The organism is Streptomyces sp. NRRL WC-3626 (assembly GCF_000718785.1).
GTDB lineage: Bacteria > Actinomycetota > Actinomycetes > Streptomycetales > Streptomycetaceae > Streptomyces > Streptomyces edwardsiae.
Genome location: NZ_JOCA01000003.1, coordinates 224,502 through 282,172 on the forward strand (window position 1 = coordinate 224,502; position 57,671 = coordinate 282,172).

Below are 57,671 nucleotides of genomic sequence, written 5' to 3' on the forward strand. Positions count from 1 at the left end.
ACTCCCGCCCGAGGATCGAACAGGCGGTGGCCGCCGCCGGTCCCGCGACGGAGGAGGCCACGGCCCGTGGCGCGGCCGCGCTGGCAGCGCTCCGTGGCCAGGTTTCCGCGCAGCAGATCCAGAAGCTGGTCCGCAAGCAGCGGCGGCGGGCGAGGGCCGGCCGTGCCGCGAAGGTGGTCCTGATCGTGAGCGCCGTGGCAGGCGGCGCCTTCGCCGCCTGGAAGTGGTGGGACAAGCAGGCCAACCCGGACTGGCTGGTGGAGCCGCCGGCCGCGACGGACGTGCCCGGGGCGACGAAGCTGACGTCGGTGGACGGCATCGACGGAACGCCTCTCGACCCGGAGGTCGAGGCCAAGGAGGCCGAGGAGGAAGCCCGGCGCGACGACCAGCCCTGACGCACGGCGCGGTAAGGCAACGGCGCGGTGGGGCAGAAGACTTGAGGGTCTTCTGCCCCACCGCGCCGTTTCACGTGAAACACGGGCACAAAAGGACCCCTCCCACCGCGTTTCCGCAGGTGGGAGGGGTCTGAATGTGGAGCCTAGGGGAGTCGAACCCCTGACATCTGCCATGCAAAGACAGCGCTCTACCAACTGAGCTAAGGCCCCGGAGGAAGACGTCCACCCGCAGAACCGGATCACGGTGGGCGCCCGGGACCAGAGTACCGGGTCCCCCCGGGGGTTCCGCAAAAAGATTGGGGGTCCCCGTGACCAACCACTCTCCGTAAGATGCTCGGACGTGGTTCGCTACAGCGAACCGCGGTTCTTGGGGAAGCGATGGGGAGACGCAATGGACGCCGCACAGCAGGAAGCCACCGCGAGAGCGCGGGAACTGCAGCGGAACTGGTACGGGGAGCCGCTGGGGGCGCTCTTCCGTAAGCTCATAGACGACCTGGGCCTCAACCAGGCTCGTCTCGCGGGGGTTCTGGGACTGTCCGCACCGATGCTGTCGCAGCTGATGAGCGGCCAGCGGGCGAAGATCGGCAATCCCGCCGTGGTGCAGCGGGTACAGCTGCTGCAGGACCTGGCGGGGCAGGTGGCGGACGGCAGTGTCAGCGCGGCCGAGGCGACCGAGCGCATGGACGAGATCAAGAAGTCACAGGGGGGCTCGGTGCTCAGCAACACCACGCAGACCACGAGCAGTTCGGGGGCGCCCACGGTCAAGCGGGTGGTCCGTGAGATCCAGTCCCTGCTGCGCTCGGTGGCCGCCGCCGGCGACATCATCGACGCCGCCGACACCCTCGCCCCCACCCACCCCGAACTGGCAGAGTTCCTCCGGGTCTACGGCGCCGGCCGTACCTCGGACGCGGTCACGCACTACCAGTCCCACCAGAACTGATCCCCCGCCCGGCGGCCGACGGGGGCCCGCTGCCGGGCGTGTGCGCGACGGACGGGGGACATCACAGGGGGAGGGCGACGCACAGCCATGGGTGAGGTCTTCGCCGGCCGGTACGAACTGGCCGATCCGATCGGGCGCGGGGGCGTCGGCGCCGTCTGGCGGGCCTGGGACCATCGCCGCCGCCGGTATGTGGCCGCCAAGGTGCTGCTGCAGAGCGACGCCCACTCCCTGCTCCGTTTCGTGCGGGAACAGGCGCTGCGGATCGACCATCCCCATGTCCTGGCGCCCACCAGCTGGGCCGCCGACGACGACAAGGTCCTGTTCACCATGGATCTGGTCGCCGGCGGTTCGCTGGTCCACCTGGTCGGCGACTACGGCCCGCTGCCGCCTTTCTTCGTCTGCACCCTGCTCGACCAGTTACTGGCGGGACTCGCCGCGGTACACGCGGAGGACGTCGTACACCGTGACATCAAGCCCGCCAACGTCCTCCTGGAGGCCACCGGCACCGGCAGGCCGCGGCTGCGGCTGTCGGACTTCGGCATCGCGATGCGGCTGGGCGAGCCCCGGCTGACCGAGACGAACCTGGTGGTGGGCACGCCGGGTTATCTCGCGCCGGAGCAGCTGATGGGCTCCGAACCCGACTTCCCCGCCGACCTGTTCGCCGTGGGCCTGGTCGCGCTGTATCTGCTGGAGGGCGCCAAACCGGACGCCAAGGCCCTCATCCAGTACTTCGCCGACCACGGGACCCCGGGCGCCCCTCAGGGCATCCCCGAGCCGCTGTGGCAGGTGGTGGCCTCCCTCCTCCAGCCGGACCCCGAAGCGCGGTTCCGTACGGCCACGGGGGCGCGGAAGGCGCTCGCGGCGGCCGCGGAGCTGCTGCCGGAGCCCGGACCGGACGACGAACTCATCGAGATCTTCGACCAACTGGGGCCGCTGCCACCGGGTTTCGCACCGGACGGTCCGCTGAAGCGGGCGTCGGGCGTGGGCCCGGCCGGGGGGCGTCCCACCTCGGAGGTCCCGCGCGCCCCGGAGTCTCCGGAAGGGCGGTACGGACCGGACGAGGAACCGGGCCTCCCGCTGCCCGGCGCCGAACCCGGCGAGGGTGTCGGGTCCGGGGCCGGGGCTGGGGAAGTCCGGGACCCGGGCGACGCGGACGTCCCCAGCGGCACGGCCACCCCCGGATCTGCCCGCCCGGGCTCTCCCACGGGCGCCGGGACGGGCGCGGGGACCGGCTATGACGCGTTCGGAGCGCACCACAGCCGGGGCACCGGCGGCGCCGTACCCTCCGATCCGCGTCTGGGCGCCGCCTCCGGTTCCTCCCCGCAACAGCCCGCCCCCTCGGACACCGGAAGCTTCCCGCTGCCGCCGCCTCGGGCCACGCCCGCCTCCTCTCCCGTCCCGGCCGCCCCCGCCGCGCCCCCGGTGCCCGAGCACACCCCACAGGCGCCGGCACAGGCCCAGTACGACGCTCAGCACCAGCCGGCCGGCGCCGCGCCGCACGTCTCCCCCCACGACCCCACTCATGCTCTGCGCTCCCCCCTCCCACGGCCCGCCGTACATTCCGACACCTCTCCTGCTGACGCCTCTACTGCTGAATACACCGCCCAAGGCTCGCGGGTTCCGCTTCCGGGCGGGGCAATGTCGCGGCACGGATCCACCACCCGCCGGACCCATCGCCGACGCGGCCGCCGACCCGGCCCTCCGGCGAAGGTGGCCGTCCCCGTCCTGCTCCTGGCGCTGGCCTGCTACGCCGTGGGGTTCTGGGCCCTCACCCGGATCTGACCCCGCTTCCCTCACCGCCCACGGCCCTACGGCACGGCCCGTCGCCGAGCCGCCAGCGTCCAGACACCGAGCCCCGCCAGCAGCGCGGTGCCGGTGCCGATGCCGCCCACCGCGAGCGCCCGGAACACGGTGCCGTCGCCGTCGGTGCCGCCCTCGGCCGCCGCCTCCCGGTCCTGCCCGGTGACCGTGAAGACGTCCGCCGGCACGGGTTCCCCGGAGTATGCGGGCCCGTCCTGGACCGTGCCGTCCACCCGTACCCGCAGCGTCAGCGGAACGGGCCCGTCGCCGAAGGTGTCCGCCACGCCCGCCGAGAGGTGCGCCACGAGGTAGTAGGAGCCGGCGAACCGCATCGCCCCGGCCTGACGGTCTGCGGCGTGCCGGTTGGCGTACTCGACCGGCCGGAGCGGCGCGGGGCTGCCCGCCTTCGCGCCGCCGTCGTAGTCGACGCCGACGTCCACGACGTGCCCGCGCACGGGGTTGTAGAGGTCGAGGTCCAGCGCGGCGGCGACATAGCCGCTTGCGGCCGTGCCGGAGGCACCGAGTTCGGCGGTGACGTGGAGCTGCTGCCCCCAGTCGACGGGCACCTTGTAGAAGAGGGTCCGGCCGGGGCGGATGTCGTCCCGCCAGACTCCCTGGCCGACGGGCGTGGCCCGGGTGAAGCCCGCGCCGCCGGGGCGGCGTTCGGGGCTCCCGGCGAGGGGCTGGGGCGGGGCGGAGTTCCACTGTGTCGGCGCGCTCGTCGCACCGGCCTTCTCCGGAGCCGGTTCCGACACGGCGGTGAGTTCCATGTCCCAGGGGTCGCGGGAGGAGCCCTCTCCGTCCGGGTCGACGCGTTCGACGCTCAGGTAGTACGTACCGGCCTCCTGACAGAGGGATCTCCTGGGGGAGATCTCCCGCATGGCCCACGCGGCGACGGGGTGCCGGCTGCCCGCGGTGCCGAAGCTCGCCGTGTCCACGTCGCAGGCGCGGCCCTCGCCGTCCCGTACGGACACCTTGACGCCGTCGACGACGGATGCGGTGCGGCCGGCCGGGGGGACGGCGGTGGCGGAGGCGTAGAGGTTCGTGGTGCCGTCGAGCTTCAGGCGGTAGTGGACCGGGCCGCGCGCCGGAAGGGTGCTCCGGTAGGTCCGGCCGGGCTCCAGCGGCACGGAGTCCGCGATGTCTCCGGCCCCGTCGATGCTCCGCGCGTCCTCGGCGAAGGCGTAGGCCGCGGCGTCGTCCGCGACGGCCTCCTGCCCCGGCAGCACACCGCCCAGCCCCAGCAACGTCGCGAGTGTCACCACGCCCGCTCGTGCGCCGTACCCCGCTCGTGCCGTACCCCGCCGTCCCCTCACGCGCCACCCCTCGTCGTCGCCCGGACGTCGCACCGCGGCCCATCCTGCCCCGCGGACCAGGGCCTGTCCGACGATTCGCGTCGTCGCCCGAAAGGGCCGCCGGGAAGTCTCCGGACACACAAAACCCCGACCGCTCGGGCGGCCGGGGTCTGTTCAGCGTCGGATATCGGTACTCACGAACCCGTGGGCACGGAGTCAGTCGCCTCCGTCCACAGATCCTGCTCGGCGCGATCCGCCTGGATCTGGCGGTACACGAGGAGCCCGCCGATGGCGGCCAGTGCGACCAGGAGAAGCTTCTTCACCGCGCGACCTCGTCTTTCTTTGACGTAGGGGACCTCTGCCGCCCGACTATACACACCGGTCGATACCGATCGGTGACCTGCATCGGCCCTTCCAACTGCCCTTCGGCACCCCGCAGTAGACGCGGAGTACGACCATCCGACCGGAGGGTGATCACATCCGCACGGACGGTCACTTTGACGGCTTCTCCGCCGTATCTGCATCTTTTCGCCGCCTATGCGTCCATCCGTGTGGTGTTCATCTGAACATCGACGCGCCACGGGCGTCGGTCCACCACTTCGCGAGCCGCATACACATCATGAGGAAAGTACGCAAATCGCCCAACCCGAAAGTGAGGGGCCATGGCCCGGAACAAGGTCATGAAGCTGTGGAACGCGGTCGTCACCGCCTTCCTCGCACTGTGCACGGCGCTCGGACTCATCACCACGACCGCCTCCGCGGCCGTACCGCAGACGGACGGGACGCGCAACAGCGACAGCACCCCGAACGTGTCGGCGCCGACGACGCCCCTCTGGTCCTGGTCACTGATCAGGGCCCTGCCCCCCACGATGAAACAGCGCATCCACGCCGAGGCCCACGGCAAGTCCCCCAGCTGCCGGCACCGCCCCCTCTCGGACACGGAACCGGACTCCGACGACTGCTCCGACGGCACGGAATCCACCCGCGCGGAGCCGGCCACCGGCCGCATCCCGCTCCAGCGCTGACTTCCCGGCGCCCCCGACCCTCTCGTGCCGTCCCTGCTCCCCGAAGTCCTGGCGAACTTGCGTACAGCACCACGGCACGAGCCGACACCAGAGGACCCCGGTCGACATCCGACCGGGGTCTTCCGCACTGCCCGCACCGGAAACCGAACACCACCCGGCACCGCACGGCCGGCACCACACCACCCGGCACCGCACGGCCGGCACCACACCACCCGGCACCGCACGGCCGGCACCACACCGCCCGGCACAGCCCCGTCACCGGGACCACGCATACGAAAGACCCCCAGTCTCTGCTGACTGGGGGTCTTCTCGCTGGTGGGGCTAACAGGATTTGAACCTGTGGCCTCATCCTTATCAGGGATGCGCTCTAACCAACTGAGCTATAGCCCCGCCGCGCTCTGCGGTGTATGTCCCGCGCGCTGACTCCTGAAGATTAGCGCACGACGGGGGCAGTCCCAAAATCGGTTGTCCCAGGGCCGTCACCGCGGGCCGGGCAAGCGGACTGAGCAGGTCACTCGTCCTCGGCGAGCGTCAGCTCGACACCGCCCACGAAACCCGCGGAGAGGTTGTAGATGAACGCGCCGAGCGTCGCGAGAGCCGTCGCCAGGACGACGTCGATGACCGCGATGACCGTGGTGAACATCAGGACGTTGGGCAGCGACAGGAACGACTGCAGATCGAAGCCGTTCGAATCGGTGGAGCCGGTCGCCTCGGAGATCGTGCCGCCGACGGAGGAGAAGACGCCCATGGCGTCCATGACCATCCACAGCACCGCCGACGCGACGATCGTGCAGATGCCCAGCGCGATGGAGAGCAGGAAGCTGACCTTCATCACCGACCACGGGTCGGCCTTCGCCACGCGCAGGCGCGCCTTGCGCACGCGCGGGGTGGTGCGTGCCCCGGTGCGGGGACGTCGTACCGCGCCGGTCTGGCCGGCCGCCGTACCGGACTGTGCCGGGTAGGCCTGCGGCGGGTGGTACGGACCCGCCTGCTGCTGCGACTGCCGTTCCCCCGGCAGCGGTGAGGCCGTCTGAGCGGCAGCGCCCTGCGCGGGCGCGGCCTGCTGCGGGCCTCGGGTGTCCGTCACGGTTCCCCCTTGGGATCCCTGTCTGTCGGACGAGGACGCGTCCGTGGCGGGCGGCTTGATCGCCTTGAGATTGGTCGTGTGCGGATCCGCCGCCCGCGTGGCGGAGCCACGGCTGCCGCCGTCCGTCCCCCTACTGGTACCGGCCGGTCCGGCGCCCGTGGCTCCGCTCACGCTGACTCACTCCTCGTGCTACTCGGACGAGGGCGCCTCACCCTCGTCCGTGCCGGCGGTCGCGGCCCCGTCGGCGGTCTCGTCCACGGCCACGTCGCCGTCGACTTCCTCCGCCTCGCGTCCAGCCTCGGCGTTACGGGCGATGCCGACCACGGCATCGCGCTTGCCCAGATTGATCAGTTGGACGCCCATGGTGTCACGGCCGGTCTCCCTGATCTCGTTGACTCGCGTACGAATCACACCGCCCGACAGCGTGATGGCGAGGATCTCGTCCGTCTCCTCGACCACCAGCGCGCCGACCAGCGAACCGCGGTCCTCCACAATCTTGGCAGCCTTGATGCCGAGGCCGCCGCGACCCTGGACGCGGTACTCGTCGACAGCGGTCCGCTTCGCGTACCCGCCGTCTGTGGCAGTGAACACGAACGTACCGGGTCGAACAACATTCATCGAGAGCAGCTCGTCCCCCTCGCGGAAACTCATGCCCTTGACGCCCGAGGTCGCGCGGCCCATGGGACGGAGTGTGTCGTCCGTCGCCGTGAACCTGATCGACTGCGCCTTCCTGCTGATCAGCAGGAGATCGTCGTCGGCCGAGACGAGTTCGGCTCCGATCAGTTCGTCGTCGGCACCGTCCCCCTGCTCACGCAGGTTGATGGCGATCACACCACCGGAGCGCGGCGAGTCGTAGTCCTTCAGCGAGGTCTTCTTCACCAGGCCCGCCTTGGTGGCCAGGACCAGGTAGGGCATCGCCTCGTAGTCGCGGATCGCGCGGATCTGGGCGATCGTCTCGTCCGGCTGGAAGGCCAGCAGGTTCGCCACGTGCTGCCCGCGCGCGTCACGGCCGGCGTCGGGAAGCTCGTACGCCTTCACCCGGTACACGCGGCCCTTGTTGGTGAAGAACAGCAGCCAGTGGTGGGTGGTGGACACGAAGAAGTGGTTGACGATGTCGTCTTCCTTGAGCTTCGTGCCGCGTACGCCCTTGCCGCCGCGCTTCTGGGCCCGGTAGTCGTCGGTCTTGGTGCGCTTGATGTAGCCGCCGCGCGTGACCGTGACGACGATGTCCTCTTCGGCGATCAGGTCCTCGATGGACATGTCGCCCTCGTAGGGGATCAGCTTCGTCTTGCGGTCGTCGCCGTACTTCTCGACGATCGCGGCCAGTTCCTCGCTGACGATGCCGCGCTGACGGACCGGGGAGGACAGGATCGCGTTGTACTCGCGGATCTTCGCCTGGAGTTCGTCGTGCTCCTGGACGATCTTCTGGCGCTCCAGAGCGGCCAGCCGGCGCAGCTGCATCTCCAGGATGGCGTTGGCCTGGATCTCGTCGATCTCCAGGAGGCCCATCAGGCCCCCGCGCGCGATCTCGACGGTGTCACTGCGCCGGATGAGCGCGATGACCTCGTCGATGGCGTCCAGGGCCTTCAGCAGGCCGCGCAGGATGTGCGCCCGCTCCTCGGCCTTGCGCAGCCGGAAGCGCGTACGGCGAACGATGACCTCGATCTGGTGCGTCACCCAGTGGCGGATGAACGCGTCCAGGGAGAGCGTGCGCGGCACGCCGTCGACCAGGGCCAGCATGTTGGCGCCGAAGTTGGACTGCAGGTCGGTGTGCTTGTACAGGTTGTTCAGGACGACCTTGGCGACCGCGTCCCGCTTCAGCACGATGACCAGGCGCTGGCCCGTGCGGGACGAGGTCTCGTCGCGCACGTCGGCGATACCGCCGATCTTGCCGTCCTTCACCAGGTCGGCGATCTTCTGCGCGAGGTTGTCGGGGTTGGTCTGGTACGGCAGCTCCGTGACCACCAGGCACTGGCGGTTCTGGATCTCCTCGACCTCGACGACCGCGCGCATGGTGATGGAGCCGCGGCCCGTGCGGTACGCCTCCTCGATGCCCTTGCGGCCGACCACGAGGGCGCCGGTCGGGAAGTCGGGGCCCTTGATGCGCTCGATCAGCGCGTCCAGGAGCTCCTCGTGGGACGCCTCGGGGTTCTCCAGGTACCACTGGGCGCCGGCCGCGACCTCGCGCAGGTTGTGCGGCGGGATGTTGGTCGCCATGCCGACCGCGATACCGGCCGAGCCGTTGATCAGCAGGTTCGGGAAGCGGGCCGGAAGGACGGTCGGCTCCTGGGAGCGGCCGTCGTAGTTGTCCGTGAAGTCGACGGTCTCCTCGTCGATGTCACGGACCATCTCCATCGACAGCGGCGCCATCTTGCACTCGGTGTAGCGCATGGCCGCCGCCGGGTCGTTGCCCGGGGAGCCGAAGTTGCCGTTGGAGTCGACGAGCGGCATCCGCATCGACCAGGGCTGGGCGAGGCGGACCAAGGCGTCGTAGATGGAGCTGTCGCCGTGCGGGTGGTAGTTGCCCATGACGTCGCCGACCACGCGCGCGCACTTGTAGAAGCCGCGCTCCGGGCGGTAGCCGCCGTCGTACATGGCGTAGAGCACGCGCCGGTGGACGGGCTTGAGGCCGTCACGGACGTCGGGCAGCGCACGCGAGACGATGACGGACATCGCGTAGTCGAGGTACGAACGCTGCATCTCCGTCTCGAGCCCGACGGGCTCGACACGCATCGTCAGGGCGTCGCCCTCGGGCGTCACAGGAGTGTTCTCGTCGGTCATTGCTGGTGAAGGTCCTTCCTGGTGCGGTCAGCTGAGACCGACTCAGATGTCGAGGAAGCGGACGTCCTTGGCGTTGCGCTGGATGAACGCGCGGCGGGCCTCGACGTCCTCGCCCATCAGCACCGAGAACAGGTCGTCGGCCTGCGCGGCGTCGTCGAGCGTGACCTGGCCGAGCACACGGTGCTCCTGGTCCATGGTCGTGATGCGCAGCTCCTCGGCGTTCATCTCGCCGAGGCCCTTGAAGCGCTGTACGGAGTCCTCACGGATGCGCTTGCCCGCGTTGCGGCCCATCTCGATCAGCGCGTCGCGCTCGCGGTCGGAGTACGCGTACTCGAAGTCGTCCCGGCCCCACTTGATCTTGTACAGCGGCGGGCGGGACAGGTACACGTGCCCGGACTCCACCAGCGGCCGCATGAAGCGGAACAGGAAGGTCAGCAGCAGGGTGTTGATGTGCTGGCCGTCGACGTCGGCGTCCGCCATCAGAATGATCTTGTGATAGCGGAGCCTCTCGATGTCGAAGTCCTCGTGCACGCCCGTGCCGAACGCGGAGATCATCGCCTGGATCTCCTGGTTCTGCAGGATCCGGTCGATGCGCGCCTTCTCGACGTTGAGGATCTTGCCGCGGATCGGGAGGATCGCCTGGTACTGCGGGTTGCGGCCGGACTTGGCCGAACCGCCGGCGGAGTCGCCCTCGACGATGAAGATCTCGCACTTGGTCGGATCGTTCGACTGGCAGTCGGACAGCTTGCCCGGCAGCGACGCCGACTCCAGCAGCCCCTTGCGGCGGGTGAGGTCACGGGCCTTGCGGGCCGCCACTCGCGCGGTGGCCGCCTGGATGCCCTTGCGGATGATGTCCGCGGCCTCGTTCGGGTTGCGGTCGAGCCAGTCGGTGAGGTGCTCGTAGACGACCTTCTGGACGAAGGTCTTCACCTCGGTGTTGCCCAGCTTCGTCTTCGTCTGGCCCTCGAACTGGGGCTCGCCCAGCTTCACGGAGATGATCGCGGTCAGACCCTCGCGGATGTCGTCACCCGTGAGGTTGTCGTCCTTCTCCCGCAGCAGCTTCTTGTCCCGCGCGTACTTGTTGATCAGCGAGGTGAGCGCCGCGCGGAAGCCCTCCTCGTGCGTACCGCCCTCGTGCGTGTGGATGATGTTGGCGAACGAGTACACACCCTCGGTGTAGCCGCCGTTCCACTGCATCGCGACCTCGAGGGACAGGCTCTTGTCCTTGTCCTCGGCCTCGAGGTCGATCACGGTGGGGTGCACCAGCTCTCCCTTGCGGGAGTTGAGGTACTTCACGAAGTCGACGATGCCGCCCTCGTAGTGGTACGAGACGGTCTTGACCTCGTTCTTCTCGTCCTCGCCCGCCTCGTCCGCGCCGGCGGTGGCCTTCGCCGACTCGCGCTCGTCGGTGAGGTTGATCTTCAGGCCCTTGTTGAGGAAGGCCATCTCCTGGAAGCGCCGGGACAGCGTCTCGAAGGAGTAGTCCGTGGTCTCGAAGATGTCGCCGTCGGCCCAGAAGGTGACCGCCGTGCCGGTCTCCTCGGTGGCCTCGTGCCGCGCGAGCGGCGCCGTGGGGACGCCCAGCTTGTACTCCTGCGTCCAGCGGTGGCCGTCGGTCCTGACCTCCACCGCGACCCTGGTGGACAGGGCGTTGACGACGGAGACGCCCACGCCGTGCAGACCACCGGAGACCGCGTAGCCGCCGCCGCCGAACTTGCCGCCCGCGTGCAGCACGGTCAGCACGACCTCGAGGGCCGGCTTCCCCTCGGAGGGGACGATGCCCACCGGGATGCCTCGGCCGTTGTCCACGACCCGGACGCCGCCGTCGGCGAGGATCGTGACGTCGATGGTGTCCGCGTGTCCGGCCAGCGCCTCGTCGACGGAGTTGTCCACGACCTCCTGCACCAGGTGGTGCAGACCGCGTTCACCGGTCGAGCCGATGTACATACCGGGTCGCTTGCGGACCGCGTCCAGACCCTCGAGGACGGTGATGGCACTGGCGTCGTACGAGGCGGAACCCTCGCCGTGCGAGGTGCTCACCGCGTCGTTCACGCCGGTGTCGGTGGACGGATTGTTCTCGTTGGGGTTGCCGGAATCGGCCACGAAGCGCCCTTTCTGGCACAGCACGAGCCGGGCTCGTCGGCAGGTTGCCGGAGCGGCTGCGGCATGTTGCGTTGGTAAGCCTTGATCAGCGTTGCTCAGCTAGTCCCGGAAGGTCCCCACGTTCGGGGCGGGATTGTCTTCCAGTCTACCGGTAGCACTGACATCGATGGGGGTTTGCCGGTACCTGGGTTCGCATGTGCCGCCCTCAACCGGCCTCGTCCGACTCCCGATATAGGGAAGGGGGCTCCAAGAGCCCCACGAGGGCACTCAGCGCTTCCGGCCGTCAACCCTTGGCTACTTAGGAGTCAGGTGGCGATTCGCAACCGTGTGCGGCCTTGCGACGAAACGGGCACCGGCGGCACGACAGCGCCGGTGAGAACCCCTGATGTGATGTCCATCACGTATGACTGACGGGCCCGGAACGGCCGCCGGATCACCCGTACGTGTCCCCCGGACCCGTGCTTCCGGGAGCGCGCAGAGGCCCGAACCGACGGGCGGGACCACCGGGACCGACGACCTTGATCAGCCGCACGGTGCCGTGCCCCAGATCCTCGTTCAGACGCGCGACCAGGGTCGGCGCGAGCAGCCGCAGATTCGTCGCCCACGCGGTGGAGTCACAGCGCACGACCAGCACCCGCTCGTCCTCGTCGTACCGCTCCGGCTCGCAGTGCTTGGCCACGTCCTCGCCGACGATCTCCGGCCAGCGCCCCATCACCCCGCCCACCGCGGCGGGCGCCTCCCAGCCGCGCTCGGCGAGCAGCCGGTTGATCGCGGGGCCGAGCGCCATCGGATCGCGCCGGTCGGCACGCGCGCCCGAACGCAGCCCGCCGCGCCGGGCCTGCTTCCGCTGCTGTGCCACGTCCCCACGCGCGCGCGCAGCCTCCTTCGCCGCGCGCAACGCCACGCGCGCGAGGTCGACACCGGACGGCTCGGGGGCATTGCCGGCACCCGTTCCGGGCGTGGACTGGTCGCTCATACGCGTTCCACCGTCCCCTCGGCCACGGCGAACCGGGTACCCGCCAGCACATGGGGTACGTCGTCGTCGACGGCCGCGGTCACCAGCACCTGCTCGCCGGGCGCCACCAGCTCCGCCAGCCGCTCCCGGCGCCGCGTGTCCAGTTCGGCGAACACGTCGTCGAGCACCAGCACCGGCTCATTGCCCTCCGCGCGCAGCAGGTCGTACGAGGCGAGACGCAGCGCCAGCGCGTACGACCAGGACTCACCGTGCGAGGCGTAGCCCTTGGCCGGCAACTGGCCCAGTTTCAGCAGCAGATCGTCACGGTGCGGGCCGACCAGGGTGACGCCCCGTTCGATCTCCTGCTTGCGCGCCTCCGTGAGGGCGCCCATCAGCTGCTCGTACAGATCCTCACGCGTGTGTGCCTCGCCGGGGGCGGACGGCCGGTACTCCAGGGCGACCGGTCCGCCGCCCGGTGCCAGCTGTTCGTACGCCTTGTCGGCCAGCGGCTGGAGCGCGCCGATCAGATCCAGCCGCCGCGCCAGCAGCTCGGCGCCCGCCTGCGCGAGGTGCTGGTCCCATACGTCCAGGGTCGACAGATCCAGGGTGCGGCCGCCGTGCCGGCGGGCCAGCGCGGCCGACTTCAGCAGCGTGTTGCGCTGCTTGAGCACCCGGTCGTAGTCGGAGCGCACACCCGCCATGCGCGGGGAGCGCGCGGTGATCAGCTCGTCCAGGAACCGGCGCCGCTCGCCGGGATCGCCCTTGATCAGGGCGAGGTCCTCGGGCGCGAACAGCACCGTACGGACGATCCCCAGCACGTCCCGGGGCCTGACCTGCGAGGACCTGTTGATACGGGCGCGGTTGGCACGGCCCGGGTTCAGCTCAAGCTCGATCAGCTGCTGCCGCTCACCCTGCCGGACCTGGGCGCGGATGATCGCCCGGTCGGCTCCCATGCGGACCAGCGGGGCGTCGGAGGAGACCCGGTGGCTGCCCAGGGTGGCGAGGTAGCCGACGGCCTCGACCAGGTTCGTCTTGCCCTGCCCGTTGGGGCCGACGAAGGCCGTCACCCCGGGGTCGAGCGGGACCTCGACCCCGGGGTAGGACCGGAAATCGGCCAGCGACAGATGCGTGACGTGCATGGTCGTTCCGCCGACCTCCCCGGCGTCGCGGACCGCGGAAGCGGTCCTGGATACGTTCCTGTGGATACGGGACGTGCCCTGTGGATTACTTCTTCTCGACCGCGTGGCCGCCGAACTGGTTGCGCAGCGCCGCGATCATCTTCATCTGCGGCGAGTCCTCCTGACGGGAGGCGAACCGCGCGAACAGCGAGGCGGTGATCGCCGGCAGCGGGACCGCGTTGTCGATGGCGGCCTCCACAGTCCAGCGTCCCTCACCGGAGTCCTGTGCATAACCCCGGAGCCCGTCCAGGTGCTGGTCCTCGTCGAGCGCGTTGACCGCGAGGTCGAGCAGCCAGGACCGGATGACGGTGCCCTCCTGCCAGGAGCGGAACACCTCGCGGACGTTGTCGACGGAGTCGACCTTCTCCAGGAGCTCCCAGCCCTCGGCGTAGGCCTGCATCATGGCGTACTCGATGCCGTTGTGGACCATCTTCGCGAAGTGGCCCGCGCCGACCTTGCCCGCGTGCACCGCGCCGAGGTCGCCCTGCGGCTTGAGGGCGTCGAAGACCGGCTGCACCTTGGCGACGTTCTCCTCGTCGCCGCCGTACATCAGCGCGTAGCCGTTCTCCAGGCCCCAGACGCCGCCGGAGACGCCGCAGTCGACGAAGCCGATGCCCTTGGCCGCCAGCTCCTCCGCGTGCCTCTCGTCGTCCGTCCAGCGGGAGTTGCCGCCGTCCACGACGACGTCACCCGGCTCGAGCAGCTCCGCGAGCTCGTCGATCGTGGACTGGGTCGGCTCGCCGGCCGGAACCATCACCCACACCACACGGGGGCCGCTGAGCTTGCCCACAAGCTCCCGCAGGCTGTGGACATCGGCGAGGTCCGGGTTGCGGTCGAATCCGAGGACGGTGTGACCCGCGCGGCGAATCCGCTCGCGCATGTTGCCGCCCATCTTGCCGAGGCCGACGAGACCGAGCTCCATCAGTTGTGATCCTTAGGTATGCGACGTGACGGCACGTACGTGCCGGCGTCCGAGCCTAAACCCGGACGCTCGCGCACATCTGTGGGCATACGCGCTCATACGCTGCCCTCACCTGCGGCTTTGCCCGGTACGACGCTCAGCCGCCGCCGCATCGTCATACCGCGGTCCTGCGAGGGAGGCCCCCACAGGACCGGCGGCGGTACGTCAGCCGCTGAGCCGCACCGGCATGATCAGGTACTTGTAGGCGTCGTCCGCCTCCGCGTCCACCGCCGGGCGGCCGCTGAGGAGGGCCGGCTTGGTCGACGTGGTGAAGGACAGCTGGGCGACCGGGGAGTCGATGGCGCTCAGGCCGTCCAGCAGGAACGTCGGGTTGAAGGCGATCGAGATGTCGTCGCCCTCCAGCTGGGCGTCGACCCTTTCCACAGCCTGTGCGTCGTCGCTGGAACCGGCCTCCAGGATGAGCACACCCTGCTCGAAGCTCAGCCGCACCGGGGTGTTGCGCTCGGCGACCAGGGCGACGCGCTTGACGGCCTCCACGAAGGGCGCGGTCTCGATCACGGCGACGCTGTTGAACTCGGTCGGGAACAGCGTGCGGTACTTCGGGAGGTCGCCCTCCAGCAGCCGCGTGGTGGTACGGCGACCGGCGCCCTCGAAACCGATCAGGCCCTCACCCGCGCCCGAACCGGACAGCGCCAGGATCACCTGGTCACCACTGGTCAGCGCCTTGGCGGTGTCCTGGAGCGTCTTGGCGGGCACCAGGGCGACCGCGGAGACCTCCGGGTTCTCCGGCTTCCACAGGAACTCGCGGACCGCGAAGCGGTAGCGGTCGGTGGAGGCCAGCGTGACGGTGTCGCCCTCGATCTCGATGCGCACACCGGTGAGGACGGGCAGCGTGTCGTCACGGCCGGCCGCGATGGCGACCTGCTGCACGGCGGAGGCGAAGACCTCGCCGGGGACCGTGCCCGTCGCGTTCGGCATCTGCGGCAGGGCCGGGTACTCCTCCACAGGCAGTGTGTGGAGTGTGAACCGCGAGGAGCCGCACACCACCGTCGCCCGTACACCGTCCGTGGAGATCTCCACCGGCCGGTTGGGGAGGGCCCGGGAGATGTCGGCCAGCAGGCGGCCGGAGACGAGGACGGTGCCCTCCTCCTCGACCTCCGCCTCCACCGACACCCGCGCGGAGACCTCGTAGTCGAAGCTGGACAGGCTCAGCTGGCCGTTCTCGGCCTTCAGGAGCAGGCCGGCGAGGACAGGGGCCGGCGGACGGGCCGGAAGGCTGCGAGCCGCCCAGGCCACTGCCTCCGCGAGTACGTCGCGTTCCACCCGGATCTTCACTGTTGCCGCCTCCTGCTGTTGCCGGCGCTTCTCGCCCTGCCTGGCTTCGTCGTCTGACTCGGTGTCGTCGGCCCTGTGGAGGGAAGGACACCGGGGACCAGTCTGACGCACCGCACTGACAGTAGGTGCCCCTCGGGGTCAAGTCGTGACGAGTGGCAGTCGGGGCCGAGACAGCGAGTTGTGCACAGGACCCGCTTCGAAACGAATTCCTCACTCTCTCTAGTTGGGAGTAGTAGTAGGGCCTGTGGATACCGTGGATAACCTCGTTTTCGCAGGTCAGACCCTAGATTTTGTCCACCGGTCCTGTGGGCGGAGCCCGTGGAAAACCGGGCGTCTCTGTGGAGAACAGAAAGTTCTGCACATGCCGTGCACAGGGAGGGCCGAGTTCTCCCCAGCTCCGTCCCCAGGTTTGCGAGGTTTTCCCACAGGCCCCTGAGGCAGCTTGGTGTGACGCCTTTCACTCGCGACGGTGAGAGGGCGCGTCAGGTTGCCGAACAGTGGACAGAGATGTGGAGAAGTGGCCGATCGCTGGGGACAACCGGCCTCAGCCTGTGGGTTGCCCGTGGACAACTCGATGCACAGCCTGTGGATCTCCGGATTGTCCACAGGCTGTGGAGATCGTTCGTCCACGTTTCCACAGTCGGTTGACCTGGCCGGATGGTTCCTCGACAGACTGCCCTGTGGACAGGATCGGGACAACTTCCCGATCCCCAGGATGTGGACGCGAGAAAGTCGCCGAATCTGTGGAGGAAGGCCGTAACCCCGCCCCGAAATCGAACAGCGCGGCCGTGCCGTGGCGGTCGGCTCGGGGACGGGAGGGGCGTCCGAGGGCTCGCGGAGTGCCCCCTGAGGGCGCGGCGGGTGGTCCGCGGTAGCCCTTCGGGCGGTCCGGGGGCGGCTCATGGGCGGGCCTCACGGGCCGGCGGTGCACAGGCTGTGCACGGACCGGCCGGAGCACGGAGAAGGGCGCCCCCGGACCGTTCCAGGGACGCCCTCGGTGAAGCCGGTCCGCTCAGCCGGCCTTGATGCGGTTGGTGAGCTCGGTGACCTGGTTGTAGATGGAGCGCCGCTCGGCCATCAGATTGCGGATCTTGCGGTCGGCGTGCATCACCGTCGTGTGGTCGCGGCCGCCGAACAGCGCGCCGATCTTCGGCAGCGACAGGTCCGTCAGCTCGCGGCACAGGTACATGGCGATCTGGCGGGCCGTCACCAGCTGGCGGCCCCGGGAACTGCCGCACAGGTCCTCGACGGTGAGGCCGAAGTAGTCGGCGGTCGCACCCATGATGGCCGTGGACGTGATCTCCGGCGTCGAGTCGTCGCCGCCGGGCATCAGGTCCTTGAGGACGATCTCCGTCAGGCCCAGGTCGACCGGCTGCCGGTTCAGCGAGGCGAACGCCGTCACCCGGATCAGCGCGCCCTCCAGCTCACGGATGTTCCGCGAGATCCGGGAGGCGATGAACTCCAGCACCTCCGGCGGCGCGTTGAGCTGCTCCTGTACCGCCTTCTTGCGCAGGATCGCGATGCGTGTCTCCAGCTCCGGCGGCTGGACGTCGGTGATCAGACCCCACTCGAAACGGTTCCGCAGCCGGTCCTCCAGCGTCACCAGCTGCTTGGGCGGCCGGTCGCTGGAGAGCACGATCTGCTTGTTGGCGTTGTGGAGCGTGTTGAAGGTGTGGAAGAACTCCTCCTGCGTCGACTCCTTGTCCGCCAGGAACTGGATGTCGTCGACGAGCAGGATGTCCATCTCGCGGTAACGCTTGCGGAAGCTGTCGCCCTTGCCGTCGCGGATGGAGTTGATGAACTCGTTGGTGAACTCCTCGGAGCTCACGTACCGCACGCGCGTGCCGGGATAGAGGCTCCGCGCGTAGTGCCCGATCGCGTGCAGCAGATGCGTCTTGCCGAGACCCGACTCCCCGTAGATGAACAGCGGGTTGTATGCCTTCGCGGGTGCCTCGGCGACCGCGACCGCGGCCGCGTGGGCGAAACGGTTGGACGCCCCGATGACGAACGTGTCGAAGAGGTACTTCGGGTTCAGCCGCGCGGTCGGCTCCCCGGGGCCGGTGGCCGGGGCGGGCTGCGCCGCCAGGGGGCCGGGTGCGCCGGTGGTGGGCAGGTTCGGGCCGACGGGGCCGCCGCGGTGGACGTGGCCGGAGCCGGACGGGGGCTCGGACCGATCGCGTCGCGCGTCGCGGTGGTCGTAGTCGCCGCGCGGTGCGTCGTAGTCCGGGCGCTGCTGGTCGTAGGGCGGCCGGTCCATGGGCTGCGGTCGGTAGTCCGGTGCGGGCGAGCCGCCGCCGTACGCGTCCGGTGAGCCGTAGGTGTCCTGCGGGGGCGTGGCGTACGGGTCCCGCTCGGGGAAGCCCAGGCGCTGCTGCTGCCAGCCGTAATCGTCCTGCGCCGGCCGGGGCCAGGCGCCGGGCTCCGGGCGCTGGTACTCGGCCGGGTAGGCGGGGCGGGCGGTGGGGAGCTGATCGCCGGAGGGGCCCTGCTGCTGGTCGCGGCGGCGGCCGTAGCCCTCGTAGCCGTCGTACCCGTCGTAGGGCTCGCGCTCCTGCCGGTCGGGCCGCTCGAGGTGGTCGGGGCGGCCGGCCGGGAGCTCGGGCTCCTCATAGCGCGGCTGCGGGCGGGGGGCCGGAGGAGGGGAGGGTTCGCCGACGGTGTCGTCGACGGTGATCGCGATACGGATCGGACGGCCGCACTCGCGGCTCAGGGTCTCGCTGACGACAGGGGCGAGACGTCCTTCGAGTACGCCCTTCGCGAACTCGTTGGGCACGGCGAGCAGGGCGGTGTCGGCGACGAGTGCCAGCGGCTGGCAGCGTCGGATCCAGTGCTCGTCCTTGCCCTCGACTCCCTGCCCGCGGCCTTCTCCGAGGAGTTGCTCGAGTACGCGTGGCCACACTGCGGCAAGATCGGCAGGTACGTCAGCCACAGGGCACGCTCTCTCACGGGGTCCCTCGATCGTGTGATGCGAAGGACGGATCGGGATGTAAATCGGGTGGTGGAGGGTCAAGGGAACGAATCGGAGTCCAGTCACGGTAGTCAGCGCGACGGGTACGGTTCAAGTTGTTGTCCCCAGGCTGTGGACAAGTGTCCCCCGGTCGTCGTCGGTTTGACCGAATGGCGCAGCCGCGCGTACCGTAACCAAGTCGAGTTGTCGATGGCTGCTGCCGCCTGCCTCCGATGGGCACAGATCGCGCAAGATGATCGGTCAGCGGTGCACTCGGGCGTAACGCGAGCTACTCGTGGGCGCACGGTGACAGCCAGGACGGCACCCCGCAAAAACCGATTCTTTTCTGGAGCCCCCGAGTGAGCAAGCGCACCTTCCAGCCGAACAACCGTCGCCGCGCCAAGACCCACGGCTTCCGGCTGCGTATGCGCACCCGTGCCGGCCGCGCGATTCTCGCGTCCCGCCGTGGCAAGGGTCGCACCCGTCTGTCCGCCTGATCCCGGTCAGGTCATGACGTCGTGCTGCCCACCGAGAACCGGCTGAGGCGGCGCGAGGACTTCGCGACCGCGGTACGACGAGGACGCCGGGCAGGAAGCCGGCACCTCGTCGTCCACCTACGTAGCGGTGCCACGAACCCGCATGCGCCTGGGGAGAGCGCTCCCCTGTCGCGTGCGGGTTTCGTCGTGAGCAAGGCCGTGGGTGGCGCGGTGGTGCGCAACAAGGTGAAGCGCAGGCTTCGTCATCTGATGCGCGAGCGAGTCGGCCTGCTGCCCCCCGGTAGCCTGGTAGTCGTACGAGCGCTGCCCGGTGCGGGTGACGCCGACCATGCAGAACTGGCCCGAGACCTGGATGCCGCCCTGCGGCGGCTGCTGGGAGGGGGCGCGCGATGAAGTATCCGCTACTGGCGCTGATCAAGATCTACCAGTGGACGATCAGCCCCCTGCTGGGGCCGGTGTGCAAGTACTACCCGTCGTGTTCCCACTACGGCTACACGGCCATCGACCGGCACGGTGCCGTCAAGGGCACGGTACTTACGGCCTGGCGCATCCTGCGCTGCAATCCGTGGTCGCTGGGCGGTGTGGACCATGTCCCGCCGCGCAAGCGCCCGCGGTGGCACGAAATGCTGCGTGACGCCTGGTGTGCACGCAGGGGCGGGACCTCCGCCGCCGAACCGGCCACCGAAGGGCGGACCTCTCCCACAGGCCCGCCGAGTTCTTCGAGCCCGGCCGCAGAGACCCCGTCCCATGCCCAAGGAGCATGATTAGTGGACACGATTGCCAGCCTCTTCAGCTTCATCACGACACCTGTCTCCTGGGTCATCGTCCAGTTCCACAGCGTGTACGGCGCCATCTTCGGCCCTGACACCGGCTGGGCCTGGGGCCTGTCCATCGTGTCCCTGGTGATTCTGATCCGTATCTGCCTGATCCCGCTCTTCGTGAAGCAGATCAAGGCGACCCGCGCGATGCAGACGCTGCAGCCTGAGATGAAGAAGATCCAGGAGCGCTACAAGAACGACCGACAGCGCCAGTCCGAAGAGATGATGAAGCTGTACAAGGAGACGGGTACCAACCCGCTCTCCTCGTGCCTTCCCATCCTGGCCCAGTCGCCGTTCTTCTTCGCCCTGTACCACGTGCTCAACGGCATCGCGTCGGGTGACACCGTCGGTGTGATCAACGACCGTCTGCTGGAGAGCGCGCAGAAGGCCCACATCTTCGGTGCCCCGCTCGCGGCGAAGTTCACGGACAGTGCGGACAAGGTCGAGGCCCTCAACTCCTCGCTGACCGATGTCCGGGTCGTCACGGCGATCATGATCGTCCTGATGTCGCTGTCGCAGTTCTACACACAGCGCCAGCTGATGACGAAGAACGTCGACACGACGGTGAAGACGCCGTTCATGCAGCAGCAGAAGATGCTGATGTACGTCTTCCCCGTCATCTTCGCCGTCTTCGGTATCAACTTCCCGGTCGGTGTCCTCGTCTACTGGCTGACCACCAACGTGTGGACCATGGGCCAGCAGATGTACGTCATCCACAACAACCCCACGCCGGGTTCCAAGGCGCAGGCCGCCTACCTGGAGCGCCTCACCAAGCACGTCACCCATCACGGCAAGACCCGCAACCGTCGTGAGCGGGCGATCGTCAAGGCGATCGTCGCCAAGGGCCGGGACCGCAACGAGCACGAGCGCAAGTTCATCAACGGTCTGAACAAGGCCGGGTTCGCGGCTCAGGCCGACGGCATGGTGATCAAGGGCGAGAGCGCGGTCGCCGCTCAGTCCGAGGACGGTACGCCGACCACCGGGGCAGCCGCCAAGCGGCAGCAGCCCAAGCGGCAGTCCAAGTCCCAGCGCCAGACCGGCCCGGCCAAGGCAGCAGGTGAGCCCACCTCGCTGACCAAGTCCGACGAGCCCGAGGACGCCAAGCCGGCCGCCCCTGCCAAGAAGGACGACACCAAGTCCACCGGCAGTACCCGCAGCAAGGCCCAGTCCGGTCAGCGCAAGGGTCCGCAGCGGCCCAAGTCCCCGTCCAAGAAGTAAGAAGGAGTCCATCCCGTGACGGAAGGCACCACCACCTCCGCCGCCGCGGAGGGTGCAGACACCCTGACCCGCCTGGAGCAGGAGGGCGAGATCGCGGCGGACTACCTGGAGGGTCTGCTCGACATCGCCGACCTCGACGGTGACATCGACATGGATGTCGAGGCCGACCGCGCCTCCGTCTCGATCATCAGCGACACGGGCGGCCGTGACCTGCAGAAGCTGGTGGGCCGTGACGGCGAGGTACTGGAGGCGCTCCAGGAACTCACGCGTCTGGCCGTCCACCGGGAGACCGGGGACCGCAGCCGCCTCATGCTCGACATCGCCGGTTACCGGGCCAAGAAGCGTACCGAGCTGTCCGAGCTGGGCGCCAAGGCCGCGGCCGAGGCGAAGAGCAGCGGCCAGGCCGTGAAGCTGGACGCGATGACGCCCTTCGAGCGGAAGGTCGTGCACGACGCGGTCAAGGCGGCCGGCCTGCGCAGTGAGTCGGAGGGCGAGGAGCCGCAGCGCTTCGTCGTCGTGCTTCCCGCCTGATCGGCTCTACGTTCCATCGGCCCCGTCTGTTGCGCAGGCGGGGCCGAATTTTGTCAGCCTGATAGTTCTGTGGTTCTGGTGTCGGCGCCCGATGTCGGCACGGTACGGAAGGACGGTTCCCCCGTGACCGAGGCAGCGGAGCTTCCCCCCGCGCCCGAGCAGGCGCGCGAGGTGTTCGGTGATCGCTTCACCGACGCGGTCCGCTACGCGGAGCTGCTCGCCGAGACGGGCGTGCAGCGCGGCCTGATCGGGCCGCGTGAAGTGCCCCGCCTCTGGGAGCGGCATCTGCTGAACTGCGCGGTGCTCTCGGAGGTCGTGCCCGAGGGCGTCACGGTCTGCGATGTGGGCTCGGGTGCCGGTCTGCCCGGCATTCCCCTGGCGCTGGTCCGTGACGACCTCAAGATCACACTTCTGGAGCCGTTGCTCCGGCGCACCAACTTCCTGACCGAGGTCGTGGAACTGCTCGGTCTGGACCATGTGACGGTCGTACGCGGCCGTGCCGAAGAGGTCATGGGAAAGCTCACTCCGGTGCATGTGGTGACCGCTCGTGCCGTGGCTCCGCTCGACCGTCTCGCCACGTGGGGCATTCCTCTGCTGCGGCCCTACGGAGAGATGCTGGCCCTCAAGGGCGACACCGCCGAGGAAGAACTGAAGAGCGCGGCGACGGCGTTGAGCAAGCTCGGTGCCGTGGAGACATCGATCGTGCATGTGGGCGAAGGCGTCGTGGACCCGATGTCCACGGTGGTACGGGTCGAGGTCGGGGAGAGCCCGGGTGGAGTGCGGTTCGCGGCGAAGCGTGCGAAGGCCGCCCGCACGGGACGAGTCCGGCGCCGGCGCTGACAGCGGATTCGTCCGAGTCGGGGGTGATCTTCCCCGCGGGGTGTGCTCCGTCCTGAGGGCCGGACGTACTCCACACAAGCTGCCAAACCCATGCATGACGGAGTGTCGCGGCAGTGCGACCTCGGCTGCTGTGCATCGTGTTTCACGTGAAACGTCGCTCACTGCTGCACGGCATCATCAGTCGGGGCCGCGCTGCGGCCGAACCCCGTGACCGGAAGCCTCTCGGATCTCTTGGAGAGGATCCTGGTCCCGGCGGACCATCGTCCCCCTCAGGGGGAACCGAGTTGTCCACAGAGGTGGAATTCTCCACAGAACGCCAGGGCTCACTGGTTCATGACCCCGAAGGCATGGGAGGCTCTGTGCATAGCGAGCCTGAAGTCGAGGAGAGTGAATCCTTGCGGTCCGACGCCAACATCGCGGGACCGATGACCGATCCGGTCCCCGGTCCCCGTACCGAGTCCATGGGAGCGGATGTTTCACGTGAAACGCCGCCTCCGATGGACGACACTCCCATCGGTCGTGCTGCCCAACTGGCGGTGGAGGCTCTGGGGCGGGCCGGTGAGGGCCTGCCACGGCCCGAGCAGACCCGCGTCATCGTGGTCGCCAACCAGAAGGGCGGTGTCGGCAAGACGACGACCACCGTCAACCTTGCCGCGTCGCTCGCTCTGCACGGCAGCCGCGTTCTGGTGGTCGACCTCGACCCCCAGGGCAACGCGTCCACGGCCCTGGGTATCGACCACCATGCCGAAGTCCCCTCCATCTACGACGTCCTGGTGGAGAGCAAGCCACTTGCGGAGGTCGTCCAGCCGGTCCCCGATGTCGAGGGACTCTTCTGCGCGCCCGCCACCATCGATCTCGCCGGTGCGGAGATCGAGCTGGTGTCGCTGGTGGCGCGCGAAAGCCGGCTGCAGCGGGCGATCCAGGCGTATGAGCAGCCGCTGGACTACATCCTCATCGACTGTCCGCCCTCGCTGGGCCTGCTGACCGTCAACGCGTTGGTGGCCGGCCAGGAGGTCCTGATCCCGATCCAGTGCGAGTACTACGCACTGGAAGGACTGGGGCAACTGCTCCGCAATGTCGACCTGGTACGGGGACACCTCAACCCCACCCTGCACGTGTCGACGATCCTGCTCACCATGTACGACGGCCGGACGCGGCTCGCGTCCCAGGTCGCGGACGAGGTGCGCACCCACTTCGGCGACGAGGTACTGCGGACGAGCATTCCCCGCTCCGTCCGTATCTCGGAGGCGCCGAGCTACGGGCAGACGGTGCTGACTTACGATCCTGGATCGAGCGGTGCCCTCTCCTACTTCGAGGCGGCACGAGAGATCGCGCTGAGGGGCGTCGGCGTCAGCTATGACGGGTCGCAGGCCCACCTCGGCCTACAGCAGAACGATCCGAGCATGGTGGAGGGCGTCCAGTGAGCGAGCGACGGAGGGGGTTGGGCCGTGGTCTCGGCGCACTGATCCCAGCTGCCCCGACAGAGAAGTCGGTGACGCCGCCGACGATGAGCGGCGCTGTTTCCACGTCTCCTGCGGCGGTGCCGGCACCGCCGAACGAGCGAGGGGTGGCTGCTGCGCACTTGGCCGCACTGTCGACCGTTTCACGTGAAACGGATGAGGCTTCGGCGCACGTCCCCCCGGCTGTGCCCGCGCAGCCCATGGGTGCGCACTTCGCGGAGATCCCCCTCGATGCCATTACGCCGAACCCGCGCCAGCCGCGTGAGGTGTTCGACGAGGACGCGCTGTCCGAGCTCATCACCTCCATCAAGGAGGTCGGTCTCCTCCAGCCGGTCGTCGTGCGGCAGGTGGGTCCCGAGCGCTATGAGCTCATCATGGGTGAACGGCGGTGGCGGGCCTGCCATGAGGCGGGACTCGACGCGATTCCGGCGGTCGTGCGAGCTACGGAGGACGAGAAGCTTCTTCTGGACGCGCTGCTGGAGAACCTGCACCGGGCCCAGCTGAACCCGCTGGAAGAGGCCGCGGCCTACGACCAGTTGCTGAAGGACTTCAACTGCACACAGGACCAGCTGGCCGACCGGATCGGCCGGTCCCGGCCGCAGGTGTCCAACACACTGCGTCTGCTGAAGCTTCCCCCCACCGTTCAGCGCCGGCTGGCCGCCGGTGTGCTGTCCGCCGGACACGCACGTGCGCTGCTGTCCGTGGAGGACCCCGAGGAGCAGGATCGGCTGGCCCACCGGATCGTGGCTGAAGGGCTGTCGGTGCGGGCAGTCGAAGAGATCGTGACCCTGATGGGTTCACGGCCCCAGAAGGCCCAGCGGTCCAAGGGTCCGCGCGCCGGGGCTCTTGTCTCCCCGGCCCTGACCGATCTGGCGACGCGTCTCTCGGATCGCTTCGAGACACGGGTGAAGGTCGACCTGGGCCAGAAGAAGGGCAAGATCACCGTCGAGTTCGCCTCCATGGAGGACCTGGAGCGCATCCTCGGCAGCCTTGCTCCGGGTGAGGGACCCGTACTCCAGAAGAGTCTGGTGGACGACGACTCCGTCGAGACGGAGGACTGACGCTTCACCGGGTCCCGCCGAGTGGCCGATGAACGAGCAGGGCGGACCGTGTCCGGTACATACCGGAAACACGGTTCGCCCTTTGCTTTTTGGCGGTATCGATGGAATGGCTTCATGGATACGATGCGTTCGGATATGGCGCATCCACCCGACAGCACCTCCGAGAGCGAGGCAGGGGCCATGCGAATGACCAGCCGCACCGGCCTGGTGAGCGCGGGGCTGGGAGTAGGCGCCGTCAGCGGCTTCATCGGCAGCCTGCTCAGGGAACGAAGCGCTCTGACAGCCGCCCGTGAGGCAGCGGGCGAAGGAAGCGAGGAACAGCCTTCATGGGCCGTCGGCTCGTACCGCTCACGCTGGACAACCTTCCGGACCTCCCCCAGCGCTGCCGCTCGTGTGTCTTCTGGGAACTCGACCCCGTCAGCGGCGAGGCAGCGGTAGGAGCGGGCACCGCGGCGGAAGAGAAGGAATCGTGGATCTCGGCCGTCCTCCTGGACTGGGGATCCTGCGGAAGAGTCGTCTACGTCGATGACGTCCCTGTGGGCTTCGTCCTCTACGCGCCGCCCGCGTATGTGCCGCGCTCCACGGCGTTTCCCACCAGCCCCGTATCGCCCGATGCGGTGCAGCTGATGACCGCGTTCATCATGCCGGGTTACCAGGGGCAGGGACTGGGCCGGGTGATGGTGCAGACGGTGGCCAAGGATCTGCTGCGCCGGGGCTTCAAGGCGATCGAGGCGTTCGGTGACGTCCGCTGGAAGGAGCCCGCCTGCGTTCTGCCCGCCGACCATCTGCTGGCCGTGGGCTTCAAAACGGTCCGACAGCACCCCACTCACCCCCGGCTGAGGCTGGAGCTGAGGACGACGCTCTCTTGGAAGGAAGACGTCGAGATGGCGCTGGACCGGCTGCTCGGAGCGGTGCAGAAGGAGCCGGCGCTGCGTCCCCTCTGACGCACCTCGTACGAAGGGGCCGACCCATCTGGGCCGGCCCCTTCGTGTTTCACGTGAAACATGTGCCGCCGACGAGGCGGTCAGCTGTCACTTGGCGACGCTGATGAACTCCTCGAGGTCGCGGACGATCGCGGCCTTCGGCTTGGCACCGACGATGGTCTTGGCGACCTCGCCACCCTGGTAGACGTTCAGGGTCGGGATGGACATGACGCCGTACTTGGCGGCCGTACCCGGGTTCTCGTCGATGTTCAGCTTGACGATCTCGATCTTGTCGCCGTACTCGGCGGCGATGGCCTCGAGGGACGGGGCGATCTGGCGGCAGGGACCGCACCAGGCGGCCCAGAAGTCCACCAGGACGGGCTTGTCGCTCTTGAGGACGTCCTGCTCGAAGGAGTCGTCGGTCACATGCTTCAGGGTGCCGGCCACAGCGGGCTCCTTAACTGGTTGGTGCGTGGGGTGGGCGGGGGGTCAGACAGCGGTCTTCTCGGGCTCGGCCTTCTCGTCGTCCGCGAGAGCGGCGAGGAAGCGCTCTGCGTCGAGGGCGGCGGAACAGCCCGTACCGGCCGCGGTGATCGCCTGGCGGTAGGTGTGGTCGACGACGTCGCCGGCGGCGAAGACACCGGTGAGGTTCGTACGCGTCGAGGGCGCCTCGACCTTCAGGTAGCCCTCCTCGTCCAGCTCCAGCTGGCCCTTGAAGAGCTCGGTGCGCGGGTCGTGACCGATCGCGATGAACAGGCCGGTCACCGGCAGGTCCGAGAGCTCGCCGGTTTTGACGTTGCGCAGCTTCAGGCCCGAGAGCTTCTGGTCGCCCTGGACTTCGGCGATCTCGCTGTCCCAGACGAACGAGATCTTCGGGTCGGCGAAGGCACGCTCCTGCATCGCCTTGGAGGCGCGCAGGGTGTCACGGCGGTGGACGATCGTCACGGACTTCGCGAAGCGGGAGAGGAAGGTGGCCTCCTCCATCGCGGTGTCACCACCACCGATCACGGCGATGTCGTGGTCCTTGAAGAAGAAGCCGTCACAGGTGGCACACCACGAGACACCGCGGCCGGAGAGCGCGTCCTCGTTGGGCAGGCCGAGCTTGCGGTGCTGCGAGCCGGTGGTGACGATGACGGACTTCGCCTTGTGGACCGTTCCGGCGGTGTCCGTGACGGTCTTGATCTCGCCGGTCAGATCGACGGCTACCACATCGTCCGGGATGAGCTCGGCACCGAAGCGCTCCGCCTGGGCCCGCATGTTGTCCATGAGCTCGGGGCCCATGATGCCGTCCTGGAAACCGGGGAAGTTCTCGACATCGGTGGTGTTCATCAGCGCGCCACCGGCGGTGACGGCGCCCTCGAACACCAGGGGCTTCAGCGACGCACGGGCGGTGTAGAGCGCCGCCGTGTAGCCGGCCGGCCCCGAACCGATGATGATCACGTTACGGACGTCGCTCACGGCTTGATTCCTCGTCTCTGGACTGCGTCTGTCGACCGGTGGGAGCTTTCTTCGGAGCTCTCACCCCACCCAACGGATCCTAAGGGGCGTACATTCCCGCCGTGCCCGGGCACACGGACACGGCCCGCTGTCGGCACGGAGAGGGCATACGTACGGGATACCACGGAGGACGCAGACGAAGCGTCGGCCGTCAGCGGCGTGTGGGCCGGGCGTCAGGAGCGTGGGTAGGAATGCGTCAGCAGAACCTTCGCCGTGTCGGCCACGGAAGGGTTCTTCACGCAGGTCGCCTCGACGATGTACGCGGTCACGCGGGTGGCGTCCGAGACGTCGGGAAGTACGACGAGCATCGCGTCCTTGCCCCTGAAGATTCCGGTTTCCGTGGCGAGCGCCAGATCGTTGCGGCCGATGCCGTCGCTGACGCACTTCGGCACGGTGGGCCCCTTGAGGACCTTGGGACTGACGTTGCCGGGGTCCGACTGCGACCCGAAGGTGCGCTCGGGGGCGGATCCCTTCACGTCCCCTTGGCTCCGCGCGAGGAGATCGTCGACCTGTTTCTTCAGCTCGGTCTCGGAGAAGGTGTCCGAGGCAGTGGTCCGGGTGTCCTCGTCCGGCCCGGTGCCGTCGTCCATGGAGGACAGCACCACCGATCCGAGCCCCAGAGCGGCGACCGTGAACACGGTGCCCAGTACGACGGCCCGACGTCGTCCCCCTCGGACTCGGCCCTTGCGGCCCGGCCCGCTCGTGGAAGGGCGGGGACGCCCGGACGGCCGGTCCTGAAGCGGCGACGTTTCACGTGAAACATGCGCGTGTTCGTCGTCGGAGGACGCGGGAGAAACACCAGCGGGCTCCCCGACGGCCTCGGACTCCGGTGCCGTGGCCCGCGGCAGGGACTCCGCGGCCAGTGCGGCATCGATACGGCTCGCCACCTCCACGGGCATCCGCGTCGGGCCCGGCACCGTGCCGAGCAGATCGCGGATCTCCTCGAGCGATGCCTGGACGTCCGCACAGAGCGGGCACTCGTCCAGATGCCGGCGTACATCGGCGCTCCGGTCCGTCGGGAGGAGACCCTCGGTGAGGTCGGAGATCTCCGCGACGTCCGGGTGCTCCGCCCTGTCTGTCGTCGATGTCACGCTCGCCCACCTCCTCCCTTCACCGCAGCCGGGTCGTTCGATCCTGGGTCAGGCGGATCCTTCTGGTGCTGACCCGCTGCGGGTGGGACGGGCGGCCCTTGCGTCCGGTTCCGTCCCGCATCCTGTTTCCTGCTCTCGGGGGTGCCGTCCGGCCGTAGATGGGTCAGCAGGGGCAGAAGTCTGGCTCTGCCCCGTGCACAGCGGCTCTTCACCGTGCCGGTGGGTACGTCGAGGATGCGGGCGGCTTCGGCGACCGGATAGCCCTGCATGTCCACGAGCACGAGCGCGGCCCGCTGATCGGGCGGGAGGGTGCCCATGGCCTCGATGAGCTGGCGATGCAGGTCGTTGCGCTCCGCGGGCGCGGAGGCGGACTCGGCGGGCTCCAGCAGCTGCTCCAGCCGCTCCGTGTCGTCGACGGGCGCGGTCTTCCGGGCGGCCGCCTTGCGGGCGCGGTCCAGACAGGCGTTCACCGTGATCCGGTGCAGCCACGTCGTGACAGCCGACTGCCCCCGGAACGTGTGGGCGGCCCGGTAAGCGGAGACCAGGGCGTCCTGGACGGCGTCGGCGGCCTCCTCGCGGTCCCCCAGCGTCCGCAGGGCCACGGCCCACAGCCGGTCACGGTGCCGCCGCACAAGCTCACCGAAGGCGTCGGGATCGCCCTCCACGCGGCGGGCGAGGAGGTCCTGATCACTGACGTCGCCGTAGCTGCCGCCGTCTGCCATCGGACCCCCTCCCCTGGGATGCCGCGCGCTGTCAGCCGAGGATCTTGATGTCGGTGATGGCCTGCTTGTAGCCGGGCTGGCTGTAGTTGACGGAATCCTGGCCGGAGTACGGCATCGCTGTCAGCCACACCAGCACGTAGCGGCTCTTCACCGGCTTGTCGACCGTCACCTTCGCGGACGTGTTGCTCGTCGTCGTCTCACCCAGCTGCTTCATCGAGCTCAACGGTGTGGACGAGCCCAGTGAATCGGTGGCGTACAGCTTGACGGTGGTGTGATCGCCGCCGTAGCGCAGGGAGAGCGTCGCGGCCGACACCTCCTGCTCGGAGCCGAGGTCGTAGACGATGCCGACTCCGGGTTTGATCACTATCTCCGGGCCGTCGGTGTAGCTGTTGGTCCGCCAGCCCGTCGTGGTGCTGTCGTCGTACGTCAGGCCCACGTCGTTCGGGTGCTGGGCGTCGCCCCCGGCCACGTACTCCTGTGCCCCCTCGATGCCGACCGGCTTGAGCGGCGCGGGCTTGTCCTCGTTCTTGTCGTCGGTGTCCGTCGTCTGGGTCTGGTTGGTGTCGTCGGACTGCTTGTCCTGCTCCAGGAGGGCGTCCGCGAGCTGCCAGCTGCCCAGGCCCAGCGCGGCGATCAGCAGGGCCGAGACGGCCCACTTCAGCGCCTTGCCCGTACGGCTCTGCAGCGGAGGAGGCGGAGCCGGCACCGGCTGCGTGACGCCGGGGTGCGGCGCCGGGCGGCCGTAGGTGCCCTGCTGGTACGTCGTGCGCTGGTACTCCGGAGGAGTGGTGAACGCGGGCTCCGGCGGGCGGATGCGGGGCATCTCGCCGATCGCCTTCACCAGTTCCTCGGGCGTGGTGCACGCCGACTCGTGACGCGAGGCCGTGGCGCCGTCGTTGACGAGCGCGCGCATGGCGAGCTCGGACAGACCGCGGTGGACACCGGCACGTACCTGGTCGGGCGGGATCAGCCCGATGTCCTTCGGCAGCCCGGACATGCCGTAGGCGTCGCTCTCGTACGGCCAGCGCTGGGTGAGTGCCGCGTACAGGAGGGCACCGATGGACTCGGTGTCGGTGCGCTGCGGGCTGTCGGAGCTGATGCCGCGCAGCGCGGCGTTCACCGCGAGGCCGCGGATGCGCCACTGGCCGGTGGAGGTGCGCAGGACGGCGTTGGGGTTCAGGCGGAGATGGGCGAGACCCTCGCGATGGGCCGCGGCCATGGCGGCGGAGATCTGACTGACCATCTGGTAGGCGTCGTACACCTCCAGAGGGCCGGCCGCGAGAAGCGCGGTCAGTTCGGTGGCGTCGGGGAGCCACTCGTGCACGACGTAGACGACGTCGTTCTCCTCGACGGCGTCCAGGACCTGGACGAACCGCGGATCGCCCAGCAGGGCGGAGGAGCGTGCCGCGGCCAGGACGGACCGGGCACGCACGTGGTCCGCGGGCAGGATGTGCACTCCTACGGCGCGGCGGAGTTTCTCGTCCACGGCACGCCAACTGCTGAACCCGTCCAGACGGGTGACGCACTCCTCGAGGCGGTAACGCCTGGCGAGCTTGTCACCGCTGTGCAGTTCGGGTGGCGAGGTCTTCGCGGGGCCGTCGGCCCCGATGTTCTCCTGTGCCTCGTCGCTGTCCGTGTCCCGCTCCCGGTTCTGGGCCACCCCGTCGGCCGTGGACTGGTCCGCCTGTGCGGTCAGCGGCTGCTCGCCGCTGTTGTCTGCCACGTCGACGGCAGCTGTGCTCCGTTCGGCCACCGTCGTTCCCTGCCTCCCCATCCCATGCGCGCCGGCCGGCTTCCGTCGCGCGCCGTTCGACGCCGAGACCAATTGTGCCCACAGTCCGCCGCTATGCACGACACACGATGGCGGACGATGGTTGTGCGCCTACCCCGTGCCTCAGCGTCCAAGGCGTCCGCGCACCATACCGACCAATGAGTTGACTTCCTCGATCCGCATCCGGCGGGCGGCCACGAAGAAGACTCCGAACAGTACGGCCCCACCGGCCAGCAGCGCCGCGAACGAGCCCAGGATGCCCTGGCCGAGCGTCTGCACGATGCCGTAGCAGGCCGCGCCGCTGAGCAGCGCGGCGGGAACGGAGGCGATGCACAGCCGGGCGTAGGTCCGCAGCACCCGGGCGCCGTCCAGGTCCCCGCCCAGCCGGTTGCGCAGCCGGCGCCACGCGACCCCCACGCCGATCATGTAGGACAGGCCGTACGAGGCGGCCATGCCCACCACGGCCCAGCGGGCCGGAAGCACGAGGTAGCAGATCCCCGAGGCGACCGCGTTGCCCGCGGCCACGATGACCGTGTTGTAGAAGGGGGTTCGGGTGTCCTCGTACGCGTAGAAGGCGCGCAGGACGACGTACTGCACGGAGTAGGGGATCAGGCCGAGGCCGAAGGCCATCAGCATGTAGCCCATGTTGGTGGAGGCACCGGTACCCGAGGAACCGAAGATCAGCGTGCACATCGGGATGCCGAGCGAGAGGAAGCCGAAGGCGATCGGCACGATCGCCACGGCCGTGGTGCGCAGCCCTTGAGAGATGTCGTCACGGACCGCGCCGCCGTCCTCCTCGGCTGCCGAGCGTGAGATACGGGGCAGCAGGGCCGCCATCAGGGAGACGGTGATGATGGCCTGTGGCAGGCCCCAGATGAGCTGGGCGTTGGAGTAGGCGCTGAAGCCCGTGCCGGCGATGTTCGTGCCCTTGACCGACGCCGTGGCCAGCTGGGTGACCACCAGAGCGCCCGCCTGGTTGGCGAGGACGAACAGGATGGTCCACTTGGCGAGCATGGCCGCCTTGCCGAGGCCGTGGCCCTTCCAGTCGAAGCGCGGGCGGATGCGGAATCCGGTCTCACGCAGGTACGGAATCATCGCCAGCGCCTGGACCACGAGACCCAGCAGGACACCGATGCCGAGCAGCCGCAGCCCCTCCGGCGGGATGTTCGTGACCTTCATCTTCGAGTCCGCGGCGGTGCCATAGACCCAGATGAAGGTGCCGAGCGTGACGATGATGACGATGTTGTTCAGGACCGGGGTCCACATCATCGCGCCGAACCGGCCGCGCGCGTTGAGGATCTGACCCATCACCACGTGAACGCCCATGAAGAAGATCGAGGGCAGGAAGAAGCGGGTGAAGGTGACGGCGACGTCGTTGGCCGCGGGGTCGTCGGCGACCGAGACGGACAGGGCGCGCACCAGCAGCGGCGCGGCCAGCCACGCGATTGCCGTGAGCGCCGCCAGGGCCACCATCACCAGGGTCAGCAGACGGTTGGCGTATGCCTCGCCCCCGTCCTCGTCGTCCTTCATCGACCGCACGAGCTGTGGCACGAAGACCGAGTTGAGGCCACCGCCGACGGTGAGGATGTAGATCATCGTCGGCAACTGGTAGGCGATCTGGAACGATTCGCCCAGCAGGGCGAGGCCGAGCGCCGAGACGATCATCGCGGAGCGGATGAACCCCGTGAGGCGGGACACCATCGTGCCCGCCGCCATCACGGCACTCGACTTCAGCAGTCCCCCGGCCCGTCCGCCCTTCTTCGGGGCGGCGGCAGCCGGTTCGGGTGCGGGCGCCTCGGCGATGGGAGGCGGAGTGGCGCCCGCGTAGTGGCCGGGTGTCGATGACGCCGGCCCCGGCACCGGCGCGTAGGGCTGCCCGCCGCTCACCGACGCGGGGGCCGGGTGTCCGACGCCCTGCTGCTGGTCGGGAAAGGCACCGCTCTGCTGCTGATCACGGAACAGATGGGCGAAGGCGTCCGGCTCCTGGCGCTGGTCGCCGGTCTGTCCGACCAGGTCGTCCACGCCCACGAACTGTGTGGTGCGCGGGTCGTCGCCGTACGGCAGGTACTGGGTCGGGCCGTCGGGTTCGGGGGCGGGCGTCGGGGCCCACACGCGTGGGTCGGGGGCGTACGGCGACTGGGGCGGCTGCCCGTACAGCGGCTGCGGGGGCGGGTAGGTGCCCGGAGGGGGCGGCGGGTGGGCGGCGCGGTCGTAGAGCGCCTCGGCGACCGGGTCCTGGGCGGCGAGGTCCTGCGCGCGGTAGGGATCGGGGTCGTAGGCGTCCTGCACGTACATGTCGGCGGGTGGCTGCGGCACCTGGTCGTGCCCGGGCGGCGGACCCGCGGGCGGGTCCGACTCGGGGTGGCCCGAGTTGCCCGCGGCATGGCCGCGGTCACCGTCGTACGGCGCGTTCATGGTTACCCCACCTCATCGATCCGGGCCCACGGCCACGACATCCTCAACGGTCCACTCTCTCACCCGTGCCGGACGGGTCTGTGCTTTCCGGTGCGGTGTCCGGCGCCGGGTCACTCGGCTGCTCCGGGCCGTCCGTCCGGGGGTCCGCCCCGGACTCCTCGGGGAGACGCTCCTCGGCGGCTTCCGGGTTCTGCGGGGCGCCGGCGTCCGCGGCGTCCGCATCGTTCTCGCCGGTGTCCTCGTCCCGCTCTTCCGCCTCGCGGGCAGCCGCCCGCTTGCGCTGGGTGTACATCCGGAAGCCGGCGAGGACGAGCAACAGCACGCCGCCGCCGATGACCAGCATCACCGTGGCGGTGATCTCGGTGACCTTCACATCGAACGTGACCGGCTCGCCGTACCTCTCACCGTCCTGCGTGTACAGCTGGGCGACCACCGTCGCCCGTCCGTTGGCGTTGGCGGACGTGGTGAACTTCACCGACTGGCTGTGCCCCCCGGAGACCGTGACGGGCTGTTCCTCGTAGGCGTCCCCGTCGATCTCGAGACGGGTCGGGTTGGTCGAGGTGAGCCGGAGCGTCAGGTGCTCGACGCCCTGCACCAGGTTGTTCTGGACCGTCACGGGGATGGTGGCACTGCGGCCGGAGAGTTTCGTCTCCGACTTGTCGATCAGCCTGACCTGGCCGGTGAGCGTGTCGAGATAGGCCTCGACGCCGCTCCGGTAGATCGCCGCTTCCGACTGGCGGCCCCGCCACGACACGGACATTCCCCGGTTCAGGGCGCGTCCGAATGGTGTCACCACCCGGGACGGGTCGGAGAGGATCACCTGGAACCTGTCGAGCTTCGACTGGGTCCGCCCGATCTGCTCGAACGTCGCCCGCGGCAGCTCGTGCTTGCGCAGGGACGAGGGGTAGGAGGAGGCCGCGGGAACCTTGGTGGTGGCGGCGGGGTCCGGCTGGGCCTTGGCGGCGGAGGTGAGGTCCTGCGCCTCGGACCAGGTGCCGTCCTGGAGGGCCGTCAGGGCCTCGGCCATCGTCTGGGCCTGGCTCGCCGACGGGGTGCGCTGCGGCGCGACCACGACGCTGCGCTGCTTCCCCGTCTGCAGGCCGAGCGTCAGGCTCTGGGCCAGGAACCGCTGCACCGCGAGCGTGGAGCCGGACGCCTTGGTCATGTCGCCCTGGAACGCCGTGGACAGCCGCGCGTCCGCGATGACGGCCGTGGTGCCGCCGCCGATGGGCCGCGCCGCGGAGGGCGTGTACGACAGGCCGCCGGTCTCCTCGAAGGTGTCGCTGCGGGCGATCACCTTGTCGGCCCCGGCGGACGTGGCGACCTTGACGATGGACGGGTCGACGGCGCCGTCGACCGGCCAGACGAAGTCCGTGGTGGGCTCGACGTGGAGGATCGGACCCACGGTCCTGGAGGCGACGTCGGTGGCCTCCTTGAGGTGGCTCAGCGAACCGGTGACGGACGTGCCGTTGTGGGCGAGGGAGGCCAGGTCGGGGTCGCCGAACGGCAGCGCGACGACCTCCTTGTCCGCCACGGCCTGCTGCACCTCGGTGAGCCAGCGCTTGGCGACCTCCTGATGGCCGCCGACGACGGTCTCGTCACCCTCGCCGGTCACCTCGTAACGGTCGGTCATCGCCTCGACCGACGCCAGCAGGTCCGGGTCGATCACCCAGGTGACGTCGAGACCCTTGCCGAGTGCCACCATCCGGTCCAGCCGGCCGCCCGGGGAGATCTCCTCGGCGAGATCGTCGTCGTGGAAGAGCGGTGTCTGCTGTTCGTCCGAACCCGTCTCCGCCGTCATGTGGACGGTGGAGATCAGCGGCCACATGACCGTCGTCTTCGTCTTCGTGTCCGCCTCGTCGGGCTTCCACGGCAGGAACGTCCGCTGGACACCGAGGGGCTGCTCCCACGGCTGGGCGGAGGTCTGTCCGGAGAGCACCACGGCCAGCTCGTAGACGCCGTCCTGTCCGAGATCCAGCTTGTTCACCGGAACCGAGAGGGTGAAGGGCTGTGAGATGCCCGGGGTGAGCTTGTCGAACTTCTCGGTGTACTTGTCGCCGGGGTCCGCGCCGACGGCGCTCTGTATGTCGGTGCTGTTCCCGGCGACGCTGTCGATGCCGGAGCGGGTGTTCAGCAGCGGCCCCACACTCAGCCCCACGTGGGCGTCGGTGACGGTCTGCTTGCCCTTGTTGGTCACCGTTCCGGACACGGTGACGGTGTCGCCCTCGGTGGGAGCGCCGGGGGTGAGGGTGTCTACCGAGACGGCGACCGAGCCCGTCTCGGAGGCGGCCTGCGACACCTCCGCCCCGGCGGCGTCCGCGGGGGGAGCGGCGGTCAGCTGGACGAGCCCGGCCAGCAGCGGTGCTCCGGCGAGCAGGGCTCCCGTGCGCCGCAGCCGGCGGCGGGCAGGTGAGGGAGTCGTCCCCTGGAAGTCTGCCGGTTCGGCCACGCGCTCGCCCGTCCCTCGTCTTCGTCAGTGGTCGTCGGAATGTACGTCCACGCATGGTAACGATGCCCGCTGGGAGGAAGTGCCGCGGACCGGTCCCCAAGATCAGGGGAGGCGGGCCTTGTCCGTGTATCGACGGGGGTGTCCTCGTGCGGTAATGAGGGCGCTCCCCGCCGTTCGGGCCACGTACTCTCTTCTGTTGTGCCGAACGCCAACGAAGAGACCAGTGCCCTGAGCCAGGCGCAGGACCGCGCCGTGAGTGAACTGCTGCGAGTCGCCCCTGTCGCCGACGACCTCGCCCGCCGATTCCAGGAGGCCGGGTTCTCACTGGCTCTGGTGGGCGGCTCCGTGCGGGACGCGCTGCTCGGCCGCCTCGGCAATGATCTGGACTTCACGACCGACGCCCGCCCGCAGGACGTACTGAAGATCATCCGCCCCTGGGCGGACTCCGTCTGGGACGTCGGGATCGCCTTCGGCACAGTCGGCGCGCAGAAGGAGGCCCGTGTCGGGGACACCGACCGGAGCTTCCAGATCGAGGTGACCACCTATCGCTCCGAGGCGTACGACCGCACCTCCCGCAAGCCGGAGGTGTCGTACGGCGACTCCATCGAGGAGGATCTGGTCCGCCGCGACTTCACGGTGAACGCCATGGCCGTGGCGCTCCCGGAGAAGCGGTTCATCGACCCGCACGGTGGCCGCGCCGATCTGGCCGCCAGGGTGCTGCGCACCCCGGGCACGCCCGAGGAGTCCTTCTCGGACGATCCGCTGCGGATGATGCGGGCCGCCCGTTTCGCCGCCCAGCGCGACTTCGAGGTGGCACCCGAGGTTGTCACGGCGATGAAGGAGATGGCAGGGCGCATCGAGATCGTCTCCGCCGAGCGTGTGCGGGACGAGCTGAACAAGCTGATCCTCTCCTCGCACCCGCGCAAGGGCCTCTCGCTGCTCGTGGACACCGGTATCGCCGAGTATGTGCTGCCCGAGCTGCCGGCTCTGCATCTGGAGCGGGACGAGCACCACCGGCACAAGGACGTCTACGACCACACGCTGATCGTCGTGGAGCAGGCGATGGCCCTGGAGGAGGACGGCCCCGATCTGACCCTCCGCCTGGCCGCCCTGCTGCACGACATCGGCAAGCCGCGTACACGCCGTTTCGAGAAGGACGGCCGGGTCTCGTTCCACCACCATGAAATGGTCGGGGCGAAGATGACGAAGAAGCGCATGACGGCGCTCAAGTACTCCAACGAGCTGGTGAAGGACGTTTCCCGTCTCGTCGAGCTGCATCTGCGCTTCCACGGCTACGGCACGGGAGAGTGGACGGACTCGGCGGTCCGCCGCTATGTCCGCGACGCCGGACCGCTCCTCGGCCGGCTCCACAAGCTGACCCGTTCGGACTGCACCACCCGCAACCGCCGCAAGGCCGCGGCGCTCTCCCGTGCGTACGACGGCCTGGAGGATCGCATCGCGCAGCTCCAGGAGCAGGAGGAGCTGGACGCCATCCGCCCGGACCTCGACGGCAACCAGATCATGGAGATTCTCGGGGTCAAGCCGGGGCCTGCCGTGGGGCAGGCGTACAAGCATCTGCTGGAGCTCCGGCTGGAGAACGGCCCGATGGGGTACGACGCGGCGGTGGCGGCCCTCAAGGAGTGGTGGGCGGGCCAGGGCTGAGGACGCGGAACGGGGTCATGTTTCACGTGAAACATGACCCCGCGACAAGGCGTGAGGGGTGGTGTTTCACGTGAAACACCACCCCTCACGTCTGTCCTACTTGTCCTTCAGGCAGAGAAGGAAGCTCTTGCTGCCGTTGGTCTCCGTGTACACGTACTGGAAGTCCTTGGCCTCGGCCTCGCACTTGCTCTGAGCCGTGAGCCCGGAGTGGTTGCCCTCGATCTTGGCGAGCACGGTGTACTGCGCCTTCGCGTCACCGCAGTCGACGACCTCGAGGTCCGGGTCGTTGTCGTCCGTGCTGCCGCGGTGCATGCAGTCGCCGACGGCGGCGGTGTTGGCGTCGTCCTTGCTGGCGATCCAGCCACCGATGGCCACGCCGGCGACGATCAGGACGATGACGATGTTCTTGATCGTCTTGAAGCTGAGCTTGCGGCCCTGCTGCGGCGGCGGAACGGGAGCACCGGGCGGGGGGAATCCGGGCTGGCCCGCCTGCTGCGGGAAGCCGCCCTGGGGCGCCTGGCCCTGGGGCTGGCCGTAGGGCTGCTGCTGGCCCTGGGCGAACGGATTGCCCTGGGGCGGCGGAGTGGTCACTTGGGGTCCCCCTAGAACATGGGTGCGTGGCGCGAAAGCCGTGTTGATAAGACGCACGTAAGCTACCGGCCCGCACTGACAACTCTGTAGCCCAATAAAGCTCTGTGGCGTTGATGTGACACTTACTGGCGCTCAAAACGGGCCATAGCCGTAGCTACTGCTCCGTATATAACGGCGATTGTTACCACCAGCGGGACTGATCGGCCGTCCGGCGGGAGCATCAGGGCGGCCACTCCCGCGGCGCCGACGAAGGCCACGTTGAACAGGACGTCGTACAGGGAGAAGACACGGCCGCGGAAGTCGTCGTCGACGGCGGCCTGGACGATGGTGTCCGTGGCGATCTTCGCGCCCTGGGTGGTCAGGCCCAGGACGAACGCCCCGGCAAGCAAAGGGCCGGAGGCGAAGGGCAGACCGAACGCCGGCTCCAGCAGGGCGGCCGCCGCGGCGCACACCACGATCCAGCGGCCGGGCCCGAGCCGTCCCGCGGCCCAGGGGGTCAGTACGGCCGCGGCGAAGAAACCGGCACCGGACACACCCAACGCCAGCCCCAGCAGGGCGAGTCCCTCGTCGGTGGTCGACGTCAGGGAGTACCGGCAGAGCATCAGCAGCATGACGAGCATCGCGCCGTAGCAGAACCGCATGAGCGACATCGCCGTCAGCGCCCAGGCCGCCTCCCTGCGCCGGGGCGTGGCAAGGTGCCGTACGCCCGCCGCCAGGTCGCGAGCGGTTCCGTGGAGTGCCGTGGCCAGCCGGGGACGTACCAACGCGCGGTCGGGGCCGAGCAGTTCCTTCGCCATCCGGAGGGATGCCACGGCCGCGCACAGATACAGCGCGGCGCCCACGAGCACCACGGCCGCGTCGGAGTCGGCGAGAACCAGACGGACGACGAAGGCGAGACCGCCCCCCGCTGTCGCGGCGAGTGTGCCGGCCGTCGGGGACAGGGAGTTCGCGACGACCAGTCGCTCGGTGTCCACCACGCGCGGCAGTGCGGCGGACAGCCCGGCGAGCACGAAGCGGTTGACGCCGGTGACGCACAGGGCCGCGGCGAAGAGGAGCCAGTCGGGCACCCGGCCGAGAATCAGCAGAGCGGTCACCGCGGCCATCAGGGCACGCAGCAGATTGCCGTACAGGAAGACCTGACGGCGGCGCCAGCGGTCCAGGAGGACCCCGGCGAAGGGGCCGACCACGGAGTACGGGAGGAGCAGGACCGCCATCGCGGAGGCGATCGACGTGGCCGACGTCTGCTTCTCGGGAGAGAAGACCACGTAGGAGGCGAGCGCGACCTGGAAGACACCGTCGGCGCCCTGGGAGAGCAGCCGGACGGCGAGCAGGCGTCTGAAGCCCTGAAGGCGCAGCAGAACGCGCAGGTCACGGACGACGGCCATGGGGCACAGCCTCACATAGGAAGAGGGTCTCCGGGTCGTACGACCCGGAGACCCCAACTGCCCACAGGGGGAGGTCTTAGCGCTCGACCTGACCCTGGATGAACTTCTCGACGTTGGCACGGGCCTCGTCGTCGAAGTACTGCACCGGCGGGGACTTCATGAAGTACGAGGACGCCGACAGGATCGGGCCACCGATGCCCCGGTCCTTGGCGATCTTCGCGGCGCGCAGGGCGTCGATGATGACACCGGCGGAGTTCGGGGAGTCCCAGACCTCGAGCTTGTACTCCAGGTTCAGCGGGACGTCGCCGAACGCGCGGCCCTCCAGGCGGACGTAGGCCCACTTGCGGTCGTCCAGCCAGGCCACGTAGTCGGACGGGCCGATGTGGACGTTCTTCTCGCCGAGGTCCCGGTCGGGGATCTGGGAGGTGACGGCCTGCGTCTTGGAGATCTTCTTGGACTCGAGGCGGTCGCGCTCGAGCATGTTCTTGAAGTCCATGTTGCCGCCGACGTTCAGCTGCATCGTGCGGTCCAGGACGACGCCCCGGTCCTCGAACAGCTTCGCCATGACGCGGTGCGTGATGGTGGCGCCGACCTGGGACTTGATGTCGTCACCGACGATCGGGACGCCCGCCTCGGTGAACTTGTCCGCCCACTCCTTGGTACCGGCGATGAAGACCGGGAGGGCGTTGACGAAGGCGACCTTGGCGTCGATGGCGCACTGGGCGTAGAACTTCGCCGCGTCGTCGGACCCGACGGGCAGGTAGCAGACGAGGACGTCGACCTGCTTGTCCTTGAGGACCTGGACGACGTCGACCGGGGCCTCGGCGGACTCCTCGATGGTCTCCCGGTAGTACTTGCCGAGACCGTCGAGGGTGTGGCCGCGCTGGACCTGGACGCCGCTGTTCGGCACGTCGCAGATCTTGATGGTGTTGTTCTCGGAGGCGCCGATGGCGTCAGCGAGGTCCAGGCCGACCTTCTTGGCGTCGACGTCGAAGGCGGCGACGAACTCGACGTCGCGGACGTGGTAGTCGCCGAACTGGACGTGCATCAGGCCCGGGACCTTGGACGCCGGGTCGGCGTCCTTGTAGTACTCGACGCCCTGCACCAGCGACGCGGCGCAGTTGCCCACGCCGACGATGGCTACGCGAACCGAACCCATTCCGGTTGCTCCCTGTGTGTACGAGTGAGGCCCTTCGACGGGTCTCACGTGGCGGTGTCGTCGGGCGAATCCGGACGGGGGTCGTCCCCCGGCCGGGGCAGATCGCCCGACGTTCCAGATGTGGTGTCCTGCTGAGCGGTCCCCCCGAGAGCGGGCCCCTTCAGGTCCCGCCCGGCCCGCTCGCTCTCGATGAGCTCGTTCAGCCAGCGCACTTCGCGCTCCACGGACTCCATTCCGTGGCGCTGGAGCTCGAGCGTGTAGTCGTCGAGGCGCTCCCGGGTCCGGGCCAGGGAGGCGCGCATCTTCTCGAGGCGCTCCTCCAGCCGGCTGCGGCGGCCCTCGAGCACGCGCATGCGCACGTCACGCGACGTCTGCCCGAAGAAGGCGAACCGGGCGGCGAAGGTCTCGTCCTCGTACGCGTCCGGGCCCGTCTGGGAGAGCAACTGCTCGAAGTGGTCCTTACCCTCCGCCGTCAACCGGTAGACGATCTTGGCGCGGCGCCCCGTGAGCGGAGCGGCGAGGGCGTCCTCGCTGGTGTTCCCCGGTTCCTCGATCAACCAGCCGCTGGCGAGCAGCGTCTTGAGGCAGGGGTAGAGCGTCCCGTAGCTGAACGCACGGAACACACCCAGTGACGTATTGAGTCGCTTGCGCAGCTCATAGCCGTGCATCGGGGATTCGCGGAGCAGGCCGAGTACGGCGAACTCGAGGATCCCGGAACGCCGGCTCATCGTCGCCTCCCCTCTGCCGCGGTCGTGCCGTGACGGCCTGATGTGCGGCTCGTCGCCGCCCTTATGCCGAGCTGATGTATCGACTCGATACATCACGACGATAGAACGGCCTTCCGCGCGCGACAAGAGGGGGAAGAGTGAACGGGGTCACATCGCCGGCTCATCGTGAGCAAGTTGCCTGATTTGAGCTGAACTTCTGTGCTCGGCGGGTTTTGGCGGTGCGTAGTCTGTGCGCCATGCACACCACCGGGAACCGAGTGACGTCTGGGGGACGTCATGGTCCCTGGTGCAGTACGGGTGAATGCGGGAAGCGCCGCATCCGTACTTCGGGGGGACCGGAAACCAGCCGCCGTTTCCAGGCGCGCAAGGGTGCGCCTGCCCGAGGAGTAGTCGTTCGATGAGCGAGCACCGTCGCAAACCGCCGCAGCCGCAGGGAGGCGGACGTGCCGCGGCCCGACGCGGCCAGTCCGGTTCGTCCTCCGGCCGCCGCGCGGCACCGCGAGGCGCCACCGGGTCTGCGTCCGATTCCCATGGGTCGGAATCCCGCGGTTCAGGGGGCGAGGACCGTACGTACGGCAGCCGTGCCGAGGCGCGCCGCGCGGTACAGAGAGGCGGGGGACGCCGGGCCGGCGCCGCGGGCCCCGGCCGGGGCGGGGGGCGCGCAGCCCCTCCCGACAGAAAGCGGATGATCGACTATCCGCGCTATGGCAAGGACGGCTGGCGCCGCTGGACGCCGTCCTGGAAGCTCGTCTCCGGGCTGTGCATCGGGTTCTTCGGCAGCCTGGTCGCCGTGGCGGGCATCGGGTACGCCATGGTGAGCGTGCCCAGCGAGGAGAACGCCCTGGCGCGGTCCGAGAACAACGTCTACTACTGGGAAGACGGGACCCAGATGGTCGCCACCGGCAGCGGCCAGAACCGTCAGAACGTCACGATCGACCGGATCCCCGAAGCCATGCAGTGGGCGGTGATCTCGGCCGAGAACAAGAGCTTCTACGACGACTCGGGCATCGACCCCATGGGTATCGCCCGGGCGCTCGGCAACATGGCCACGGGCGGGGACACGCAGGGTGGTTCGACGATCACCCAGCAGTTCGTGAAGAACACCTACCTGACCCAGGAGCAGACGGTCTCCCGGAAGTTCAAGGAGATGTTCATCTCGATCAAGGTGGGCACCAAGCTCTCCAAGCAGGACATCCTCCAGGGCTACCTGAACACCTCGTACTACGGCCGTGGCGCCTACGGCATCCAGGCCGCCGCCCAGACGTACTACGGCAAGGACGCGGTCAAGCTCTCGCCCAGCGAGTGCGCCTTCCTGGCCGCCCTGCTCAAGGGTCCGACGTACTACGACCCCGCCGGCAACCAGAGCCTCGACTCCACCGCCACCCCTGAGAAGAACCGTGAGCGGTCCGAGGAGCGCTGGGGCTGGATCCTGGAGCAGATGCACGCGGACGAGCACCTCTCGGACGCCAAGTACCAGGAAGCGATCAAGAAGTACCCCGAGCCCCAGGGCCGTAAGGCGACCAAGGGCATGACCGGCCAGGTCAGCTATCTCGTCGACACGGCGAAGCGCTATGTGCTGAAGAACTCCGACATCAGCGAGGCGCAGTTCGACCAGGGCGGCTACCAGATCTACACGACCTTCGAGAAGAGCAAGGTCGACGCTCTGGCCAAGGCCGTCAAGAAGGTCGAGAAGGAGAACATCGACCCCAAGCGCGAGCTGGACCAGCACGTCCAGTTCGGCGCGGCGTCGGTGAAGCCCAACGACGGTGCGATCGTCGCCCTCTACGGCGGTGCCGGTTTCGAGAACGACCACTTCAACAACAACGCGGACACCTCGGGTATCCCCGTCGGTTCGACGTGGAAGCCGTTCGTGCTGGCCGCCGCGATGGAACACGGCACGTACAAGACCAATGGCGAAGGTGTCTCACCGCAGAGCAAGTACAACGGTGACGACCATCTGAAGATCAGGAACAACGACGGCTCCTACGTCCTCAAGAAGGACAACACGCCCTTCTTCCAGGAGAACGAGAGCGACTACCCCTGGGGTTACATCACCCTGCACAAGGCGATGGAGCAGTCCGTCAACACACCCTTCGTGCAGCTCGGCATGGACGTGGGGATGAGGAACGTGGCGAGCGTCGCCGAGAAGTCCGGCATCCTCAAGGACAGCCTCGCAGGCCTCAACGCGTCGTTCGCCCTGGGTACGTCGACCCCCAGCGCCATCCGCATGGCCGACGCCTACGCGACCTTCGCGGCATCCGGCAAGCAGGCCGACCCGTACTCGGTGACCGCCGTCAAGCACAAGGGTTCGGAGCTGCCCGGCTTCGAGAAGCCGCGGGTCAAGCTGGGAATGCCGGAGAACGTCGCACACAACGTCACCGCCACTCTCGAGAACGTGATCGAGAACGGTACCGGCTACCACGCCAAGGACCTGGGGCGTAGGGCCGCCGGAAAGACGGGTACGACGGACGAGAACAAGTCCGCCTGGTGGGTCGGCTACACCCAGCAGTTGTCGACCTCGGTCGCGATGTTCCGTGAGGACCCCAAGAGCCACAAGCTGCTCTCCATGAACGGCACGGCGGGCAAGGACTCCATCCACGGTGGTGACATCCCGACGGAGATCTGGACCGAGTACATGAAGGCCGCGCTGAAGGGCCAGGACGACCCCGGATTCCCCGAGGCCGAGAAGATCGGCGAGATCGCGGACGGGATCGGCGCACCGTCCCCGACTCCGACCGTCACGGAGACCGAGGAAGAGAAGGAGGAGACTCCTTCGGCACCTCCGTCGCCCACGGAGACCGAGACCGTCCCGGCTCCGCCCACGGAGACCAGCACGTGCCGGCCGCTCGACTTCAGGTGCGATGACGACGAGGACGACACGGGCGGCTCGGACGCCGGCGGTACGGACGCCGGCGGGACGGACGGAGGGGCGACCAGCTCCCCCGATCCGACGGAGAGCGGTGACCCAGGGACCAGCAGAGGGAACGGAAACAACGGGGGCATCTTCGGTTAGCCGCCGTATCGCCCGGATTGGGTGTTTCACGTGAAACACGGGCCGCCGCACCCGCGGGTGCGGCGGCCCTCGGCATTTCCCCAGCCATGTACGGCAGGATGTGCGGCATGCCCAGTGGAGAATCGACGCAAGCGAGCGTCCACGAGCCGGATCCGGTGCGTCCGACCGAGGAGGACCGGGTCGCCGCGGCCGGCAGTGAGCTGATCGGCGGCCCGCTCGGGCGGCGTGCTCTGACCGGGAGGTCCTGGTGGACCCCGGTGCGGGTGATCGCGCTCGTGGCGATCGGGATGTTCGCCCTCGGTCTGGTGCAGAAGGCGCCCTGCTACAACGGCGGCTGGTTCTTCGGCGCCACGTCCCAGTACACGCACGCGTGTTACTCGGACATCCCGCACCTCTACCAGGGGCGGGGCTTCGTCGACGGACTGGTGCCGTACTTCGATCGGCTTCCCGGGGACATGGAGTACCTCGAGTACCCCGTACTGACCGGCCTGTTCATGGAGGTCGCCGCCTGGCTCACCCCCGGCAGCGGCAGCATCCAGGACCAGGAGCAGTGGTACTGGATGACCAATGCCGGGATGCTCATGGCGTGCGTGGCCGTCATCGCCGTCTGTGTGACCCGGACGCACGCGCGGCGGCCGTGGGACGGCCTGCTGGTCGCGCTGGCGCCGGCCTTCGCGCTGACCGCGACCATCAACTGGGACCTGCTGGCGGTCGCCCTGACGGCCGCCGCGATGCTGATGTGGTCGCGGGAGCGCCCCCTGGCCTTCGGCGTGCTCCTCGGGCTCGCCACGGCCGCCAAGTTCTACCCCGGGCTGCTGCTCGTGCCGCTGCTGGCGCTGTGCTGGCGCGCGGGACGATGGCGGGAGTACGGCACGGCCCTCGGCGGCGCGGCCGTCGCCTGGTTCGTCGTCAACGGGCCCGTGATGCTCTTCGCGTTCGACGGCTGGTCGAAGTTCTACGCGTTCAGCCGGGAGCGACCCGTGGACTTCGGATCCTTCTGGCTGATCCTGGCGCAGAACTCGGACGACCCGCTGAGTACCGAAACGGTCAACACCCTCGCCTCGTCGCTGGTGCTGCTGTGCTGCGCGGGTGTCGCGGCCCTGGCCCTCATGGCTCCCCGCCGACCGCGCTTCGCCCAGCTCGCCTTCCTGATCGTCGCCGCGTTCATCCTCACCAACAAGGTGTATTCGCCGCAGTACGTCCTGTGGCTGGTGCCGCTGGCGGTCCTCGCCCGGCCCAAGTGGCGGGACTTCCTCGTCTGGCAGGCCTGCGAGGTGGTGTACTTCCTGGCCATCTGGATGCACCTCGCCTACACGACCGGCGGGGACGCCCACAAGGGACTGCCCACCGACGGCTATCACTGGGCCATCGGCGTGCATCTGCTGGGGACGCTCTACCTGTGTGTCATGGTCCTGCGGGACATCCTGATGCCGGAACGGGACCCGGTGCGCCGGTCCGGCGACGACGACCCCTCGGGCGGGGTGCTGGACAGGGCCGAGGACGTGTTCGTACTCGGCCCCGCGGCCCGTCCGGCGCAGCACGCGGCCCACTTCGAGGGGCCGACGGTCGAATGGGGCAGGACGGGCACCACCGGCGGTTCGCTCTGAGCGAACACAGCTGGGAGGCGTGCCGCCCCGGCACGTCGAAGGCCGTACACGGTTCTCCCGTGTACGGCCTTCTTTCCGTCGGTGTCGACGTTCCGTCAGCGTTCGACGATCCGGTCGAACTGCGTGGTGGTGTGGCGGAGATGTGCCACCAGCTCCTCGCCCACCTGCGGTTCGGGCGCGTCCGAGGGCACGAAGAGGATCGACACCTGCATATGCGGCGGCTCGGCGAACCAGCGCTGCTTGCCGCCCCAGACGAACGGCGAAAGGTTCCGGTTGACCGTGGCGAGGCCGGCGCGGGCGACTCCCTTGGCGCGCGGCATGACCCCGTGCAGGGCCTTCGGGGCCTCCAGGCCCACACCGTGCGACGTGCCGCCCGCCACGACCACCAGATAGCCGTCGGAGGCGGCCTTCTGCTGCCGGTAACCGAAGCGGTCCCCCTTGGCGACGCGGGTGACGTCCAGCACCGCGCCCCGGTACTCGGTCGCCTCGTGGTCACCCAGCCAGAGCCGGGTGCCGATCCGGGCCCGGAACCGGGTCTGCGGGAACTGCTGCTGCAGCCGGGCGAGTTCATCGGCCTTGAGGTGACTCACGAACATCGTGTGCAGCGGGAGACGGGCCGCCCGCAGACGGTCCATCCAGCCGATGACCTCCTCGACGGCGTCCGAGCCGTCGGTGCGGTCCAGCGGCAGGTGGATGGCGAAGCCCTCCAGCCGGACGTTCTCTATCGCGGAGTGCAGCTGGGGCAGGTCCTGCTCGCTGATGCCGTGCCGCTTCATCGAGGACATCACCTCGATGACCACCCGGGCGCCGACCAGGCCGTACACACCGTCGACCGACGAAACCGAGCGGATGACCCGGTCGGGCAGTGGCACCGGCTCCTCGCCGCGCCGGTAGGGCGTCAGCACCAGCAGGTCACCGCCGAACCAGTCCTTGATCCGGGCGGCCTCGTACGTCGTGCCGACCGCGAGGACGTCCGAGCCCAGCCGGGTCGCCTCCTCGGCGAGGCGCTCGTGGCCGAAGCCGTAGCCGTTGCCCTTGCAGACCGGGACCAGTCCCGGAAACTGCTCCTGCACGTGCTTGTGATGCGCCCGCCAGCGCGCGGTGTCGACGTAGAGCGTGAGCGCCATGGCCGGACCTGGAACCTTTCTCGTGGCTGCGGTGTATCAAAGGTATGGGAGCGAACGGAGCCGCCGGAGCGGCGAAGCAGCGGTCAGCGGCGCGACATGTAGAGGTCGAGCGCCTTGTGGAGCAGTTTGTTCAGCGGGAAGTCCCACTCGCCGAGGTACTCGGCGGCCTGGCCGCCGGTGCCCACCTTGAACTGGATCAGGCCGAAGAGGTGGTCGGTCTCGTCCAGCGAGTCGGAGATGCCGCGCAGGTCGTAGACGGTGGCGCCGAGCGCGTAGGCGTCGCGCAGCATCCGCCACTGCATCGCGTTCGAGGGCCGGACCTCCCGGCCGATGTTGTCCGACGCGCCGTAGGAGTACCAGACGTGCCCGCCGACGATCAGCATGGTCGCCGCGGACAGGTTCACGCCGTTGTGCCGGGCGAAGTACAGCCGCATGCGGTTGGGGTCCTCGGTGTTGAGGGCCGACCACATGCGCTGGAAGTAGGACAGCGGGCGGGGCCGGAAGTGGTCGCGCACCGCCGTGATCTCGTACAGCCGCTGCCACTCGGCCAGATCCTCGTAACCGCCCTGGACGACCTCGACGCCGGCCTTCTCCGCCTTCTTGATGTTGCGGCGCCAGAGCTGGTTGAAGTTCTTGTGCACCTCTTCCAGGGCGCGGTTGGCCAGCGGGACCTGGTAGACGTAGCGGGGCTGGACGTCGCCGAAGCCGGCACCGCCGTCCTCACCCTGCTGCCAGCCCATGCGGCGCAGCTTGTCGGCGACCTCGAAGGCGCGGGGCTCGATGAAGTCGGCCTCCAGGTCGCGCAGACGCTTGACGTCCTGGTCCTGGATGCCCCTCTTGATGGTCGCGGCCTCCCAGCGCCGGATGATCACCGGCGGACCCATCTTCACCGAGAACGCGCCCTGCTGCTTCAGATGGGCGAGCATCGGCTCGATCCACTCCTGCAGATTCGGCGCGAACCAGTTGATGACCGGGCCCTCGGGCAGATAGGCGAGGTAGCGCTTGATCTTGGGCAGCTGCCGGTAGAGGACGAGACCGGCACCGACCATCTCACCGGTCCGGTCGTCGAACCAGCCGAGGTTCTCCGAGCGCCATTCCGCCTTGACGTCAGCCCAGGCCGGGACCTGCATGTGACTCGCCGACGGCAGGCTCTGGATGTAGGCCAGATGCTGCTCTCGGCTGATGGTCCTCAGGGTCAGGCTCATTCGGGGCGCTCCTCGGGCTGGTGTGTCCCCATGGGGTCAGGGGCTCCGGCTCTCGCGCGAAGCCTACTGCGCCCTGGGGGCGCCCCGGTTGGGCACACGGGACCTTCGCCCCGGCCCTGCGCCGGCCGGGGCGCTCGACGATGTTCGGAAAGGGGGTGTCCGGCGTCGGTCAGAGGCCGCCGAAGAGGCCCCCGTGCGCCATGCCCAGGAAGAACCCCACCGCCGCGGCACCGAGGCCCACGATCAGGCCGAAGCGCTCGCGGGTCGTCACCGAGATCCACTGGCCGTACGCACCGGTGAGGATGCCCACCAGCCCCGTCCAGGAGCTGAGCAGGTGCAGATGGTGGAACATCGCCGTGATGAAGGCCGTGATGCCCAGCACCAGGGTCACCGCGAGGAGGGTGTCCTGGAGCGGGTGGGCCTTGCCGTCCGTGGCGAAAAGGCCTCCGGCGGTGTTGGGTCGCAATGCCTGTGCCATGGGGCACCTCCTGCGAAGGGCGTCGGATCGTAGCGCCATACACACCCGATGTGTACAGATTGACTGTCCCCACAGCCGGATTTCAACCGCAAGGGGCTGTGCGGGTACTCTGTACCGTCTGCACCGGTGTCTGTCCGGACAGAGTCAGCCACAGGTCGGGGAAGGGCCACGGTCCGTCCCGGCCGGTCTGGGAAACCGCCGCCCGGCTTCGATTGTCAGTGGCGGCTGTTTAACTGACAGACGTCGTTGCACAACGCATCACGACCCTCCTGCCACGGAACGACCGTGGCCGCTGAGTCCAAAGGAGGTGGGTTCCACATGCGTCACTACGAGGTGATGGTCATCCTCGACCCCGATGTCGAGGAGCGCGCTGTCTCCCCACTGATCGAGAACTTCCTCTCTGTCGTCCGTGACGGCGGCGGAAAGGTCGAGAAGATCGACACCTGGGGCCGTCGTCGTCTCTCGTACGAGATCAAGAAGAAGCCCGAGGGCATCTACTCGGTCATCGACCTGCAGGCCGAGCCTGCGGTCGTCAAGGAGCTCGACCGCCAGATGAACCTGAACGAGTCGGTCCTCCGGACCAAGGTCCTCCGCCCCGAGACTCACTGAGCTCTTCCGCTCAGCTGATCCCGGGACTCGAGTAGCAGCACAAGCAGCCAGCAGCAAACCCGCCGAGAGGTTCCCCATGGCAGGCGAGACCGTCATCACGGTCGTCGGCAATCTTGTCGACGACCCCGAGCTGCGCTTCACCCCGTCCGGTGCGGCCGTCGCGAAGTTCCGTGTCGCGTCGACTCCCCGCACCTTCGACCGTCAGACCAACGAGTGGAAGGACGGCGAGAGCCTGTTCCTGACCTGCTCGGTCTGGCGTCAGGCGGCGGAGAACGTCGCCGAGTCGCTCCAGCGAGGCATGCGCGTCATTGTGCAGGGCCGGCTGAAGCAGCGGTCCTACGAGGACCGTGAGGGCGTCAAGCGCACGGTCTACGAGCTGGACGTCGAGGAAGTCGGCGCCAGCCTGCGCAGCGCCACGGCCAAGGTCACCAAGACCACCGGCCGCGGTGGCCAGGGAGGTTACGGCGGCGGTGGCGGAGGCGGCCAGGGTGGCGGCGGCTGGGGCGGCGGCCCCGGTGGCGGCCAGCAGGGCGGCGGCGCTCCCGCTGACGACCCGTGGGCGACCGGCGCTCCCGCCGGCGGCCAGCAGGGCGGCCAGGGTGGCGGCGGCTGGGGCGGTGGCTCCGGCGGCAACAGCGGCGGCGGCTACTCGGACGAGCCCCCCTTCTAGGGCGGGCCGCACCACACTTCTTGATCACACAGGAGAAACATCATGGCGAAGCCGCCTGTGCGCAAGCCTAAGAAGAAGGTCTGCGCATTCTGCAAGGACAAGGTCACGTACGTGGACTACAAGGACACGAACATGCTGCGGAAGTTCATTTCCGACCGCGGCAAGATCCGTGCCCGCCGCGTGACCGGCAACTGCACGCAGCACCAGCGTGACGTCGCCACGGCCGTCAAGAACAGCCGTGAGATGGCGCTGCTGCCCTACACCTCCACCGCGCGATAAGGGAAGGGTGACCGACTCATGAAGATCATCCTCACCCACGAGGTCTCCGGCCTCGGTGCCGCGGGCGACGTCGTCGACGTCAAGGACGGTTACGCTCGCAACTACCTGGTTCCGCGGAAGCTCGCGATCCGCTGGACCAAGGGTGGCGAGAAGGACGTCGCGCAGATCCGTCGTGCGCGCAAGATCCACGAGATCCAGACCATCGAGCAGGCCAACCAGGTGAAGGCCCAGCTCGAGGGCGTCAAGGTCCGCCTGGCCGTCCGCTCCGGCGACGCCGGTCGTCTCTTCGGTTCCGTCACGCCGGCCGACATCGCCTCCGCGATCAAGGCTGCCGGTGGCCCCGAGGTCGACAAGCGCCGCATCGAGATGGGCTCGCCGATCAAGACGCTGGGCGCCCACGAGACGTCCGTGCGTCTGCACCCCGAGGTGGCCGCCAAGGTCAGCATCGAGGTTGTCGCCGGCTGAATGCCGCGTGCACGGAAGCAGTGAGCATTGGGGGCCGCACCCTTCGGGGTGCGGCCCCCAATGCTGTGTTTCACGTGAAACGGTCAGCGGGCGGCGCCTGTGACGATCCAGCGGCCGGAGCGGGTACGGAGCCACAGGGTCAGCATGCGTACGGTCATCATGAGCGTCATCGTGGCCCACAGTGCGGTGAGTCCGCCCCCGAACGCGGGCACCAGGAGGGCGACGGGAGTGAACACCGCGAGGGTCAGCAGCATCGCCCAGGCCAGGTACGGCCCGTCACCGGCACCCATCAGCACCCCGTCCAGGACGAAGACGATGCCGCAGATCGGCTGCGACAGCGCCACCAGCACCAGCGCGGGCAGTGCCGCGTCCGTGACCGTGGCGTCGCTGGTGAACAGGGGGAGGAACACCGGCCGGGCGAGCACCACCAGGCCACCGAGGACGACACCGACCGCGACACCCCACTCGACCATACGGCGGCACGCCTCACGGGCGCCCTGGGCGTCGCCGGCGCCCAGATAGCGTCCGATGATGGCCTGCCCGGCGATGGCGATGGCGTCCAGGGCGAAGGCGAGCAGGCTCCACAGGGAGAGAATGATCTGGTGGGCCGCGATGTCGGAGTCGCCGAGACGGGCGGCTACGGCCGTCGCGATCATCAGGATCGCCCGGAGCGAGAGGGTACGGACCAACAGGGGAACGCCGGCCTGGGCCGAGGCCCTGATCCCGGCGGCGTCCGGGCGCAGCGACGCCCCGTGTCTGCGCGCCCCACGCAGCACCACGACCAGATAGACCGCGGCCATGCCGCACTGGGCGATGACGGTGCCCCACGCGGAGCCGGCGATCCCGAAGCCGGCGCCGTAGACCAGCGCCACATTGAGCACACCGTTGGCGACGAAGCCGGCGATGGCGACGTAGAGCGGCGTCCTGGTGTTCTGCAGTCCGCGGAGGACACCGGTCGCGGCGAGCACGACCAGCATGGCCGGTATGCCGAGCGTGGAGATCCGCAAATAGGTGATCGCGTAGGGGGCCGCTGTGTCGGAGGCGCCGAAGAGGTCCACGAGGACGGGTGCCGTGGGAAGGACGACGGCCACGACGGCGCCGCCGAGCAGAAGCGCCAGCCAGATTCCGTCCATGCCCTGCCGGATGGCCGACGGGAGATCGCCGGCTCCGACCCGTCGGGCGACGGCGGCCGTGGTGGCGTAGGCCAGGAACACGAAGACGCTCACGGCGGTCATCAGAAGGGCCGACGCGATGCCGAGACCGGCCAGTTGCGCCGTGCCCAGATGGCCGACGATGGCGCTGTCGGCCATGACGAAGAGTGGCTCGGCGACGAGCGCGCCGAAGGCGGGGACTGCCAGCATGACGATCTCGCGGTCATGCCGCCGTCTCGCGGCTCCGGGCCGCGCGGGGGCCTGTGTCATGTGCACCAATCTAATCGTCCACAGGTAAGAGATGCAAAGGGCTGGAGACCCTTACTTTGTGGCTCTGGGTGTGGGCTTGCGTACACCGTGGGAAGCGATCTTGATCCGACTGGGCAACTTTTTCTTCTGCACAGCCGGTGGACGATGAACCCGCAGGTCAATGCCCTGCTTGCGAGACGGGGGCAAGCTTTTTCACAAGGCTGTCCACCGGCTCGTGCACAGGTTTCGGGGAGTTCTCCACAGCATTGGGCCCGTCGTCCACATGGCCTGTGGATAACCAGATTGGCTGACGGTGCCGACGGGCCTACGGTAGTGCGGCGCTCGCTCCGTCCGCCGGTTTCGGAAACGCCACAAAACCGGCGCGCGCCAAATGGAGCCGGGCGTCTTATTTGTCAGTGCCGTGCCGTAGAACAGAGAGGCATGGCGAGGTCCGTTCCGGCGGACGGGAGGAGGTGGCTCGGTGAGCATTTCCGAGCCCTTGGACGACCCGTGGGCCGACAGCGGACCCAGTGATCGTCTGCCCGCCTCCCGTCGCCGTGAGGACCGGGGCGGAGGGCGCGACGAACAGCACGACCGCGGCAGGGACACCGGCACGTGGGACGGCGGGGGTTCCGCGTTCGAAAGGGTGCCGCCCCAGGATCTGGAGGCCGAGCAGTCCGTGCTGGGCGGCATGCTGCTGTCGAAGGACGCCATCGCCGATGTCGTCGAGATCCTCAAGGGCCACGACTTCTACAAGCCGGCCCACGAGACCGTCTACACGGCCATCCTCGACGTCTATGCCAAGGGCGAGCCGGCCGACCCGATCACCATCGCCGCGGAGCTGACCAAGCGCGGCGAGATCAACAAGGTCGGCGGGGCCTCGTATCTGCACACCCTCGTCCAGACGGTACCCACGGCGGCCAACGCGGCGTATTACGCGGAGATCGTGCATGAGCGCGCGGTGCTGCGGCGCCTGGTCGAGGCCGGTACACGCATCACACAGATGGGATACGCGGCCGACGACGACGTCGACGAGATCGTCAACCGCGCGCAGGCGGAGATCTACGCGGTCACCGAACAGCGCACCAGCGAGGACTACCTTCCGCTCGGCGACATCATGGAGGGGGCGCTCGACGAGATCGAGGCGATCGGCTCCCGCAGCGGTGAGATGACCGGGGTGCCCACCGGATTCACCGACTTCGACTCGCTCACCAACGGCCTGCACCCGGGACAGATGATCGTCATCGCCGCGCGTCCCGCGATGGGCAAGTCGACGCTCGCCCTGGATTTCGCGCGGGCCGCGTCCATCAAGAACAACCTGCCGAGCGTCATTTTCTCGCTCGAGATGGGGCGCAACGAGATCGCGATGCGCCTGCTGTCCGCCGAGGCCCGGGTCGCCCTGCACCACATGCGCTCCGGCACGATGACCGACGAGGACTGGACCCGGCTGGCGCGCCGGATGCCGGACGTCTCGGCGGCACCGCTCTACATCGACGACTCCCCGAACCTGTCGATGATGGAGATCCGCGCCAAGTGCCGCCGCCTGAAGCAGCGCAATGAACTGAAGCTGGTCATCATCGACTATCTCCAGCTGATGCAGTCCGGTGGTTCCAAGCGCGCCGAGAGCCGTCAGCAGGAGGTCTCGGACATGTCCCGTAACCTCAAGCTGCTCGCCAAGGAGCTGGAACTCCCGGTGATCGCGCTCTCCCAGCTGAACCGTGGCCCCGAGCAGCGCACCGACAAGAAGCCGATGGTCTCCGACCTGCGTGAGTCCGGCTCCATCGAGCAGGACGCCGACATGGTGATCCTGCTGCACCGCGAGGACGCCTACGAGAAGGAGTCCCCGCGCGCGGGAGAGGCGGACCTGATCGTGGCCAAGCACCGAAACGGCCCGACGGCGACGATCACGGTCGCCTTCCAGGGGCACTACTCGCGCTTCGTGGACATGGCACAGACCTGATCGGAGTCTTCCGGGCCGGTGGAGCGCTCACGCGACTAGGGTGGACCGATGGCGTCGATCAAGCAGGTCCAGATCACCTTCGACTGTGCTGTCCCCGAGCGCGTCGCCCGCTTCTGGTGCGAGGTGCTGGGGTACGTCGTGCCGCCTCCGCCGAAGGGGTTCGACACGTGGGACGAGTTCGACCGTTCGCTGCCGCCCGAGCGTCAGGGGTCTGCGTTCGCCTGCGTGGATCCCACCGGTGCGGGTCCGCGGCTGTTCTTCCAGCGCGTTCCCGAGGACAAGGTCGTCAAGAACCGGGTGCATCTCGACGTGAGGGCCGGCACCGGGCTCGTGGGTGAGGAGCGCCTCGCCGCACTGGAGGCCGAATGCGCGCGACTGGTCGCGCTCGGCGCCGAACGCGTACGAGTGCTGCGTGCCGACGGCTTCAACGAGTCGTGCGTCGTGATGCGGGACGTCGAGGGCAACGAGTTCTGCCTCGACTGACGGGGGGACGAGCCTCGGTTCCTGGTGAACTGGGGGCATGACGACACCTCAGGACGAACTGCTGCCCGGCACACGGCGGGCCTTGCTGCACCGGATCGCCCTCGCCCAGAGCGAAGGGCGGGCGCCGTCGCTCGTCGCGACCGTGGTGCGAGGCGGCAAAGCCGTGTGGACGGGGGCCCGGACCTCGGTGGAGGGCCATGCTCCGGACGAGAACGTGCAGTACCGGATCGGCTCGATCACCAAGACCTTCACGGCCGTTCTGGTGCTCCGGCTGCGTGACGAAGGGGTGCTCGATCTCGCCGACCCGCTGGAGAAGCATGTGCCGGGCACGGGTGTGGGGGAGGCGACCCTCGCCGAACTGCTGGCGCACAGCGGCGGACTGGCCGCCGAGACGCCCGGCCCCTGGTGGGAGCGGACCCCCGGCTCCCTGCGCCCCGGTCTGGCCGACGTACTGGGCGAGCGGCCGTCGGCACACCCTGCCGGGCGGCGCTTCCACTACTCGAATCCCGGATACGCGTTGCTTGGCGCCCTGGTCGAGAAGCTGCGCGGGGCGCCGTGGGAAGAGGTGCTCCGGCGCGAGGTACTCGAACCTCTGGGACTGCGTCGTACGACCGTGCGCGCGCAGGCGCCGCACGCGGGTGGCTGGGCGGTGCATCCATGGGCCGACGTGATGCTGCCCGAGCCCCTGGAGGATCTCGGGGTGATGGCGCCCGCCGGACAACTGTGGTCGACGTCGGGTGACCTGGCGCGCTTCGCGGCCTTTCTGGCCGAGGGGGACGACCGGGTGCTGAATGCCGGGTCGTTGCGGGAGATGAGGACGCCGGCGGCGCCGGTCGAGGCGGCGGACGTGGCGAGCGGCTATGCGTACTGCCTGGGGATGGAGCTCCGTCATCAGCACGGACGCGCCCTCGTGGGGCACACGGGATCGCTTCCGGGGTTCCTCGCCTGCCTCACGATCAGCCTGGTGGACGATGTGAGCGCGGTGGTCCTGGCCAACTGCACCTCCGGCCCCGCGCCGTTCACGGTGGCCGCCGATCTCGTCCGGATCGTCGCCGAGGCGGAGCCGCGTCTCCCGGCGCCCTGGAAGCCGTTGCGCGAGGTGGAACCGGCGGTACTGGAGTTGGTGGGCCAGTGGTACTGGGGGACGTCCGCCTTCGTGCTCCGGCTCTCGGCCGATGGTCTCGTCTCGCTGGAGCCCTTGTCCGGCAACGGCCGACGCTCGCGCTTCCGGCCGGAGGGGGACGGCACCTGGGTGGGCCTGGAGGGCTACTACGCCGGAGAGTCGTTGAAGCCCGTACGGCGGCCGGACGGGTCGTTGAGCCACCTGGACCTGGGTTCGTTCGTGTTCACGCGTCAGCCGTACGACGAGGCGGCTCCGGTGCCGGGCGGGGTGGACCCGGCGGGATGGCGGGGTGTCGGCTAGATCCCGCTTGGGTCAGGGAGTGAGCACGGGGTCCTGTTTCACGTGAAACAGGACCCTGGTCGTTGGGTCACAGCGGCAGTTTGAAGCCCAGATGAGAGGCCGTGAAGCCGAGCCGCTCGTAGAAGCGATGGGCATCGGTGCGGGTCGTGTCGGAGGTCAGCTGGACCAGTTGGCAGCCCTCGCGGCGGGACTCGTCGATCGCCCACTCGATGAGCCGGCTCCCCAGGCCGCCGCCGCGTTCGTCCGTGTGGATGCGGACCGCTTCGATGATCGACCGGGTGGCGCCGCGACGGGAGAGCCCGGGAACGATCGTGAGCTGCAGCGTGCCGATGACACGGCCGTCGCGGACCGCCACGACCAGATGCTGGTTCGGGTCGGCGCTGAGCCGCTTCAGAGCGGTCAGGTACGGGCCGAGGTCGTCGGGCGATTCGCGCTGGGCGCCCAGGGGATCGTCCGCGAGCATGCCGACGATGGCGGGGACGTCGTCGGCGACCGCGGCCCGTATCTGCAGATCCGTCATGGCGGCACCCTACGCGGGCACCGGCGCCTTCAGCGTCTCCACCGCCCGGACCAGGGGAGCGAGGTCGGGGTTCTCCGCCGCCGCGTCGAGGGCCTCGCGCAGGGCGGTGTCATTGGTGGGCCGTGCCTCGTCCAGGAGCTGGAGACCGGCCTCGGTGACGTTGGTGTAGATGCCCCGGCGGTCGGTGGGGCACAGGTACCGCTCCAGCAGCCCGCGGTCCTCGAGCCGGGTGACCAGTCGGGTGGTGGCGCTCTGGCTGAGCACGACCGCGTCGGCGACCTGCTTCATCTGCAGATGGCCCCCCTCGCCGTCGTGCTGCCGGCTCAGTACGTCGAGAAGGGAGTACTCCCGCACGCTCAGGTCGTGCCCGGACTGAAGGGCGCGCTCGGTGTGGGCCTCGATCCTCCCGTGCAGCAGGGAGAGTGCGCACCAGCCCTGGGCAAGGGCGGTGAGCGCGGGATCCGTGGCTGTCATGGGCCTTTTCCTCCGTCCAGGAGCTGCTGACACCAGGGTAGAGCACGACCGCAATAGACCGCGTTTGCAAGTAACCCGCGCATGCAACTAATGTGGTGGCACGTAAAGCGCTCCTGCAATCTTCTGGGAAGGTCTGTCCCCCATGCCTCTCGCGCTTCTGGCCCTCGCGATCGGGGCCTTCGGGATCGGAACCACGGAATTCGTGATCATGGGTTTGCTGCCCGAGGTCGCGGGTGATTTCGGTGTCTCCATCCCCACGGCCGGCTACCTGGTGACCGGCTATGCGCTGGGCGTCGTGCTCGGTGCCCCGTTGATGACCGTGCTCGGCACCAAGGTCTCCCGCAAGCGGATGCTGATGGTGCTGATGGGACTGTTCG

The 57,671-nt window shown here is 68.9% G+C and carries 51 protein-coding genes and 2 tRNA genes (2 of these 53 cut by a window edge); 24 read left to right on the forward strand and 29 right to left on the reverse strand.

The genetic code is table 11. The annotated features are described in order from the left end of the window. On the forward strand, positions 1–395 hold the 3' portion of the coding sequence (locus IF28_RS0106685; RefSeq protein ID WP_030215384.1) for a DUF5324 family protein. It extends 292 nt beyond the left edge of the window; the window shows 395 of its 687 coding nt (coding positions 293–687); the start codon falls outside the window, past its left edge; the stop codon is at positions 393–395. Positions 396–532: 137 nt separating this feature from the next. Here IF28_RS0106685 and IF28_RS0106690 read toward each other — a convergent pair. After that, positions 533–605: transfer RNA gene (locus IF28_RS0106690), tRNA-Ala, on the reverse strand. A gap of 181 nt (positions 606–786) precedes the next feature. On the opposite strand from IF28_RS0106690, the gene IF28_RS0106695 reads away from it, so the two are divergent. Together IF28_RS0106695 and IF28_RS0106700 are read left to right on the forward strand one after the other, a co-directional pair. Beyond that, positions 787–1,335, forward strand: a complete 549-nt coding sequence (locus IF28_RS0106695; protein WP_030215388.1) for a helix-turn-helix domain-containing protein — start codon at positions 787–789, stop codon at positions 1,333–1,335. Positions 1,336–1,422: 87 nt separating this feature from the next. Then, the gene (locus IF28_RS0106700) at positions 1,423–3,117 is read left to right on the forward strand and encodes a protein kinase domain-containing protein (protein WP_030215391.1); all 1,695 of its coding nucleotides are present in this window, start codon (positions 1,423–1,425) and stop codon (positions 3,115–3,117) included. 26 nt (positions 3,118–3,143) lie between these two features. On the opposite strand, the gene IF28_RS0106705 is transcribed toward IF28_RS0106700, so the two are convergent. Beyond that, positions 3,144–4,397 (reverse strand): hypothetical protein, encoded by a 1,254-nt coding sequence (locus IF28_RS0106705; protein ID WP_234324995.1) that lies wholly within the window; start codon positions 4,395–4,397, stop codon positions 3,144–3,146. Between the two features lie 227 nt (positions 4,398–4,624). Continuing rightward, complete coding sequence (locus IF28_RS37555; RefSeq protein ID WP_003999697.1) at positions 4,625–4,753, reverse strand: DLW-39 family protein; 129 nt, start codon at positions 4,751–4,753, stop codon at positions 4,625–4,627. A 339-nt stretch (positions 4,754–5,092) separates the two neighbouring features. On the opposite strand from IF28_RS37555, the gene IF28_RS0106715 reads away from it, so the two are divergent. Beyond that, a complete protein-coding gene (locus tag IF28_RS0106715) occupies positions 5,093–5,455 on the forward strand; it encodes a DUF6344 domain-containing protein (protein ID WP_030215393.1) in 363 nt (120 codons plus the stop codon). A 313-nt stretch (positions 5,456–5,768) separates the two neighbouring features. On the opposite strand, the gene IF28_RS0106720 is transcribed toward IF28_RS0106715, so the two are convergent. The 9 genes from IF28_RS0106720 to dnaA form a co-directional block, all read right to left on the reverse strand. After that, a tRNA-Ile gene (locus IF28_RS0106720) sits at positions 5,769–5,845 on the reverse strand. Between the two features lie 121 nt (positions 5,846–5,966). Further along, a complete protein-coding gene (locus IF28_RS0106725; protein WP_030215394.1) occupies positions 5,967–6,713 on the reverse strand; it encodes a DUF3566 domain-containing protein in 747 nt (248 codons plus the stop codon). Between the two features lie 18 nt (positions 6,714–6,731). Next, complete coding sequence (gene gyrA, locus IF28_RS0106730; protein WP_030215395.1) at positions 6,732–9,323, reverse strand: DNA gyrase subunit A; 2,592 nt, start codon at positions 9,321–9,323, stop codon at positions 6,732–6,734. A gap of 42 nt (positions 9,324–9,365) precedes the next feature. Beyond that, positions 9,366–11,426, reverse strand: coding sequence for a DNA topoisomerase (ATP-hydrolyzing) subunit B (gyrB, locus tag IF28_RS0106735; protein WP_199808960.1), 2,061 nt, complete (start codon positions 11,424–11,426; stop codon positions 9,366–9,368). Positions 11,427–11,859: 433 nt separating this feature from the next. Continuing rightward, a complete protein-coding gene (locus IF28_RS0106740; protein WP_030215399.1) occupies positions 11,860–12,402 on the reverse strand; it encodes a DUF721 domain-containing protein in 543 nt (180 codons plus the stop codon). Then, positions 12,399–13,520, reverse strand: coding sequence for a DNA replication/repair protein RecF (recF, locus tag IF28_RS0106745; protein ID WP_030215401.1), 1,122 nt, complete (start codon positions 13,518–13,520; stop codon positions 12,399–12,401). The genes IF28_RS0106740 and recF overlap by 4 nt, the downstream gene beginning before the upstream one ends. An 85-nt stretch (positions 13,521–13,605) precedes the next feature. Further along, positions 13,606–14,481 (reverse strand): phosphogluconate dehydrogenase (NAD(+)-dependent, decarboxylating), encoded by an 876-nt coding sequence (gene gnd / locus IF28_RS0106750; RefSeq protein WP_030215402.1) that lies wholly within the window; start codon positions 14,479–14,481, stop codon positions 13,606–13,608. Positions 14,482–14,685: 204 nt separating this feature from the next. Continuing rightward, positions 14,686–15,816, reverse strand: coding sequence for a DNA polymerase III subunit beta (dnaN, locus tag IF28_RS0106755; protein WP_030215404.1), 1,131 nt, complete (start codon positions 15,814–15,816; stop codon positions 14,686–14,688). 1,012 nt (positions 15,817–16,828) lie between these two features. After that, positions 16,829–18,745: a chromosomal replication initiator protein DnaA gene (dnaA, locus tag IF28_RS0106760; protein WP_078620903.1), complete on the reverse strand. Its 1,917-nt coding sequence runs from the start codon at positions 18,743–18,745 to the stop codon at positions 16,829–16,831. Between the two features lie 377 nt (positions 18,746–19,122). On the opposite strand from dnaA, the gene rpmH reads away from it, so the two are divergent. The 9 genes from rpmH to IF28_RS0106805 all read left to right on the forward strand — a co-directional run bounded on the left by rpmH (position 19,123) and on the right by IF28_RS0106805 (position 26,132). After that, positions 19,123–19,260: a 50S ribosomal protein L34 gene (rpmH, locus tag IF28_RS0106765; RefSeq protein ID WP_030215407.1), complete on the forward strand. Its 138-nt coding sequence runs from the start codon at positions 19,123–19,125 to the stop codon at positions 19,258–19,260. A gap of 21 nt (positions 19,261–19,281) precedes the next feature. Then, a complete protein-coding gene (rnpA, locus tag IF28_RS37565; RefSeq protein WP_078620905.1) occupies positions 19,282–19,653 on the forward strand; it encodes a ribonuclease P protein component in 372 nt (123 codons plus the stop codon). Continuing rightward, positions 19,650–20,024: a membrane protein insertion efficiency factor YidD gene (yidD, locus tag IF28_RS0106775; RefSeq protein WP_030215410.1), complete on the forward strand. Its 375-nt coding sequence runs from the start codon at positions 19,650–19,652 to the stop codon at positions 20,022–20,024. Before rnpA ends, yidD begins: the two co-directional genes overlap by 4 nt. A gap of 3 nt (positions 20,025–20,027) precedes the next feature. Beyond that, the gene (yidC, locus tag IF28_RS0106780) at positions 20,028–21,296 is read left to right on the forward strand and encodes a membrane protein insertase YidC (protein ID WP_030215412.1); all 1,269 of its coding nucleotides are present in this window, start codon (positions 20,028–20,030) and stop codon (positions 21,294–21,296) included. Positions 21,297–21,311: 15 nt separating this feature from the next. Beyond that, positions 21,312–21,827: a protein jag gene (locus IF28_RS0106785; RefSeq protein ID WP_030215414.1), complete on the forward strand. Its 516-nt coding sequence runs from the start codon at positions 21,312–21,314 to the stop codon at positions 21,825–21,827. Positions 21,828–21,950: 123 nt separating this feature from the next. Further along, positions 21,951–22,667, forward strand: a complete 717-nt coding sequence (rsmG, locus tag IF28_RS0106790; RefSeq protein ID WP_030215416.1) for a 16S rRNA (guanine(527)-N(7))-methyltransferase RsmG — start codon at positions 21,951–21,953, stop codon at positions 22,665–22,667. 347 nt (positions 22,668–23,014) lie between these two features. Continuing rightward, positions 23,015–24,091: a ParA family protein gene (locus IF28_RS0106795; RefSeq protein ID WP_078620908.1), complete on the forward strand. Its 1,077-nt coding sequence runs from the start codon at positions 23,015–23,017 to the stop codon at positions 24,089–24,091. Continuing rightward, positions 24,088–25,188, forward strand: a complete 1,101-nt coding sequence (locus tag IF28_RS0106800; RefSeq protein WP_030215420.1) for a ParB/RepB/Spo0J family partition protein — start codon at positions 24,088–24,090, stop codon at positions 25,186–25,188. Before IF28_RS0106795 ends, IF28_RS0106800 begins: the two co-directional genes overlap by 4 nt. Before the next feature lie 326 nt (positions 25,189–25,514). Beyond that, positions 25,515–26,132, forward strand: a complete 618-nt coding sequence (locus tag IF28_RS0106805; protein WP_030215423.1) for a GNAT family N-acetyltransferase — start codon at positions 25,515–25,517, stop codon at positions 26,130–26,132. Between the two features lie 87 nt (positions 26,133–26,219). Here IF28_RS0106805 and trxA read toward each other — a convergent pair whose 3' ends face one another. The 7 genes from trxA to IF28_RS0106840 all read right to left on the reverse strand — a co-directional run bounded on the left by trxA (position 26,220) and on the right by IF28_RS0106840 (position 36,056). Then, entirely contained in the window at positions 26,220–26,558 is a 339-nt protein-coding gene (trxA, locus tag IF28_RS0106810; RefSeq protein WP_030215428.1) for a thioredoxin, read from the reverse strand. Positions 26,559–26,600: 42 nt separating this feature from the next. Then, on the reverse strand, positions 26,601–27,569 hold the full coding sequence (trxB, locus tag IF28_RS0106815) for a thioredoxin-disulfide reductase (RefSeq protein WP_030215432.1): 969 nt from the start codon (positions 27,567–27,569) through the stop codon (positions 26,601–26,603). 212 nt (positions 27,570–27,781) lie between these two features. Continuing rightward, positions 27,782–28,699, reverse strand: coding sequence for an anti-sigma factor family protein (locus tag IF28_RS0106820; RefSeq protein ID WP_030215434.1), 918 nt, complete (start codon positions 28,697–28,699; stop codon positions 27,782–27,784). Then, entirely contained in the window at positions 28,696–29,421 is a 726-nt protein-coding gene (sigM, locus tag IF28_RS0106825) for an RNA polymerase sigma factor SigM (RefSeq protein WP_030215436.1), read from the reverse strand. The genes IF28_RS0106820 and sigM overlap by 4 nt, the downstream gene beginning before the upstream one ends. 31 nt (positions 29,422–29,452) lie before the next feature. Further along, entirely contained in the window at positions 29,453–31,174 is a 1,722-nt protein-coding gene (locus tag IF28_RS0106830; RefSeq protein WP_030215438.1) for a protein kinase family protein, read from the reverse strand. Between the two features lie 141 nt (positions 31,175–31,315). Further along, positions 31,316–33,607: a murein biosynthesis integral membrane protein MurJ gene (gene murJ / locus IF28_RS0106835; RefSeq protein WP_030215439.1), complete on the reverse strand. Its 2,292-nt coding sequence runs from the start codon at positions 33,605–33,607 to the stop codon at positions 31,316–31,318. A gap of 43 nt (positions 33,608–33,650) precedes the next feature. Beyond that, positions 33,651–36,056 carry a DUF6049 family protein gene (locus IF28_RS0106840; RefSeq protein WP_030215440.1) on the reverse strand — a complete coding sequence of 802 codons (2,406 nt, stop codon included), beginning with the start codon at positions 36,054–36,056 and terminating at the stop codon, positions 33,651–33,653. A gap of 198 nt (positions 36,057–36,254) precedes the next feature. Between IF28_RS0106840 and IF28_RS0106845 the strand changes: the two genes are divergently transcribed. After that, positions 36,255–37,718: a CCA tRNA nucleotidyltransferase gene (locus IF28_RS0106845; RefSeq protein ID WP_051713664.1), complete on the forward strand. Its 1,464-nt coding sequence runs from the start codon at positions 36,255–36,257 to the stop codon at positions 37,716–37,718. A gap of 96 nt (positions 37,719–37,814) precedes the next feature. On the opposite strand, the gene IF28_RS0106850 is transcribed toward IF28_RS0106845, so the two are convergent. The 4 genes from IF28_RS0106850 to IF28_RS0106865 form a co-directional block, all read right to left on the reverse strand. Further along, positions 37,815–38,309, reverse strand: a complete 495-nt coding sequence (locus IF28_RS0106850; RefSeq protein ID WP_030215442.1) for an LppU/SCO3897 family protein — start codon at positions 38,307–38,309, stop codon at positions 37,815–37,817. Positions 38,310–38,431: 122 nt separating this feature from the next. Next, a complete protein-coding gene (locus tag IF28_RS0106855; protein ID WP_030215444.1) occupies positions 38,432–39,694 on the reverse strand; it encodes an MFS transporter in 1,263 nt (420 codons plus the stop codon). Between the two features lie 76 nt (positions 39,695–39,770). Continuing rightward, a complete protein-coding gene (locus tag IF28_RS0106860; RefSeq protein ID WP_030215447.1) occupies positions 39,771–40,853 on the reverse strand; it encodes an inositol-3-phosphate synthase in 1,083 nt (360 codons plus the stop codon). 44 nt (positions 40,854–40,897) lie between these two features. Continuing rightward, positions 40,898–41,581 carry a PadR family transcriptional regulator gene (locus tag IF28_RS0106865; RefSeq protein WP_030215451.1) on the reverse strand — a complete coding sequence of 228 codons (684 nt, stop codon included), beginning with the start codon at positions 41,579–41,581 and terminating at the stop codon, positions 40,898–40,900. Positions 41,582–41,978: 397 nt separating this feature from the next. Between IF28_RS0106865 and IF28_RS0106870 the strand changes: the two genes are divergently transcribed. Together IF28_RS0106870 and IF28_RS0106875 are read left to right on the forward strand one after the other, a co-directional pair. After that, a complete protein-coding gene (locus IF28_RS0106870) occupies positions 41,979–44,594 on the forward strand; it encodes a transglycosylase domain-containing protein (RefSeq protein WP_030215454.1) in 2,616 nt (871 codons plus the stop codon). 98 nt (positions 44,595–44,692) lie between these two features. Further along, positions 44,693–46,201 carry a glycosyltransferase family 87 protein gene (locus tag IF28_RS0106875; protein WP_030215457.1) on the forward strand — a complete coding sequence of 503 codons (1,509 nt, stop codon included), beginning with the start codon at positions 44,693–44,695 and terminating at the stop codon, positions 46,199–46,201. Between the two features lie 95 nt (positions 46,202–46,296). Here IF28_RS0106875 and IF28_RS0106880 read toward each other — a convergent pair whose 3' ends face one another. From IF28_RS0106880 to IF28_RS0106890, 3 genes are all read right to left on the reverse strand, one after another. Beyond that, complete coding sequence (locus IF28_RS0106880) at positions 46,297–47,328, reverse strand: alanine racemase (protein ID WP_030215460.1); 1,032 nt, start codon at positions 47,326–47,328, stop codon at positions 46,297–46,299. Positions 47,329–47,411: 83 nt separating this feature from the next. Beyond that, on the reverse strand, positions 47,412–48,533 hold the full coding sequence (gene femX, locus IF28_RS0106885) for a peptidoglycan bridge formation glycyltransferase FemX (RefSeq protein WP_030215462.1): 1,122 nt from the start codon (positions 48,531–48,533) through the stop codon (positions 47,412–47,414). 169 nt (positions 48,534–48,702) lie between these two features. Further along, entirely contained in the window at positions 48,703–49,011 is a 309-nt protein-coding gene (locus tag IF28_RS0106890) for a hypothetical protein (RefSeq protein ID WP_030215465.1), read from the reverse strand. 318 nt (positions 49,012–49,329) lie between these two features. Between IF28_RS0106890 and rpsF the strand changes: the two genes are divergently transcribed. From rpsF to rplI, 4 genes are all read left to right on the forward strand, one after another. Then, the gene (gene rpsF / locus IF28_RS0106895; RefSeq protein WP_030215468.1) at positions 49,330–49,620 is read left to right on the forward strand and encodes a 30S ribosomal protein S6; all 291 of its coding nucleotides are present in this window, start codon (positions 49,330–49,332) and stop codon (positions 49,618–49,620) included. Between the two features lie 76 nt (positions 49,621–49,696). Then, the gene (locus IF28_RS0106900; RefSeq protein ID WP_030215471.1) at positions 49,697–50,290 is read left to right on the forward strand and encodes a single-stranded DNA-binding protein; all 594 of its coding nucleotides are present in this window, start codon (positions 49,697–49,699) and stop codon (positions 50,288–50,290) included. A gap of 42 nt (positions 50,291–50,332) precedes the next feature. Next, entirely contained in the window at positions 50,333–50,569 is a 237-nt protein-coding gene (gene rpsR, locus IF28_RS0106905) for a 30S ribosomal protein S18 (protein WP_003949403.1), read from the forward strand. Positions 50,570–50,587: 18 nt separating this feature from the next. Next, entirely contained in the window at positions 50,588–51,034 is a 447-nt protein-coding gene (gene rplI / locus IF28_RS0106910; protein WP_030215475.1) for a 50S ribosomal protein L9, read from the forward strand. Between the two features lie 83 nt (positions 51,035–51,117). Here the strand turns inward: rplI and IF28_RS0106915 are convergent, their stop codons facing one another. Then, positions 51,118–52,455, reverse strand: coding sequence for an MATE family efflux transporter (locus IF28_RS0106915; protein WP_030215477.1), 1,338 nt, complete (start codon positions 52,453–52,455; stop codon positions 51,118–51,120). 460 nt (positions 52,456–52,915) lie between these two features. Here IF28_RS0106915 and dnaB point away from each other — a divergent pair, with 460 nt between their 5' ends. From dnaB to IF28_RS0106930, 3 genes are read left to right on the forward strand one after another with little or no spacing between them, the layout of a single operon-like run. Continuing rightward, positions 52,916–54,394 (forward strand): replicative DNA helicase, encoded by a 1,479-nt coding sequence (gene dnaB / locus IF28_RS0106920; protein WP_030215479.1) that lies wholly within the window; start codon positions 52,916–52,918, stop codon positions 54,392–54,394. 48 nt (positions 54,395–54,442) lie between these two features. Next, positions 54,443–54,877 (forward strand): VOC family protein, encoded by a 435-nt coding sequence (locus tag IF28_RS0106925; protein WP_030215480.1) that lies wholly within the window; start codon positions 54,443–54,445, stop codon positions 54,875–54,877. 37 nt (positions 54,878–54,914) lie between these two features. Continuing rightward, positions 54,915–56,300 carry a serine hydrolase domain-containing protein gene (locus IF28_RS0106930; RefSeq protein ID WP_030215481.1) on the forward strand — a complete coding sequence of 462 codons (1,386 nt, stop codon included), beginning with the start codon at positions 54,915–54,917 and terminating at the stop codon, positions 56,298–56,300. Between the two features lie 67 nt (positions 56,301–56,367). On the opposite strand, the gene IF28_RS0106935 is transcribed toward IF28_RS0106930, so the two are convergent. Continuing rightward, on the reverse strand, positions 56,368–56,820 hold the full coding sequence (locus IF28_RS0106935; protein ID WP_030215482.1) for a GNAT family N-acetyltransferase: 453 nt from the start codon (positions 56,818–56,820) through the stop codon (positions 56,368–56,370). A 9-nt stretch (positions 56,821–56,829) separates the two neighbouring features. Next, complete coding sequence (locus tag IF28_RS0106940) at positions 56,830–57,294, reverse strand: MarR family winged helix-turn-helix transcriptional regulator (protein WP_030215483.1); 465 nt, start codon at positions 57,292–57,294, stop codon at positions 56,830–56,832. Positions 57,295–57,436: 142 nt separating this feature from the next. Here IF28_RS0106940 and IF28_RS0106945 point away from each other — a divergent pair, with 142 nt between their 5' ends. Beyond that, positions 57,437–57,671 carry the beginning of an MFS transporter gene (locus IF28_RS0106945; RefSeq protein WP_030215485.1) on the forward strand. It continues 974 nt past the right edge of the window, so the window shows 235 of its 1,209 coding nt (coding positions 1–235); it begins with the start codon at positions 57,437–57,439; the stop codon falls past the right edge of the window.

Coding starts and splice junctions, on each gene's coding strand:
- sigM (WP_030215436.1), bottom strand. CDS start 29,421: ATGGCAGACGGCGGCAGCTACGGCGACGTCAGTGATCAGGACCTCCTC.
- IF28_RS0106935 (WP_030215482.1), bottom strand. CDS start 56,820: ATGACGGATCTGCAGATACGGGCCGCGGTCGCCGACGACGTCCCCGCC.
- rplI (WP_030215475.1), top strand. CDS start 50,588: ATGAAGATCATCCTCACCCACGAGGTCTCCGGCCTCGGTGCCGCGGGC.
- IF28_RS0106865 (WP_030215451.1), bottom strand. CDS start 41,581: ATGAGCCGGCGTTCCGGGATCCTCGAGTTCGCCGTACTCGGCCTGCTC.
- IF28_RS0106940 (WP_030215483.1), bottom strand. CDS start 57,294: ATGACAGCCACGGATCCCGCGCTCACCGCCCTTGCCCAGGGCTGGTGC.
- IF28_RS0106925 (WP_030215480.1), top strand. CDS start 54,443: ATGGCGTCGATCAAGCAGGTCCAGATCACCTTCGACTGTGCTGTCCCC.
- IF28_RS0106740 (WP_030215399.1), bottom strand. CDS start 12,402: ATGAGCGACCAGTCCACGCCCGGAACGGGTGCCGGCAATGCCCCCGAG.
- IF28_RS0106890 (WP_030215465.1), bottom strand. CDS start 49,011: ATGGCACAGGCATTGCGACCCAACACCGCCGGAGGCCTTTTCGCCACG.
- IF28_RS0106870 (WP_030215454.1), top strand. CDS start 41,979: ATGAGCGAGCACCGTCGCAAACCGCCGCAGCCGCAGGGAGGCGGACGT.
- IF28_RS0106900 (WP_030215471.1), top strand. CDS start 49,697: ATGGCAGGCGAGACCGTCATCACGGTCGTCGGCAATCTTGTCGACGAC.
- gnd (WP_030215402.1), bottom strand. CDS start 14,481: ATGGAGCTCGGTCTCGTCGGCCTCGGCAAGATGGGCGGCAACATGCGC.
- gyrA (WP_030215395.1), bottom strand. CDS start 9,323: ATGACCGACGAGAACACTCCTGTGACGCCCGAGGGCGACGCCCTGACG.
- yidD (WP_030215410.1), top strand. CDS start 19,650: ATGAAGTATCCGCTACTGGCGCTGATCAAGATCTACCAGTGGACGATC.
- murJ (WP_030215439.1), bottom strand. CDS start 33,607: ATGAACGCGCCGTACGACGGTGACCGCGGCCATGCCGCGGGCAACTCG.
- IF28_RS0106915 (WP_030215477.1), bottom strand. CDS start 52,455: ATGACACAGGCCCCCGCGCGGCCCGGAGCCGCGAGACGGCGGCATGAC.
- IF28_RS0106930 (WP_030215481.1), top strand. CDS start 54,915: ATGACGACACCTCAGGACGAACTGCTGCCCGGCACACGGCGGGCCTTG.
- IF28_RS0106880 (WP_030215460.1), bottom strand. CDS start 47,328: ATGGCGCTCACGCTCTACGTCGACACCGCGCGCTGGCGGGCGCATCAC.
- IF28_RS0106805 (WP_030215423.1), top strand. CDS start 25,515: ATGGGCCGTCGGCTCGTACCGCTCACGCTGGACAACCTTCCGGACCTC.
- IF28_RS0106795 (WP_078620908.1), top strand. CDS start 23,015: ATGGGAGGCTCTGTGCATAGCGAGCCTGAAGTCGAGGAGAGTGAATCC.
- IF28_RS0106860 (WP_030215447.1), bottom strand. CDS start 40,853: ATGGGTTCGGTTCGCGTAGCCATCGTCGGCGTGGGCAACTGCGCCGCG.
- rpsF (WP_030215468.1), top strand. CDS start 49,330: ATGCGTCACTACGAGGTGATGGTCATCCTCGACCCCGATGTCGAGGAG.
- IF28_RS0106695 (WP_030215388.1), top strand. CDS start 787: ATGGACGCCGCACAGCAGGAAGCCACCGCGAGAGCGCGGGAACTGCAG.
- IF28_RS0106855 (WP_030215444.1), bottom strand. CDS start 39,694: ATGGCCGTCGTCCGTGACCTGCGCGTTCTGCTGCGCCTTCAGGGCTTC.
- femX (WP_030215462.1), bottom strand. CDS start 48,533: ATGAGCCTGACCCTGAGGACCATCAGCCGAGAGCAGCATCTGGCCTAC.
- IF28_RS0106700 (WP_030215391.1), top strand. CDS start 1,423: ATGGGTGAGGTCTTCGCCGGCCGGTACGAACTGGCCGATCCGATCGGG.
- rpsR (WP_003949403.1), top strand. CDS start 50,333: ATGGCGAAGCCGCCTGTGCGCAAGCCTAAGAAGAAGGTCTGCGCATTC.
- IF28_RS0106715 (WP_030215393.1), top strand. CDS start 5,093: ATGGCCCGGAACAAGGTCATGAAGCTGTGGAACGCGGTCGTCACCGCC.
- recF (WP_030215401.1), bottom strand. CDS start 13,520: ATGCACGTCACGCATCTGTCGCTGGCCGATTTCCGGTCCTACCCCGGG.
- IF28_RS0106875 (WP_030215457.1), top strand. CDS start 44,693: ATGTGCGGCATGCCCAGTGGAGAATCGACGCAAGCGAGCGTCCACGAG.